49 protein-coding genes and 1 pseudogene (2 of these 50 running past the window's edge) are annotated in these 56,521 nt (G+C 70.0%); 15 read left to right on the top strand and 35 right to left on the bottom strand.

All coding sequences use genetic code 11. The features are described from left to right. The 3 genes from AB0L71_RS09535 to AB0L71_RS09525 form a co-directional block, all read right to left on the bottom strand. Positions 1–270, bottom strand: the 5' end (the start) of a protein-coding gene (locus tag AB0L71_RS09535) for a helix-turn-helix domain-containing protein (protein WP_365240113.1). Its footprint begins 420 nt before the window's first position; 270 of the gene's 690 nt are visible here — the first part of the coding sequence; its start codon is at positions 268–270; the stop codon falls past the left edge of the window. Positions 271–1,419: 1,149 nt separating this feature from the next. Next, on the bottom strand, positions 1,420–2,157 hold the full coding sequence (locus AB0L71_RS09530; protein WP_365240111.1) for a beta-phosphoglucomutase family hydrolase: 738 nt from the start codon (positions 2,155–2,157) through the stop codon (positions 1,420–1,422). 199 nt (positions 2,158–2,356) lie between these two features. After that, entirely contained in the window at positions 2,357–4,705 is a 2,349-nt protein-coding gene (locus AB0L71_RS09525; RefSeq protein ID WP_365240108.1) for a glycosyl hydrolase family 65 protein, read from the bottom strand. Between the two features lie 799 nt (positions 4,706–5,504). On the opposite strand from AB0L71_RS09525, the gene AB0L71_RS09520 reads away from it, so the two are divergent. Next, positions 5,505–6,734 carry a cytochrome P450 gene (locus AB0L71_RS09520; RefSeq protein WP_365240106.1) on the top strand — a complete coding sequence of 410 codons (1,230 nt, stop codon included), beginning with the start codon at positions 5,505–5,507 and terminating at the stop codon, positions 6,732–6,734. Between the two features lie 124 nt (positions 6,735–6,858). On the opposite strand, the gene AB0L71_RS09515 is transcribed toward AB0L71_RS09520, so the two are convergent. The 5 genes from AB0L71_RS09515 to AB0L71_RS09495 all read right to left on the bottom strand — a co-directional run bounded on the left by AB0L71_RS09515 (position 6,859) and on the right by AB0L71_RS09495 (position 11,387). Continuing rightward, positions 6,859–8,115: a cytochrome P450 gene (locus AB0L71_RS09515; protein WP_365240104.1), complete on the bottom strand. Its 1,257-nt coding sequence runs from the start codon at positions 8,113–8,115 to the stop codon at positions 6,859–6,861. Then, positions 8,112–8,729: an ATP/GTP-binding protein gene (locus tag AB0L71_RS09510; protein ID WP_365240102.1), complete on the bottom strand. Its 618-nt coding sequence runs from the start codon at positions 8,727–8,729 to the stop codon at positions 8,112–8,114. Before AB0L71_RS09510 ends, AB0L71_RS09515 begins: the two co-directional genes overlap by 4 nt. Further along, positions 8,710–9,066, bottom strand: a complete 357-nt coding sequence (locus AB0L71_RS09505) for a DUF742 domain-containing protein (RefSeq protein WP_365240100.1) — start codon at positions 9,064–9,066, stop codon at positions 8,710–8,712. The genes AB0L71_RS09510 and AB0L71_RS09505 overlap by 20 nt, the downstream gene beginning before the upstream one ends. Then, a complete protein-coding gene (locus tag AB0L71_RS09500) occupies positions 9,063–9,482 on the bottom strand; it encodes a roadblock/LC7 domain-containing protein (protein ID WP_365240098.1) in 420 nt (139 codons plus the stop codon). Before AB0L71_RS09500 ends, AB0L71_RS09505 begins: the two co-directional genes overlap by 4 nt. A gap of 120 nt (positions 9,483–9,602) precedes the next feature. Continuing rightward, positions 9,603–11,387, bottom strand: coding sequence for an ATP-binding protein (locus AB0L71_RS09495; RefSeq protein WP_365240097.1), 1,785 nt, complete (start codon positions 11,385–11,387; stop codon positions 9,603–9,605). Positions 11,388–12,586: 1,199 nt separating this feature from the next. On the opposite strand from AB0L71_RS09495, the gene AB0L71_RS09490 reads away from it, so the two are divergent. From AB0L71_RS09490 to AB0L71_RS09475, 4 genes are all read left to right on the top strand, one after another. Further along, positions 12,587–14,110 (top strand): NAD(P)/FAD-dependent oxidoreductase, encoded by a 1,524-nt coding sequence (locus tag AB0L71_RS09490; protein WP_365240096.1) that lies wholly within the window; start codon positions 12,587–12,589, stop codon positions 14,108–14,110. A 408-nt stretch (positions 14,111–14,518) separates the two neighbouring features. Beyond that, positions 14,519–15,433, top strand: a complete 915-nt coding sequence (locus tag AB0L71_RS09485) for an alpha/beta hydrolase (RefSeq protein WP_365240094.1) — start codon at positions 14,519–14,521, stop codon at positions 15,431–15,433. Positions 15,434–15,631: 198 nt separating this feature from the next. After that, the gene (locus tag AB0L71_RS09480) at positions 15,632–15,991 is read left to right on the top strand and encodes a hypothetical protein (protein ID WP_365240091.1); all 360 of its coding nucleotides are present in this window, start codon (positions 15,632–15,634) and stop codon (positions 15,989–15,991) included. Positions 15,992–16,395: 404 nt separating this feature from the next. After that, complete coding sequence (locus tag AB0L71_RS09475; RefSeq protein ID WP_365240089.1) at positions 16,396–17,214, top strand: VOC family protein; 819 nt, start codon at positions 16,396–16,398, stop codon at positions 17,212–17,214. A gap of 179 nt (positions 17,215–17,393) precedes the next feature. Here the strand turns inward: AB0L71_RS09475 and AB0L71_RS09470 are convergent, their stop codons facing one another. Continuing rightward, positions 17,394–18,485 carry a glutamate--cysteine ligase gene (locus tag AB0L71_RS09470; protein ID WP_365240087.1) on the bottom strand — a complete coding sequence of 364 codons (1,092 nt, stop codon included), beginning with the start codon at positions 18,483–18,485 and terminating at the stop codon, positions 17,394–17,396. 122 nt (positions 18,486–18,607) lie between these two features. Further along, positions 18,608–19,441, bottom strand: a complete 834-nt coding sequence (locus AB0L71_RS09465; protein ID WP_365240085.1) for a class II glutamine amidotransferase — start codon at positions 19,439–19,441, stop codon at positions 18,608–18,610. A gap of 559 nt (positions 19,442–20,000) precedes the next feature. Here AB0L71_RS09465 and AB0L71_RS09460 point away from each other — a divergent pair. Next, the gene (locus AB0L71_RS09460; RefSeq protein WP_365240082.1) at positions 20,001–20,828 is read left to right on the top strand and encodes an alpha/beta hydrolase; all 828 of its coding nucleotides are present in this window, start codon (positions 20,001–20,003) and stop codon (positions 20,826–20,828) included. Between the two features lie 78 nt (positions 20,829–20,906). Here AB0L71_RS09460 and AB0L71_RS09455 read toward each other — a convergent pair whose 3' ends face one another. Then, positions 20,907–22,196, bottom strand: a complete 1,290-nt coding sequence (locus tag AB0L71_RS09455; protein ID WP_365240080.1) for a multidrug effflux MFS transporter — start codon at positions 22,194–22,196, stop codon at positions 20,907–20,909. Positions 22,197–22,245: 49 nt separating this feature from the next. Here AB0L71_RS09455 and AB0L71_RS09450 point away from each other — a divergent pair, with 49 nt between their 5' ends. Next, positions 22,246–22,734, top strand: a complete 489-nt coding sequence (locus tag AB0L71_RS09450) for a MarR family transcriptional regulator (RefSeq protein ID WP_365240079.1) — start codon at positions 22,246–22,248, stop codon at positions 22,732–22,734. Between the two features lie 158 nt (positions 22,735–22,892). Here AB0L71_RS09450 and AB0L71_RS09445 read toward each other — a convergent pair whose 3' ends face one another. Both AB0L71_RS09445 and AB0L71_RS09440 read right to left on the bottom strand, forming a co-directional pair. Next, entirely contained in the window at positions 22,893–23,852 is a 960-nt protein-coding gene (locus AB0L71_RS09445; protein WP_365240077.1) for a sugar ABC transporter substrate-binding protein, read from the bottom strand. A gap of 223 nt (positions 23,853–24,075) precedes the next feature. Further along, on the bottom strand, positions 24,076–25,215 hold the full coding sequence (locus AB0L71_RS09440; protein ID WP_365240075.1) for an FAD-dependent monooxygenase: 1,140 nt from the start codon (positions 25,213–25,215) through the stop codon (positions 24,076–24,078). A gap of 447 nt (positions 25,216–25,662) precedes the next feature. Here AB0L71_RS09440 and AB0L71_RS09435 point away from each other — a divergent pair, with 447 nt between their 5' ends. Beyond that, the gene (locus tag AB0L71_RS09435; protein ID WP_365240073.1) at positions 25,663–27,276 is read left to right on the top strand and encodes an MFS transporter; all 1,614 of its coding nucleotides are present in this window, start codon (positions 25,663–25,665) and stop codon (positions 27,274–27,276) included. 109 nt (positions 27,277–27,385) lie between these two features. Further along, positions 27,386–28,366, top strand: coding sequence for an Lrp/AsnC family transcriptional regulator (locus tag AB0L71_RS09430; RefSeq protein ID WP_365240071.1), 981 nt, complete (start codon positions 27,386–27,388; stop codon positions 28,364–28,366). A gap of 49 nt (positions 28,367–28,415) precedes the next feature. Here the strand turns inward: AB0L71_RS09430 and AB0L71_RS09425 are convergent, their stop codons facing one another. From AB0L71_RS09425 to AB0L71_RS09405, 5 genes are all read right to left on the bottom strand, one after another. Next, entirely contained in the window at positions 28,416–29,486 is a 1,071-nt protein-coding gene (locus AB0L71_RS09425; RefSeq protein WP_365240068.1) for an Ldh family oxidoreductase, read from the bottom strand. 19 nt (positions 29,487–29,505) lie between these two features. Beyond that, complete coding sequence (locus tag AB0L71_RS09420; RefSeq protein ID WP_365240066.1) at positions 29,506–31,230, bottom strand: thiamine pyrophosphate-dependent enzyme; 1,725 nt, start codon at positions 31,228–31,230, stop codon at positions 29,506–29,508. A 13-nt stretch (positions 31,231–31,243) separates the two neighbouring features. Further along, positions 31,244–32,104, bottom strand: a complete 861-nt coding sequence (locus AB0L71_RS09415) for an amidohydrolase family protein (RefSeq protein ID WP_365240064.1) — start codon at positions 32,102–32,104, stop codon at positions 31,244–31,246. A 145-nt stretch (positions 32,105–32,249) separates the two neighbouring features. Then, positions 32,250–33,458 (bottom strand): L-2-hydroxyglutarate oxidase, encoded by a 1,209-nt coding sequence (lhgO, locus tag AB0L71_RS09410; protein WP_365240062.1) that lies wholly within the window; start codon positions 33,456–33,458, stop codon positions 32,250–32,252. 35 nt (positions 33,459–33,493) lie between these two features. After that, on the bottom strand, positions 33,494–34,942 hold the full coding sequence (locus tag AB0L71_RS09405; RefSeq protein ID WP_365240060.1) for an aldehyde dehydrogenase family protein: 1,449 nt from the start codon (positions 34,940–34,942) through the stop codon (positions 33,494–33,496). A 225-nt stretch (positions 34,943–35,167) separates the two neighbouring features. Between AB0L71_RS09405 and AB0L71_RS09400 the strand changes: the two genes are divergently transcribed. Continuing rightward, positions 35,168–35,455 (top strand): putative quinol monooxygenase, encoded by a 288-nt coding sequence (locus tag AB0L71_RS09400; RefSeq protein ID WP_365240058.1) that lies wholly within the window; start codon positions 35,168–35,170, stop codon positions 35,453–35,455. Between the two features lie 55 nt (positions 35,456–35,510). Here AB0L71_RS09400 and AB0L71_RS09395 read toward each other — a convergent pair whose 3' ends face one another. From AB0L71_RS09395 to AB0L71_RS09340, 12 genes are all read right to left on the bottom strand, one after another. Beyond that, complete coding sequence (locus AB0L71_RS09395; protein WP_365240056.1) at positions 35,511–36,539, bottom strand: methionine synthase II (cobalamin-independent)-like protein; 1,029 nt, start codon at positions 36,537–36,539, stop codon at positions 35,511–35,513. Positions 36,540–36,544: 5 nt separating this feature from the next. Next, a complete protein-coding gene (locus AB0L71_RS09390) occupies positions 36,545–37,012 on the bottom strand; it encodes a heme-binding protein (RefSeq protein ID WP_365240054.1) in 468 nt (155 codons plus the stop codon). Then, complete coding sequence (locus tag AB0L71_RS09385) at positions 37,009–37,794, bottom strand: alpha/beta hydrolase (RefSeq protein WP_365240052.1); 786 nt, start codon at positions 37,792–37,794, stop codon at positions 37,009–37,011. The genes AB0L71_RS09390 and AB0L71_RS09385 overlap by 4 nt, the downstream gene beginning before the upstream one ends. Before the next feature lie 24 nt (positions 37,795–37,818). Next, complete coding sequence (locus AB0L71_RS09380; protein WP_365240050.1) at positions 37,819–38,190, bottom strand: VOC family protein; 372 nt, start codon at positions 38,188–38,190, stop codon at positions 37,819–37,821. Then, the gene (locus tag AB0L71_RS09375; protein WP_365240048.1) at positions 38,187–38,984 is read right to left on the bottom strand and encodes a fumarylacetoacetate hydrolase family protein; all 798 of its coding nucleotides are present in this window, start codon (positions 38,982–38,984) and stop codon (positions 38,187–38,189) included. The genes AB0L71_RS09380 and AB0L71_RS09375 overlap by 4 nt, the downstream gene beginning before the upstream one ends. Next, entirely contained in the window at positions 38,981–40,429 is a 1,449-nt protein-coding gene (locus AB0L71_RS09370; RefSeq protein WP_365240046.1) for an NAD-dependent succinate-semialdehyde dehydrogenase, read from the bottom strand. Before AB0L71_RS09370 ends, AB0L71_RS09375 begins: the two co-directional genes overlap by 4 nt. Positions 40,430–40,460: 31 nt before the next feature. Beyond that, positions 40,461–41,384 carry a VOC family protein gene (locus AB0L71_RS09365; protein WP_365240044.1) on the bottom strand — a complete coding sequence of 308 codons (924 nt, stop codon included), beginning with the start codon at positions 41,382–41,384 and terminating at the stop codon, positions 40,461–40,463. Positions 41,385–41,499: 115 nt separating this feature from the next. Continuing rightward, positions 41,500–42,411 (bottom strand): LysR family transcriptional regulator, encoded by a 912-nt coding sequence (locus AB0L71_RS09360; RefSeq protein ID WP_365240042.1) that lies wholly within the window; start codon positions 42,409–42,411, stop codon positions 41,500–41,502. A gap of 17 nt (positions 42,412–42,428) precedes the next feature. Continuing rightward, complete coding sequence (locus tag AB0L71_RS09355; RefSeq protein WP_365240040.1) at positions 42,429–43,382, bottom strand: sugar ABC transporter substrate-binding protein; 954 nt, start codon at positions 43,380–43,382, stop codon at positions 42,429–42,431. A 57-nt stretch (positions 43,383–43,439) separates the two neighbouring features. Next, positions 43,440–44,468 (bottom strand): ABC transporter permease, encoded by a 1,029-nt coding sequence (locus AB0L71_RS09350; protein WP_365240038.1) that lies wholly within the window; start codon positions 44,466–44,468, stop codon positions 43,440–43,442. Then, positions 44,465–45,991 carry a sugar ABC transporter ATP-binding protein gene (locus tag AB0L71_RS09345; RefSeq protein WP_365240035.1) on the bottom strand — a complete coding sequence of 509 codons (1,527 nt, stop codon included), beginning with the start codon at positions 45,989–45,991 and terminating at the stop codon, positions 44,465–44,467. The genes AB0L71_RS09350 and AB0L71_RS09345 overlap by 4 nt, the downstream gene beginning before the upstream one ends. A 38-nt stretch (positions 45,992–46,029) precedes the next feature. Continuing rightward, on the bottom strand, positions 46,030–46,593 hold the full coding sequence (locus AB0L71_RS09340; protein WP_365240033.1) for a carboxymuconolactone decarboxylase family protein: 564 nt from the start codon (positions 46,591–46,593) through the stop codon (positions 46,030–46,032). A gap of 233 nt (positions 46,594–46,826) precedes the next feature. Here AB0L71_RS09340 and AB0L71_RS09335 point away from each other — a divergent pair, with 233 nt between their 5' ends. Further along, positions 46,827–47,231 (top strand): cupin domain-containing protein, encoded by a 405-nt coding sequence (locus AB0L71_RS09335; protein ID WP_365240031.1) that lies wholly within the window; start codon positions 46,827–46,829, stop codon positions 47,229–47,231. 92 nt (positions 47,232–47,323) lie between these two features. Here the strand turns inward: AB0L71_RS09335 and AB0L71_RS09330 are convergent, their stop codons facing one another. Both AB0L71_RS09330 and AB0L71_RS09325 read right to left on the bottom strand, forming a co-directional pair. Beyond that, positions 47,324–47,854 carry a GNAT family N-acetyltransferase gene (locus AB0L71_RS09330; protein WP_365240371.1) on the bottom strand — a complete coding sequence of 177 codons (531 nt, stop codon included), beginning with the start codon at positions 47,852–47,854 and terminating at the stop codon, positions 47,324–47,326. Positions 47,855–48,028: 174 nt separating this feature from the next. Beyond that, positions 48,029–48,481, bottom strand: a pseudogene (locus tag AB0L71_RS09325) (NUDIX domain-containing protein); the annotation flags it as partial. Between the two features lie 576 nt (positions 48,482–49,057). Here AB0L71_RS09325 and AB0L71_RS09320 point away from each other — a divergent pair. Then, positions 49,058–50,950, top strand: a complete 1,893-nt coding sequence (locus AB0L71_RS09320) for an ABC transporter ATP-binding protein (RefSeq protein ID WP_365240369.1) — start codon at positions 49,058–49,060, stop codon at positions 50,948–50,950. A gap of 206 nt (positions 50,951–51,156) precedes the next feature. Here the strand turns inward: AB0L71_RS09320 and AB0L71_RS09315 are convergent, their stop codons facing one another. Together AB0L71_RS09315 and AB0L71_RS09310 are read right to left on the bottom strand one after the other, a co-directional pair. Next, complete coding sequence (locus tag AB0L71_RS09315) at positions 51,157–51,579, bottom strand: PPOX class F420-dependent oxidoreductase (RefSeq protein ID WP_365240029.1); 423 nt, start codon at positions 51,577–51,579, stop codon at positions 51,157–51,159. Positions 51,580–51,848: 269 nt separating this feature from the next. Then, entirely contained in the window at positions 51,849–52,427 is a 579-nt protein-coding gene (locus tag AB0L71_RS09310; protein WP_365240028.1) for a DNA starvation/stationary phase protection protein, read from the bottom strand. A 414-nt stretch (positions 52,428–52,841) separates the two neighbouring features. Here AB0L71_RS09310 and AB0L71_RS09305 point away from each other — a divergent pair, with 414 nt between their 5' ends. Genes AB0L71_RS09305 through AB0L71_RS09295 form a run of 3 tightly spaced genes read left to right on the top strand, consistent with a single transcriptional unit; the run spans position 52,842 to position 56,343 of the window. After that, complete coding sequence (locus tag AB0L71_RS09305; RefSeq protein WP_365240026.1) at positions 52,842–54,059, top strand: lycopene cyclase family protein; 1,218 nt, start codon at positions 52,842–52,844, stop codon at positions 54,057–54,059. Continuing rightward, complete coding sequence (locus AB0L71_RS09300; protein WP_365240024.1) at positions 54,056–54,784, top strand: methyltransferase domain-containing protein; 729 nt, start codon at positions 54,056–54,058, stop codon at positions 54,782–54,784. The genes AB0L71_RS09305 and AB0L71_RS09300 overlap by 4 nt, the downstream gene beginning before the upstream one ends. Continuing rightward, on the top strand, positions 54,781–56,343 hold the full coding sequence (locus AB0L71_RS09295) for an FAD-dependent oxidoreductase (protein ID WP_365240022.1): 1,563 nt from the start codon (positions 54,781–54,783) through the stop codon (positions 56,341–56,343). Before AB0L71_RS09300 ends, AB0L71_RS09295 begins: the two co-directional genes overlap by 4 nt. Before the next feature lie 35 nt (positions 56,344–56,378). Here AB0L71_RS09295 and AB0L71_RS09290 read toward each other — a convergent pair whose 3' ends face one another. Then, positions 56,379–56,521, bottom strand: partial view of a DUF5914 domain-containing protein gene (locus AB0L71_RS09290; protein ID WP_365240020.1) — the end only. Its footprint extends 868 nt past the window's final position; only the last 143 of its 1,011 coding nucleotides appear in the window; the start codon falls outside the window, past its right edge; its stop codon occupies positions 56,379–56,381.

Raw genomic sequence — 56,521 nt, 5'->3', positions numbered from 1 at the left:
GACGAACGCCTCGGCGATCGCGTACGGGTCGCTGCCCCGCCCCTCGCTGTCGAATGTGTCGATCAGCGCCACTCGGCGCGCGTCGATCGGCACCTGGCGATGCTCGAAGATCGCGTCTACGAGGCCCTGCTTGGAGTCGAAGTGGTATTTGACCGCGTTGTCGTTGCGCTGGCCGGCATCCGCGGCGATCTTCCGCATGGAGACCGCGTTGATGCCGTGCTCAGCAAAAAGTCGCTCAGCGGTCGCGATCAAGTAGAGCTTGGTTGACACGCTCTGACTATCCATAACTCGGAAGCTAACACACATGCGTTAACAATGGAATGCCGCAGGGCAAGGGTAGGCCGAGAGGGCGTCATGTCGAACGAGGGCAGGGGCACACCCCTACTCGTGATTGACCGTGCAGGAAGGAAGACTTTGCTCTCCTGTAGGGCGCGACTGCCCGCCGCGGCACGGAAGCCTTCGGCAGCCTGGACGTCGAACGGCTCGACCTGGCATGGGGGCCTCGGTTCAGGGCTCCGTCGTTCTCGCGGTCGGCCCGACGGGGCCGGTGTGGGCCTGTTGTTCCAACTCGGCCGTGATGGTGATCCGTTCGGCAGGCAGACGCGCAGGCACGGCTCCCGGTGATCATGGAGTGTCGAGTTCGCTGATCACCACAGGGGAAGACCGTGCCTGCTGCGCCACCATCGCCCATCCCCACCGGGCTGGGCCAACTCGCCGGTTCCGAGCCGGCCCGCCCCGATGAACTGCCCGACCTGGTGAGCCGGCTGCGCCGCCCGCCCGACCCGCACCGTCTGAGGGGCCGGCGCCACCCACTGTCGTACGTCCTGGCCCCGGCCGCCCGCGCGGTCCTGGCCGGAGCGACGTCCCTCCCCGCGATCGCAGCCCGAGTTGTTCGACCTGCTGCCCAAGGTGAACGCGGGCCTGTTGCCGCAGCCGGCCGTTCTCGGCCCGGAGCCGTTTGATCTCATGTCGTGCGAGGAGCAGGTCGGTCTGGTCGCGCCGGCGGTGGAGACTCTCCGTCCACTCTGCTGGTCCTGGGCGGCCTGGCGGGCCCGTGCCTGGTCGATGCGTTCGCGCAGGCCCGGCGCATGGACGAGCCAGCTGGAGACACCGGCCCCGCGGGCGACCGTGGCACAGCTGATGCGCCGGTTGTCCCGGAGCATGTTCTGGACAGCCTTGGGAACGCGTCCGCGTTTGTCGGCACTGTTCCGCTGACGTGCGGCTTTGAGGACCTCAGTCGGCGAAGCAGCTGGGCTTCTTCCAGAGGCATGAAAGAGGGCGCCTGAACCGGGGACACTCCCAGCCGGGCGCCCCTCATCGCCCGCAATCACGCAGTAAATGGACTTTCTTCCTTGCTCCCGGTTCATCCCGCGGCCGTCCACGCCCGGACTGCTGGTCCGGAACAGGACCTGTACGGGATCACGAGCGCTCCCCCAGTTCCGCGAGGTCCCGTACGACCACGTCGGCGCCGTGGGCGCGCAGCGCGTCCGCCTGGCCGACGCGGTCCACGCCGACGACGTACCCGAAGTGTCCCGAGCGCCCGGCGTCCATGCCGGCCAGTGCGTCCTCGAAGACGGCGGCGGCTTTCGGTTCGACGCCCAGGTCACGGGCCGCGGCAAGGAAGGTGTCCGGGCGCGGCTTGCCCGGCAGATGCCGATCGGTGGCGACGATGCCGTCGATACGGACGTCGAAGAGGTGCTCGGCACCGATCGACCTCAGGATGTCGCGGCAGTTGGCGCTGGAGGAGACGACGGCCGTACGCAGGCCTGCGGCGCGCACGGTCTCGATGAAGCGGATCGTGCCGTCGTAGGCCTCGACACCGCGCGTGCGGATCAGTTCCAGGAAAAGTTCGTTCTTGCGGTTGCCGAGGCCGTTGACGGTCAGCCTGTCGGGCGGGTCGCCGGGGTCTCCCTCGGGCAGGTGGATGTCACGGGACGCGAGGAAGGTGCGCACGCCGTCGGCGCGAGGGCGCCCGTCGACGTACTCGTCGTAGTCGGCGTCGTCGAAGGGCCGGTAGGAGTCCCCGTCCCGCCGGCGCAGGAAGTCGTCGAACGTCTGCCTCCACGCGTCCGCGTGGACGACGGCGGTCTCGGTGATGACTCCGTCGAGGTCGAAGAGGCATGCCTGGATACCGTCCGGAAGACCGAGCTCTGTCATGGAAGCCACCTTCCTCGAAGAACGTCCCGCGGAGGGTCGCGAGTGTCCCGTTTCGCCGCTCGAACCCTCAGACGGACCGGGTGAGGCGGCGAGGGTGGTGGTGCGGCCGCGGAGCCGACCGGGCGCCGGATTCCTCAGGAAGCTCAGGAACTCCGGCCAGGCTGCCGCGGTGGCCGTACACCACCTCGCCGAGCGGCCCTCAGTGGGGGCGCACCGGGCGGCGGCCCGGGGGCTGGGCGGGTTCGGGCAGGACGGTGGGCGGCTCGAGGGGGCGACTCTCCACGCTGTCGCGGGTCACGGTCACGGTCTGTCCGCAGTGTTGGATCTGGATGGGGTCTCCTTCCGTCAAGGTGTACGAGGCATGGGTGTCCGTGATCTCGACCCTCAGGCATCGCTGCCGCACCTGCACCGAGAAGGCCAGTCGGCTGAGTCGGTCGGGCAGCCTGGGATCGAAGCGCAGGGTGCCCGCGCGGTGGTAGCGCATGCCGCTGAAGCCACAGACCAGGGCGATCCAGCTGCCGGCGAGGGAGGCGATGTGCAGGCCGTCCCTGGTGTTGTTCTCCACGTCCGCCAGGTCCATCAGCGCAGCCTCGCCCAGGTAGTCGTAGGCGAGTCGCAGGTGTCCGACCTCGGCTGCCAAGGTGGCCTGGACGCAGGCGGACAGGGAGGAGTCCCGGACGGTCAGCGGCTCGTAGTAGGCGAAGTTGCGTGCTTTCTGTTCCGTGTCGAAGGCTTCGGTGAAGAGGTACATCGCCAGCACCAGGTCCGCTTGTTTGATCACCTGTTTGCGATAGAGGTCGAAGTACGGGAAGTTCAGCATCAGCGGGTAGTCGTCCGGGCCGGTGGACTCGAAGTCCCACACCTGGCGACTGGTGAAGTCCCGGGACTGCTCGTGGACTCCGAGGACGTCGTTGTAGGGCAGGACCGTCGCTTCGGCAGCATCGCGCCATGCCCGGATCTCCTCCTCGTCCACGCCGAGCGCTACCGCCTGTTGTGGGTGGCGTTCGGCCGTGTCGGCGGCGGCGCGCAGGTTCGCCTGAGCCATCAGGTTGGTGTAGGTGCTGTCGTCGGCGAGTGCGCTGTACTCGTCGGGGCCGGTGACACCGTCGATGTGGAAGTGGCCGTGCTGGTCGTAGTGGCCCAGGGAGTGCATCATCCGGGCGGTCTCTGTCAGCAGTTCGACACCGGTCGTACGCTCGAACTCCTCGTCACCGGTGATCAAGACATAGCGCACGACGGCATCAGCGATGTCCGCGTTGATGTGGAAGGCGGCCGCCCCCGCCGGCCAGTAGCCGGAACACTCCGCGCCGTTGATGGTCCGCCAGGGGAAGGCGGCGCCCTTGCGGCCCAGTTGGTCGGCACGGTTGCGCGCGGCAGGCAGGGTGAGCCGACGCCAGCGCAGTGCCTCGGCAACGCAGTGTGGGTAGAGGAAGGTGAGCAGCGGGAGGACGAAGATCTCGGTGTCCCAGAAAGCATGTCCGTCGTAGCCGGAGCCGGTCAGGCCTTTGGCCGGGACGCCGTGGCGCTCGGCTCGGACTGCGGCCTGCAGCACGTGGAAGAGCGCGAAGCGGACTGCCTGCTGGATCTCCGCGTCACCGTCGACCTCGACGTCCGCGTGCTTCCAGAAGTCGTCCAGGAATGCGCGTTGCTGGTCGACCAGTCCCTGCCAGCCGAAGGTGCGCGCTCCGGCTTGTGCGGCTTCCACCTGATCGCGCAGGGCCGGCAGGGAGCGCTTTTCCGACCAGCCGTAGGAGACCAGCTTCTCCAGCCGGAGGGTCTGTCCTGGCTCGAGTTCGGTGATGACGGTGAGCCGGGCGACGTCGTCCACGCTCGTGCTGGAGGTGCGAGTGGACGCCGGGCCCTGTACGACGTGGTCGGCGGCGGCCGCGATCCGCAGGCCGCTGCGGGCGGTGCGGTGCACCAGACGCAGCTGCGTGTCGTGGGCGTAGTTCTCCTCGGGCCGCAGCGGGGACTCGAGGGCGGCTGCGACCCGGGGATCGTCACTGGGGTGCGGCATGGGTTCGTTCGCGACGAGTTCGGACTGGATGACGAGCTGGACCTTGTCGTCCAGCGGCTGTACCTCGTAGGAGATCGCGCCGATGGCCCGTTGGGTGAAGGAGACGAGACGGGTGGACCGGACGCGGACGCTCTTGCCTGCCGGCGAGGTCCACTCGCATATGCGGTGCAGCAGTCCGCTGCGCAGATCGAGCACCCGCTCGTGGTGGCGGAGCTGCCCGTAGCGCAGGTCCAGTGGCTCGTCGTCGACCATGAGGCGGATGACCTTGCCGTCGGTGACGTTGATGACCGTCTGACCGGACTCCGGGTACCCGTAGCCGGCCTCCGCGTACGGCAGTGGACGCAGTTCGTGGAAGCCGTTGAGGTAGCAGCCGGGCAGGCCGTTCGGCTCGCCCTCTTCGAGGTTGCCCCGCCATCCGATGTTCCCGTTGGACAGGGCGAACAGCGATTCACTCTGTGCCAGGACGTCCCAGTGGAGACTGGCCTCGCGCAGTCGCCAGGGCTCGACCATGTAGGCGGAATGGGTGATCATCTTCGGTCCTCCCGCGTCGGCCCGCCTGGCAGGTCCTTCGGGCCCGACTCGGGTACCGGGTAGGCCCCTCAAGCATGGTCCGTTTCCGGGCGGTATGGCGGGGTCGCTCCAGCACCGCGCAGGTCCTCGATTCCGGAAGTGTCGAAGCCGCGTTCACGCTGTCCGTATTCGGTGTGCTTCCCCAGGTCCGGGGCCGGACTCGGGCTCACCTTCTGCTCCGGTACAGCCGCACGTGGGCTGTCCATGGTCAGGCGCTACCGGTCGCTGCCACCGTCGTTCGGTAGGAGAATCCGGCTGGCGAGGAGTTGGTTCCGAGGTGCATTCGTTTCGAGCGTGTGGGCGACTCGGTTGTTGCGTCGGCAGCGTCGAGCAGCTCGCGCCACTGGGCGAGGGGACGGGCAGCGAAGGTGCCGACCACCGCCATCCTCAGCGTGCGCACACCACCAGGTTAAACAAGCGAGCGGGGCGGCTCAAACGGAGTGAAGCGACGGCCTTCTTCGCGAAGGAGAGAGACCGGTCAGCGCGATATGCCGGTTCATCCACGCGAAGAAGGCGAACTACCTGATCACGCTGCTGTGCAAGGTGATGAAGACCGCACGGTCCTCCGCGGAGAACTCTGGCCAATCAAGCGTTGTATGCAGTTCGACGCATTCAGCAGCTCGGTCGGCGCGGGTGCACGCGGTGATGCAGCAAGGATTCACACAGTGGCGGATCCGGCAGACGGTGGGGGCGCTGTCTTGGTTGACTATTGATCAACTACCTTGTGTAGTAGGCAATTCACTGACCTTGAGGGAGCCCTATGTCCACCGCGCAGCAGGTGCCCGACATCCTGTCGTCCGAGTTCGCCGCAGCCCCCTACCCGGCGTACCGTCTGATGCGCGAGACCGCGCCCCTCATCTGGCACGAGCCCACGCAGAGTTACATCATCTCGCGCTACGAGGACGTCGAGCGCGTCTTCAAGGACAAGAACGGCGAGTTCACCACCGACAACTACGACTGGCAGATCGAGCCCGTGCACGGCAGGACGATCCTGCAGCTCAGTGGTCGTGAACACGCGGTGCGTCGCGCTCTCGTCGCGCCTGCCTTCCGCGGTGCCGACCTGCAGGAGAAGTTCCTCCCCGTCATCGAGCGCAACTCACGCGAACTGATCGACGCCTTCCGGAGTTCCGGCTCCGCCGATCTGGTCGGCGACTACGCCACCCGCTTCCCGGTCAATGTGATCGCGGACATGCTGGGTCTCGACAAGGCGGACCATGCTCGCTTCCACCGTTGGTACACCACCGTCATCGCTTTCCTCGGTAACCTCTCGGGGGATCCCGAGGTGGCTGCGGCGGGCGAGCGGACCCGTGTGGAGTTCGCGCAGTACATGCTGCCGATCATCCGGGAACGCCGCGAGAATCTGGGCGACGATCTGCTGTCCACGCTGTGTGCCGCCGAGGTCGACGGTGTGCGGATGAGCGATGAGGACATCAAGGCGTTCTGCAGCCTGTTGCTCGCTGCCGGCGGCGAGACCACCGACAAGGCGATCGCCAGCATTTTCGCGAACCTGCTGCTCCATCCCGACCAACTCGCCGCGGTCCGCGCGGACCGCGGCCTGATCCCGCGGGCCTTCGCCGAGACCCTGAGGTACACCCCGCCCGTCCACATGATCATGCGGCAGTCCGCGACCGAGGTGGAGCTCAGCGGCGGCACCATACCTGCCGGTGTCACCGTCACCTGCCTGATCGGGGCCGCCAACCGGGATGAGAGCCGTTACCGCGACCCCGACCGCTTCGACATCTTCCGCGACGACCTGACCACCACGACCGCCTTCTCCGCCGCCGCCGACCACCTGGCCTTCGCGCTCGGCCGGCACTTCTGTGTCGGCGCGCTGCTCGCCAAGGCGGAGGTCGAGATCGGCGTCAGCCAGTTGCTGGATGCCATGCCCGACATGCGCCTCGCCGACGGCTTCGATCCGGTCGAGGAAGGTGTCTTCACCCGCGGACCGCAGCGCCTGCCGGTGCGGTTCACGCCCGTGACGGCCGCCTGACCGGCTTGCCGACGTCACCGCCGGGGTGATGGGCCCCGTCCGGGGCCCATGTGCCTGCGCTGCCGCACCACCGGGTGCGCGGGGCTGCCGCGTGCCCGGGCTGCCGGGTCATCGGGCGCCCGCCCTACTGCACCACTGGTGTGAACTGCACCGGCAGCGCCGTCAGCCCCCGCATCCAGATCGACGGACGCCAGGTCAACGTCTCCGGCTCCACCGACAGCACGAGGTCGGGCAGCCGTTCCAGCAGCGTCTCGACCGCGGTCCGCGCCATCACGTCCGCCAGCAGCGGTGCCGGATAGGGGCAGCGGTGCTCGCCGTTGCTGAACGACAGGTGTGCGGCGTTCTCCGCGCCGACGTGGGCCTCCGGCCAGATCTGCGGATCGGTGTTGGCCGCGGCCAGCCCCAGCACCAGGCAGTCGCCTGCCCGGATCTGCCGCCCGCCCAGCTGGATGTCCTGAACGGCCCAGCGCCCGATGAAGTTCTGTGTCGGTGTGTCCAGCCACAGCGCCTCGTTGAGTGCCTCGCCCACACTGAGCCGACCACCCGACACGTTCACCGCGAACCGCTCGTCCGTCAGCAGCAGCCGCAGCGTGTTGCAGATCCAGTTCGCGGTCGGCTGCTGCGCCGCGGCGATCACCGAGATCAGGTCCTGGACGATCTCCTCGTCCGTCAGTCCGGCCGGATCCAGCAGCATGCGCGACGTGACGTCCGGACCGGGGCTGTCCCGCTTGTCCTTCACCAACTGCCGCAGTCGATCGGCCACGCGCCCGTACGCCGCCACCGGGTCGTCGCCCTCTGCCGCGTCCAGCGAGATCCGCAGGTCCTGGACGAGCTGCTGAGTGTCCTCGCCCGAGGTGGGCATCCCGCACATCTGCACCACGGCCCGCATCGGCAGGGCATGCGCGTAGCCGGTCATCAGCTCCGCCTGCCCGCTGCCCGCGAAGTCGGCGATGAGCCGGTCGGCGATCAGCTGGCAGTTGCGCCCCAGCTCGAACTGGTCGACGCCCTCCAGCGCCTGAGTGATCACTCCGGCCCGCCGCCGGTGCTCGTCGCCCTCGGTGAACAGCACCGACGGCTGATAGCCGACGTACGGCAGCAGCGGCCAGTCCGCCGGGATGTTCTCCCACTGGTTCCACCGCCGGGAGTCCCGCGCGAACAGCTCGTCGTGGCTGGTCACGTACGTGACCTCGGCATAGCCGAGCACCAGCCAGGCCGGGATGTCCCCGTCGAGCAGCACCGGCGCGACCGTGCCGTGCTCGCGGCGCATCGCGCGATACAGCTGCGACGGCGTCTGCTGGTACTCGAGCCCTGCCAGGCGCACCACGTCGGTGTGGGCGGGGCAGCCCGGCAAAGCCTGATGCGCGGAAGAGGGGTCGGTCATGGTGTCGCCTCCTGGGCCATTGCCATTGCGTACAGGTGGTCCACGAGGGTGACCAGCACGTCCTTGCCGGACTGCCGCAACCGTGCGTCGCAGTCGACCATCGGCACGTGCTCGGGCAGCGCAAGCGCCTGGCGGATCTCTTCCAGGGCATACCGGTGGGTGTCGTCCTCGAACCGGTTGACGGCCACCACGAACGGCGTCCTGTGGTGTTCCAGGCGGTCGATCGCGTACCAGGAGTCGTTCATCCGGCGGGTGTCCACCAGCACCACGGCACCCAGCGTTCCGGAGAACAGCCTGTCCCACAGGAACCAGAAGCGCTCCTGGCCCGGCGCGCCGAACAGGTAGAGGACCATGCGTTCGTTGAGGCTGATCCGTCCGAAGTCGAACGCCACCGTCGTGGTGGTCTTCGTCGAGACCGCGCTGGTCTCGTCGACGCCGACGCCGGCCTGCGTCATCACCTCCTCGGTGTTCAGTGGCCGGATCTCGCTCACCGAGCGGACCAGGGTCGTCTTGCCGACACCGAAACCGCCCACGATGACGATCTTCAGGCCGGTCTCCGCGGCGTCGGCCAGTGGCGTGCGGTGGGAGGGCAGCTCAGAGGTTGCGGAGCCCATGGAGCACCTCCTTGAGAAGGGCGGAATCGGGGAGCGCGGCGACGGACCGCGCCGCGGGCGGGTGGCGGGCGGTGATGCGGCCCATGTCGAGCAGGTCACCGAGCAGGATCCGTACCACCGTGATGGGCAGTTTCAGTTCCGCGGCGATCTCGACGACAGCCGTGGGGTGTTGGCACAGTTCCAGGATCCGGGCGTGCTCCGACTGCATTCCCACTGCGGGCCGGCACTCACTGACGATCAGGGTGACCAGGTCGAAGGAGTCGTCGGCGCGGCTCCGGCCGGCCGTGACCGTGTAGAGGCGGTCCGGGTCACCGGTGTCCACGGGCTTGCGTATCACGACGCGGCACTCCCGGGAGCAGGCTCTCGGGGCTCGGCGCGCAGGTGTTCGCCGATCTGCTCCACCAGTTCCGTCATCTGATGGCCCACTACGCCGGGGTCGGCGTTCTCCTGGGCGAGGACGGCCAGATGCGCTCCTTCGCCGGCCTCCACGATGAACAGCAGGCCGCCGTGGAACTCGGTCATGGACTGCCGGACGCCGCCCGTACCGTCGCCGAACTCGGCGGACGCACCTTGGGCCAGGGCCTGAATGCCGGAGCAGATCGCGGCCAGCTGGTCGCCCTGGTCGACCGTCAGGTGTTCGGTCCAGCAGAGTTTCAGGCCGTCCCGGGACAGGGCCAGAGCGTGCCGGGTGCCGGGGGTGCGCTCCAGGAGGCTCTGGAGGAGCCAGGTGAGGCTGTTGTCGGTGGTCTGCATGATGGGTGATGGGACGGTGGTGCCGGTTGACCGGTCACCGGCCCGTTCCTCCAATCTCAGGAACTCGGGCGGGAAGTGGGCGCCGACGCCCCGGGCCCCGTACGGGACACGGGGGCGGGGCTACGGGGCGATCGGCGGCTCGGACTCGGGCCGGGCATCCGGCGCGGCGGTGCCGCCCGCGGACCGGCGCCCGCGGTGGAAGGCGCCGAACCGGGTTCCCGCGTCGCGTGCCGGGCGCTGCTCCGGGCGGTCTGCGTCCGCCGTCTCGGACGATGCCTCGGATGCCGCCTCGGACGCCGACCGGCGCTGCTCGCGTTCCCGCTCCGCTTCGGCCATGGTGCGGCCGGGTGCGCGGACGGGCAGGCCGTTCGGCGTGGAGCCGGTGGCGGGCCGGGGCCGTCCCTGTTCGTGCTGTCCCTGTTCGGGCTGCTCCGGGACACCGGGACGCGAGGCGGGCTCCGGCACCGGGGCCGGGGCGGGCGAGGCGGTGGGGGCGGGGCCCGGCGTGGGCGCGGTCCTCGTGGCGGGGAGGCCGGCCGCCCCACGCACCACGGACTCGCGCCGTTGAGCGAGCAGTTGCTGGGGCAGCAGGACGACGACGCCCGTGCCGCCCCGCGACGAGGGGCGGTAGTTGACACTGATGCCGTACTTCACCGCGAGCCGCCCGACCACGGCGAGGCCGAGCCGGGGGCCCTGGAGCGAGGCGAGGTCGGTCATGCGACCCGACACCGCCTCCTCGGCGCGGCGCATGGCCGCGTCGGCCATCTTCAGGCCGCTGTCCTCGATGGTGACGACCAAGCCGGCACTGCGGTCCTCGACGTAGACGTGCACCTCGTCGATGGGCGGGGAGAAATTCGCGGCATTGTCCATCAGTTCGGCGAGCAGATGCATGACACCCTCGGCGGCGAAGCCGGAGACAGCGGCGGTGGTGGAGCAGTGCAGGCGCACCCGCTGGTAGGCGGCGATGCGGCCGACGGCACCGCGCAGGATGCTCTCCATCACGATCGGCTTGTTCCAGGCGCGGCTGGACCGGCCACCCATGAGCAGCGCGAGGCGGTCGGTCATCAGGCCGAGCTGAGAGGTGCTGTGGTCCAGCTTCAGTAGGTCGCCGAAGACCTCCTGGCCGTGTCGTTCCTGCATGTCCCGCAGGTCGGCGAGCATGCTGACGGACTTGGCCTGGACGCGGTTGAGCGCCCTGGCCGAGGCGGCCTGCGCCGCGGCGGCGCGCCGCTCGCTGTGGGCGAGTTCGCGGACGAACGACTCGGTCGGGGTACGGACCATGGGCAGTCGCGGCAGGTCGAGCTCGACGAGCACCGTGTCGGCGGACTGGCCCTCGCGCAGCCGGGCGACCGCGGCCGGCAGGGTCTCCTGCGACAGCCGCTCCAGCGCGGCGGCCGCCTCGTTCAGCTCGTACTGGACCTGCCGGCGCGCCCCGTCCAGGGCGGCCGCGTGCTGCACGCCTTCCGCGACGACGGTGGCGAAGGTGTGCACGATCCGGCCCAGCTGCGGGTCGGCCGGTGGGGGCACGCTGCCCAGCGCGTCGGCCGCGCTCGCGCCGTCACGCAGCTGCCTGGCCAGTGCAGGCAGCGTCACGTTGACCAGGTGCGTGGTCTCCCCCAACAGCTGCGCCGACTGCGCCTTGAGACGTCCGGTCTCGGAGGTCTGCGCAGCGGCCGTACGCCGGGCCCGTTGGACGAGCCGGTGGCTGACGAGGACGGACGCGGCCACGCACACCCAGGCGACCGCCGCCACGGTCAGCGCCCAGGTGCGGGCGCCGGACGGCGCCAGGGCCACGGCCACGCCGCCGGCCCCTGCACTCACCACCAGCGCGATCAGGGGCGTGGTCGGCGGGGTGCGCGGCGCCTTCGCCGGCCGATGCTGACTGGGCGGTGCAGGCACTGACATTCAGCGGTCCCTCGGTCCATGAGATCAGAAGAAGCGGGGCAGCCGACTCACGGCTGCCGCAGGCCGGAAAAGGGGGTCGTCAAGAGGACGACGGCCTTCCGACCGGGCACCTGATCATGCTAGCCACATCGCCGAGGGAGAAAATCTGACTAGCCGCAAAGTTCGCCGGTGAATCAAGTTCGTCGTGAACCGGGCACCCCACGTTCAGTCTGTGATAAAGAGCATGACACCCCCTCAGTCCGCCAGAACGTAGAGCAAGGAAGCAAGGTACGTTGACGAAGTGTCAGAATTGTAAAAATGGAGGATACCCAAGCATCAACTCCGGTCATACACAGCCACTTTCCAGCCACCCATGCGAAGGTCAAAGCTGAACCGCCCTCCATTCCAGTGCTGTTGGAACACCCAGCGAGAGCTACGGCGACCAAGTCGAACCCGCTCAGCGGAAAGCACACGCCGGGGGGCGAGGTCTGCGGCAGACAGCCGGGCTGCACGCCGGGTTCAGTCCGCCGGCAAGCCACCACAGCGGTGCCCAGGGTCGCGGCGAGCCGTGCGGTGGCCACGGTCGGCACGGACCGGCCAGGTGGGGGTGGCACCTCGGGCCGCAGCAGGGTCATGAGGCCGACGCGGGCCTCGGCAGCGACCAGGGCAGCACCCACCGGCAGTTCGCGGCCCTGGGACATGGCGCTTGCGAGGCGAGGCAGCAACCGGAACGCGGCGGTGCCGCCGGAAGCGACCATCCATGGTGCGGACACAGTGACGGCGAGTATGGCCGCAACGATGCCCCAGCCCCACAGGAACGCCACGGCGACGGCCGCGCGCCCGGCGCCGCGGTCCGACAGCCGGCGCAGCAGGGGCACCGCGCCGCACACGAAGAGCAGGACGAGCGCGGCGTAGCGCACCCGCGTGGCGGTCTTTCTCAGAGCCGCGTAGTCCGCGCCGTGGCCGGGTGCGCCTGCGGGGTCGGTGAACTGGACTGATGAAGGCCGCGTGACCCTCGCGCCGCGCCAGGAGCAGGACCAGGAATCGCCGCTGTGGAGCCCGTCCACGCCTTCCGCTACTTCGGATCGGGCCCAGGGCACATGAGCAGAGTGCACCAATCGGCCTGGCAAGTCGATGCGGTCTGCGCTGTCACGGTGCGCGGGAATCTCAAATCGTAGTGACGACCGATCACCCCGATGAAGGCCGCGAGGCGAACCATCATGGCCAAGACCAGCACCGCCGAGGAGTTCGACGTCCTGATCGTGGGCGCCGGCATCTCCGGGATCGGCGCCGGACGCTACCTCCGCACCGAGCATCCCATCAAGACCTTCGCCATCTTCGAGGCCCGTGATGCCTCGGGTGGGACCTGGGACCTGTTTCGTTACCCCGGTATCCGGTCCGACTCCGACCTGCACACCTTCGGTTACGCGTTCAAGCCGTGGCTGGAGCGCGAGTCGATCGCCGACGGTTCAGCGATCCTGTCGTACATCCGTGAGACCGCTGCGGAGAACGGGCTGGATGCCCACATCCGGTTCCGGCACAAGGTGGTCGCTGCCTCGTGGTCGAGTGAGCAGGCCAGGTGGACCGTGGACGTCGAGATGGCCGACGCGGCGACCGGGAAGCCAACAGCGGCCCAGGTGAAGGCCACATGGATCTTCTGTGCCAGTGGTTACTACCGTTACGACGAGGGCTACACCCCGGTGTTCCCCGCCCGTGACCAGTTCGCCGGTCGGATCGTGCACCCCCAGCACTGGCCCGAAGACCTCGACTACGCCGGGAAGCGCGTCGTCATCATCGGCAGCGGCGCCACGGCGATGACCATGGTTCCCGTCATGGCGGGAGGCCCCGGCGCAGCCGGCCATGTGACGATGCTCCAGCGCACCCCGACGTTCGTCGCGGCGCTGCCGCGGGTGGACAGGGTGGGCCTGGGCCTGCGGCGCCTGTTCGGGGACAACCTGGGATACAGGCTGACCCGCCGCAAGAACATCTTCCTCGGCCAGTTCTTCTGGAATTACGCGCGCAACAAGCCCGACAAGGTCCGCGCCGGGCTCCGCAAGGCCCAGGTCAAGGCCCTGCCCAGGGGCTACGCGGTCGACAGGCACTTCAACCCGCCCTACAACCCCTGGGACCAGCGACTGTGTGCCGTTCCCGACGGCGACCTGTTCAAGGCCATCAGCTCCGGGAGCGCTTCGATCGCGACCGACACGATCGAGACATTCACCGAGACCGGCATCCGGTTGACGTCCGGCGAGCACCTGGACGCGGACGTCATCGTCACCGCCACCGGACTGAATCTGCAGTTCATGGGCGGCATCACACTCGCCGTCGACGGTACGGAAATCCGTCCTGTCGTTCTCGTCGCGTACCGGGGCATGATGTTGAGCGGTGTCCCCAACTTCGCCTTCGCCATCGGGTACACCAACTCGTCATGGACCCTCAAGATCGGGCTTCTGTGCGAGCAGTTCTGCCGTGTCCTCGGTTACATGGAGGACCACGGCTACGACACCGCACGCGCGATACCTGACCCCGGCATGGGCCGCCGCCCCCTGCTGGACTTCGGCGCCGGCTACGTGAAGCGGTCGTTGGCGGACCTGCCGTCCCAGGGAGACGCAGATCCGTGGCTCATGTCGATGAGCTACCACGCCGACCGCAAGCAGATGCGTGACGGCCAATTTCCCGACCGCTTCATGAAGTTCAGCAAGGCCACCTCCAGCGCACGGAGCGCCGGCCGCTCGAAGGCGTAGCCACTGACTGCCCTCCACCACTCACACCGCCGCCCCGGAAACCGTCCCGGATAGGTCTCCGAGGTCACTCCACCCAGGGGAGAGCAATGACCCACATCAGGAACAACGTTGCCGTCGTCACCGGCGGCGCCTCCGGCATCGGCCGCGCCGTGGCACTCGAGCTCGCGGCACGTGGAGCCCGCGGTATCGCGCTGGCCGATGTCGACGCGGCCGGGTCATCGTCGACGGTGTCGAGAAGGACAAGACCCGCATCCGGGTGGGCCGCGACGCACGGGTACTGGACCGCTTCGTGCGCCTCATGCCCAGCCGCTACATCAGCCTCATCGCGCCGAGCTCGCGCAAGCTCTTCCTCTGACCTGCGCGAGGCTTGGTCCCGAGGGCACAACCACCTCACCACCAGGACGTTTCATGCAGCCACCGACGGTCACCTACGACGATTCCCTCGACCTGTACGCGGACGTGGCGGACGGTGTCCGCCTCTGCTACCGCATCGACGGCGGCCCGGAGGGGGTGCCCCTGCTGCTGTTGTCCGGGCTCGGTCAGGACCTGACCTACTGGCCGCAGGCGTTCGTGGACAGCCTCGTCGCGCGCGGCTTCAGAGTCATCCGGCACGACAACCGGGACACAGGCCGGTCCACCACCATCGACAAGCCCGCGCCCCCGGCGTGGCGGCAGCTGTTCGGCCGGCCCCTTCCGGACGCGTACACGCTTGCGGACACGGCCTCGGACAGCGTGGGGCTGCTCCGTCACCTCGGTGTCCGGCGTGTCCACCTGCTCGGCCAGTCCATGGGCGGCATGATCGCCCAGGTCATCGCTGCGGAGTATCCCGAACAGATGCACACCCTCACGTCCCTGTACTCGACCACGGGCAGCAAGAAAGCCGGAAAGGCGGCGTGGTCGACGAAGCTCAAGCCGGCGGCCAAGCCTCCGGCAGACGCCCAGGAGGGCCTGGCGACGCATCTGAAGGTCGTGCACCACCCCGCGGGCCCCGCCTACCCGGTCGATGAGGAGCTGGAGGCTGCCTACGTCGCCGGGCTGTGGGCCCGGGCCACCGTGATCGGGGGCGGCGGCTTCGCACGCCAGGTCCAGGCGATCTCTGCCTCAGGTGATCGCACCGGACGAGTCCGCTCCATCACCGCTCCCACGCTGGTCATCCACGGCGACCACGACCTCATGGTGGATCCCAGCGGTGGTCTGGCCACCGCCGCCGCAATCCGCGGCTCCGTGTACGTGCCCGTAGCCGGGATGGGCCATCACTTGGCGCCGGGGGTCTTCGGCCTCATCGCAGACCTGGTGGGCGAACACACCGGCGTCGGGTCCTGAAGCGATGCGGCGCCACGGAGCGCCGCTGCTCGCACCCCACGGCCCTGCCTCCCGCACACCGTCACGTTTCACCGAGCCGAAGGAACCGCCATAAACGGGCACCACTTCTCTTGGGCCGGGGACCGGTCCACTCGGGGCACGGACTTCCGTCAGCAGTCTCTGCAGAAACAGCTTCTCGGAACCATCGTGCTTCCCCTGGTGACCGGCGCGCTGTCAGGCCTGCTCGCCGGCTCCACCGCACACGGGTACTGGGCGTTGCAAGCGGTCCTGGCCGTTGGCAGCGTGCTGGCAGGATACGAGCACACCGGGATGGTGCCCGGCATGCTCCGCGGCGTGCCAGGCGGAGCGCTTTTCGGGACTGCCCTTGTCTCCGCCCATGCGTTCACCGACTGGGAACCCCGTGTGCCGATGGGCGACAGCCTGCTCGGACTCGTCCTCTTCATCGCTGCCCTTGGCGGATCGCTCGGGGCCGTCGGCGGCTGTATCCGCAGCAAACGGGAACGAGCGCAGCACCCGGCCGTCCTGCCTGGTGCACGCTGCACCCTCTCCCTGATCTAGCCGCAGCACTCTGCCGCTGGTCCGGGCTTTTCGCGTCGTCCATCCTCCGATCCCGGTTGGAGCCGGGGAGGGTGTGCGATCGGGCGCGAGCGTGCCGGTGCCGGCATGCGGCGGAAGGCGAGTGGGGCAATGGTGGGGTCAGGTGAGCTTTACCTGCCACGTGGGACGCGTGGCCGTCCTCGGAGTCCGCGGACGGCTACGGACAGCGGCGGCGATCCGGAGGTGAGGAGCCTGAGCCGCTCGCCGCTGTTCTCTTGCAGGACGGACCGAGTGCCGCCGACAGCGCTCCGCAGTTCGCACAGGTGCGTCGATCCACGAGGCCGGACCCGGACGAGGCAGTCACTCGCACAGGCCCGGCCGAGAGGGCTGATGAGGCCCAGAGCTACGCCCGGAGGCGCTACCGCATGTCGAACGTCGAAGACACCACACCCCCGCCCGGCGCACCGTGCTGGGTCAACCTGATGGCGGGGAATCTGCGGGAGGCGCAGTCCTTCTACTCCGAGGTCATGCACTGGGAGTTCCGGGACAGCTCTTTCGGCAGCAACTTCTCCGTCGCCCTGACGGACGGCGAACCCGTCGCCGGAATCGGGTGCTGCGCGAACACCGGTCATCCGACCGCCGTCTGGACCCCCTACTTCGCCGTCCGGGACGCGGACGAGACCGCGGGCCGGATCAGTGAACGGGGCGCCACGCTCGCCGTCGGCCCTCTCCCGCTGGGTTTTGGCCGCGCCGGAATCGCCGCCGACCGCGACGGGGCCGTGTTCGGGTTCTGGGAGGGCCCGACGTCGGCGTGGTCCGTGGGCCGGGGCAATGCCCCCGGCAGGCTGGATCTGGAGACCCGCGACGCGTTCGAGGCCGCCATCTTCTACGCGGAGGTCTTCGACTGGGCCCAGCCTCCCGGAGGGTGCACGGTCGACTACGCGCACGACCACGTCCTCGTCCAGTGCGCCGGACGCACCGTCGCCACCCTGCACGGTCAGGTCCCCGGAACCGATCCGGATCCTGCGGTTCGGCCCCGCTGGGTCATCGACTTCCGCGTCGAGGACGGCAAGGAGGCAGCTGCCGCCGCCGTCATGGCCGGAGGCGAATCCGAACCGACACCCTCACCGGTCGGTGGCCCCCGCGACACCCCCTCCTTCATCATCCATGATCGCGAGGGCGCACGCTTCACTGTCTCCGGCACCCGAGACCGGCTCGAGAACGGATGCCGGACCGTACGGTGACAGGGCTGCCGTTCGCGTCACCAGGGCGGTGACGGGCGGCGCATACCGAGCGGCCGCCACGGTCCGGCACCCAGGACGCTGGCGCCCCTACGCGCATCCGTCCCTGTTGTCGTCACCCGGCCCCAGCGACACACGGCACACGGACGGGTCCGGCGGCCTCCGCCCGGCTCCCGGCTTCCCTATCCGCGGCTCAGACGGACGCACTCACTCACCACGGCCCGCAGACTGCCCGTGAGACGCAGCAGCTCACGCTGCGTTCGGGCGCCCGTTCCACGCGCCGAGAGCGATCGCAGCGCCTCTTCCGCCCGTTCGAGGTCTCCGCAGTCCGCCAGTGCCCCGCCGACATGCTCCAGCAGCGCGCCCACCACTTCCGCAGCCGGCCGGGGACGCATCGTGCACGGGTGGAGCAGGGGCCCCTCCAGCCCCCACCGTCCCGCCTGCCAGGCCGCCAGCCGCAGGATTCCGGCGCCGAACCGGGCCGGGGGTTCACCCGCCCGCCACTGGCGGGCCGCCGTCTCGACGAGTCCGCGCGCCAGGGAGGCGATCAGTACCGTGTCCGCGGGGTCGAGGCACACATCCGCGACCCGCAGTTCGACCGTGGGGTAACGGTGCGACAACCGCGCGTCGAAGTACACCATCCCTTCGTCCCGGAGCACCTCCGTCGCAAGGAGTTCCCGTACCTGCGCGTGGTAGCGCTCGGCACTGCCGAACACCTCCACCGGGCCGGCCGAGGGCCAGCGGTTCCAGACCCTGCTCCGGTAGCTGTTGTACGAGCTGTCGTTCCCTTGCCAGAAGGGGGAGTTGGCGCTCAGGGCCAGCAGCACCGACAGCCACGGCCGTATCCGGTCCAGTACGGCGACGCCTTCTTCGTCCGAGTCCACGGCCACATGAACATGGCAGCCACAGGTGATTTGTTCCTGTGCCGTCAGGCCGAAGTTCCGTTCCAGCCACCGGTATCGCTCGCCCGTGCCGATCGACGGCGCGACGGGCAGCGGCGAAGTGGCCAGTGCGGCCACGGCCGCACCCGACTCCCCAGCGTGTTCGGCGACCTCCCTGCGGGAACGAACGATCTCCTCCGCCAAGTCGCCCATGGCGGACTGCGGCGCCGTGGCGAACTCCAGTTGCTGCCGGTGCAGTTCCGCCTCCAAGGCCGGTCCACCGCACCTCCGCCCGTTCGCCCTGGCCAGCACCACCGCCGACAGGGCTCGGGGCTCGCTGTTCCGCGCGTCGACCAGAAGAAGCTCTTCCTCGACGCCCACGGTTCGCACCACGCCATACCCCCGCTCCCAGAAGCCTGTTTCAAGGATGTGCCCACACCGCCTGCGCCGCCTCTCCTGGGCCTCGGCGGGCCCGCCCGGGGGTCGCGGAAGATCCGGGCGGCGCCGCGCCGGCCTCAGGCAGCCACCGGCTCGAAGGGCAGGAACTCGTCACTGCCGGGCTGCACCACCCCGTAGCTGCTCTCCGGCACCTCGTTCCAGAGCCCCGGCAGATCACCCAACGGCTCCGACACCACCAGACGCGTCTCGTTGGACATACCTCTCAGGGCCCGCAGGTCCGGATGGAGCGCACGCACGCTGTCCACCTGGCTGCTGTAGAACAGTGAGCGGGAGGACCGCCGGCTCGAATAGCGGAAGCTCCACAGCCGCTCCCCGTCCGACACCGCCACGGTCATCTGGAGTGGGTACTCGGCGCCGGCCCGACGACCGACGCGTTCGACCGTCCCCGCCATCCGGGCCACCGCGCGGGGCGCGTCCTGGTCGAGCCCGAATGTGATGGCCAGGTAGAACATCACCTCGGAATCGGTGGAACCTTCGAGGTCGGCGAAGAGCGACGGGTCGATGAGGAAGCAGAGCTCCCGGCGCAGCCGGGCGAAATCGGCGATGGCACCGTTGTGCATCCACATCCACCGACCGTGCCGGAAGGGGTGGCAGTTGGTCTGCTGCACCGCCGTTCCCGTCGAGGCGCGCACATGGGCGAAGAACAGAGGCGAGCGTACATGGGCGGCAATCTCCTGGAGATTGCGGTTGTTCCAGGCCGGGCCCGTGTCGCGAATCACCGCCGGTGTCCGGGCGTCGGGCCCGTACCACCCGATGCCGAAGCCGTCTCCGTTCGTCGTCTGGGCTCCCATGCGTGAGTGCAGGCTCTGGTCGATGAGGGAGTGCTCCGGCTTGTACAGAAGGTCACCGAGCAACACCGGCTGTCCCGAGTAAGCGAGCCACCGGCACATGAGCGCCACCTTCCCCGCACGCGTGCGAACGTCCTGGGTGTGTTGGTGGCCCGCTGTCCACGGTACCCACGGCCGCCCGGCCCCGCTCGCCCGAGGCATCCGGCCCGGCCCGAATCGGTGTCGGTCGGCAGCTCACCGCTGCAGGGGGCTGGTGGAGTTCGCCGGCACGCTCGGAGCGCCGTTGGCGGGAGGCCTGCTGATCGCCGGTGCCATCGGGTCAGGCCACAGAGGCCGCGACCGGCCGGCAACAACGCGCTTCATGATGCGGGAGGGTTTCGGCTGCGCGAAGCTGGAGGTCGAACCCGGCACGGGCGCCATGGTGGGCGCGACGCTCGTTGCGTCGAGTGTTCGGGGTCTGTTCCACGTGGCGACCACGGCTGTCACCCCGGGTGGCGTCGTCTGGGCTGCGGAAGGTGGGAAACCGGCTCCCGCCGGGACCCGACCCGCCTCAGCCGCTGAAGTCAGTCCGCAGTCCGCGCCCAGCGGCCCGGGGAGTCCCAGCCGGCCGCAGGCCGCCACGTCCGATGCCGATGCGATCGCGACCGCGAGGAATCACGCCATGGCTTTCATCACCGCGCAGGACGGCACTGAGATCTTCTACAAGGACTGGGGATCCGGGCAGCCGGTCGTGTTCAGTCACGGCTGGCCGCTGACGGCCGACGCGTGGGACCCCCAGGCGAAACTGGTCGCGGACAACGGCTTCCGCGCGATCGCCCACGACCGGCGCGGGGGCGGACGCTCCGGACAGCCCTGGAACGGCAACGACCTCGACACCTATGCCGAGGACCTCGCGTCCCTGATCGAGACCCTGGATCTGCGCGACATCGTCCTCGTGGGCCACTCGACCGGCGGCGGTGAGGTGACCCGCTACATCGGCAGGCACGGCACCGCACGGGTCGCCAAGGCCGTCCTGCTCGGCGCGATCCCGCCCTTGATGCTGAAGACGCCGGAGAACCCCGAGGGACTGCCGATCGAGGTCTTCGACGAGATCCGCAACGGCGTTGCGAACGACCGCTCGCAGTTCTACCAGGACCTCAGTGCGGCCTTCTTCGGTGCCAACCGCCCCGGATCGACGGTGACACAGGGCACCCGCGACGCGTTCTGGCTGTGGTCCATGTCCGTGGGCATCAAGGGCGCGTACGACTGCGTCGAGGCGTTTTCCGAGACCGACCTCACCGAGGACCTCAAGCGGTTCGACATCCCCACCCTGATCGTGCACGGTGACGACGATCAGATCGTCCCCATCGTGGCCGCGGCCTCCAAGTCCTCGAAGCTGGTCACGGGTTCGACCTTGAAGGTGTACCAGGGCGCACCGCACGGCCTGTCGATGGTGCCCAGGTTCGCCGACCAGTTCAACGCCGACCTGCTGACCTTCGTCCGCGACTGACGGCGCCGCCACGCTCGCCGAACACCCCTGGTTCTGCGCCCCGCACGCGCGCACCGCCCTCGACGGTCCGGTCTACGACTACTGGGTCGCCGGGACGTCGGCCTCGGAGTCTCGCTGCCAGGGGCGGACCAGGACGGCCACCGCGAGCACGGCTCCCAAAAGCGCCACGAGCATGATCACGGCCATGGGCTGCGAGCTCTCCTCTCCGAAGGCGCCGACCAGCGGGGTGGCGAGGGCGCCGAAGGTGAACTGGAACGCGCCGAGAAGTGCCGAGGCGCCGCCCGGTGCGCTGCGTCCGGCGTTCTGCCCCAGGCTCATGCTCGCGGGAAAGATCAGGCCGATGCCGGTATTGCCCACGAAGAGGCAGATCCAGGAGCCGGCCAGGCTCTCCCCGGCGAGAGTGACGACGAGTACCTGGGCCAGTGAGGCCACCGTCGTGATGGCGAGGCCCGAGACGAGCAGGGCGTGGAGCGAGACCCGGTGGGCGAGTCGCCCGAAGGTGGCGCCGGCGATCAGCACCCCCACGGCGTTCGCCGCGAAGATGAGCGAGTAGACGGTCGACGAGACTCCGTGGATGTCCTGGAAGACGAAGCTGGAGCCGCCGATGTACGCGAAAAGGGCGGCACCGGTGAAGCCGAGAACGAGCACGTACCCCATGAAACGCCGGGTGGCCACCAGCCGGCTCATGGCGCGGAAGGAACTGCCCACACCGCCACTGTGCCGCCGCTCGGGCGGCAGCGACTCGGGAACCTTCACGACGACGGACACGGCGAGGCCGACGCCTATCACAGCGAGGACGACGAAGACGATCCGCCAGGTGGAGACCGCCAGGACCGCACCGCCGATGACGGGAGCGGCGATCGGTGCGACACCGAGGATCTGGGAGAGCACCGCGAAGTACTTGGGGATGTCCCGTCCGTGGAAGCGGTCGGTGATCACTGCCCGCGCCAGGGCCATGCCGATCGCGCCGCTGACGCCCTGGAGGAATCGCGCGGCGAGCAAGGTCTCGACGTTGGGCGACACGGCGCAGAACAGGGAGAACACGGCGAACCCGGCGGAGCCGGCGATCAGTAGCCGTCGCCGCCCCAGGCTGTCGCTCAGCGGTCCGAAGAACAGCTGACCGACGACGAGGCCGATCAGGAAGGTGGTCATGGTCAGCTGGATCGTGGAGCTGCTAGCGCCGAGGGCCTCCCCCATCGCGGGCAGGCCCGGCACGTACATGTCGGTGGCCAGCGGTGCCGACGCGGTGAGTGCGCCGAGCACCGCCAGCAGGGCGCCGACGCGATGGTGTCCGGCGGTCGCCGGGGTGGCCGCGGTGTCGGCGAGCGGGTTGGTTTCGTGGCGTGGAGGACTGTCGGGAGGTAGCATGCAAGAAACGATAAGGGATAGTTCGTCGCTTAACAAAGAGGGGTCCTGAATGCTGCCGTCCTCGTGGGAGGTCCGTAAGCAGTGGGAGCTGCACGGGCCGGGCATCGACATGTCCGCGATGAAGCTCGCGGGGTTCGTCAAGTCCATCAACAACCTCCTCGATCAGGCCGTCGTATCCCTGTACGAGGGCGCACCGGTCACGCCGCACGAGATGGACCTGCTGGTGCCGCTCCGGTACGCGCAGTCGCCTTTGATCGCCCGCAGGATCGCCGACGACCTGGGGCTCTCGCGGGCCGGTGTCAGTCAGGGCCTTGCCAAACTGGAAGCCCGTGGCCTCATCGAACGGACCCCCAACCCCGCCGACCGCCGCGCCGCCCTCGTCTCCCTGACCGACGCCGGCAGGGAAGTGGTGGACGATCTCTTCCCCCGCCAGCTGGAGATTGCGAGCCGCCTGCTGGCCGGCCTCGGTGACCGCCGGTCGGCGGTCCTCGGCGCTCTGGAAACCTTGGCCGATGTCCTGCAGAGCCCGAATCACTGACGACCCCGGCGAGTCCGTACCGCCGGGGCCGAGGTCAGGGCTCCCGGCGCTGCCCGGTCCGGACCGTTCTGCCGTCGGTATGGACTGCCACGCGGCGGCGCCTGGGGTGGGCGGTGGCAGCCCGGCTCCGGTAGCGGGTTCACATGCCCGCTGCCGGCTCACTTCGAGCAGTACTGCGGAGCCTCCTGCACGTTGTTCTCGGTGATCAGTGTGAGCGGGATGCTGGTGACCTTGCCCTTCTCGCCCTTCTCCAGCAGGTCGACCGCGCTCCTGACGGCGGTTTCACCGATCACCTGGGGCGAGTTGGCGACCGTGGCGGAGAAGCGCCCGTCCTTGATGGCGGCCAGTCCCTCGTCGGTGCCGTTCTCGGTGACGATCTTGATGTCCTTGCCGCCGGCGGCGTCGAAGACCTTGCGGGCGGCGAAGGCCATCTCCTCGTTGGCCACGAAGACGTAGTCCAGGTCGGGGTGTGCCTGGATCATGTTCACGGCCACGTCCTGGGCCTTGACCGGGTTGAACATGCCGGGCTGGTTCGCGACCACCTTCGCGTTGCCGGGCAGGGCCTCGGTGAAGCCTGCGACCATCAGGTCGGAGGCGGCCCCCGGGGCACCTGCGATGACACCGACCTTCACCCGCCTGTCTCCCGCGTCCTGGGCGACCCAGCCGGCGTCCAGGGCACCGAGCTTCTTCAGGTCGACGGCCGCGGCGCCGAGGATGCCGGAGGTGTCGCTGGTGGCGAGTGAGGTCAGGTAGAGGGGTACGTCGGCGGCGCCGGCCTTGGCGATGTCGCCCTCGAGCGCGTCGATGTTGACGGTCTGCACGACCAGTGCGTCCACCTGACGGGTGATCATGTCCTCGATGTTGGACAGTTCCTTGCCCGCGTCCATCTGGGAGTTGGCTGTCTTCAGATTGACGCCCTGAGCCCGCGCCTCCTGCTCGACGGCCTTCTGCAGACACGTGGCGAACTCACTGGTGTCGCCGTTGACGAAGCCGAGGGCGAGGGCGTCGCCGTCACCGCTCGTGGCGCTGCTGCTGCCGCCGCAGCCGCTGAGCACCGCGGTGGTCCCGATGGCCGCCGCCATGGCGAGGTTTCTCAGGGTGTGTGCGGACATGGTCATCGTGGACTGCCTTTCGCTGGACTGTCGGGGCCGTGGCGCCGCGGGGCGCCTTCGAGGGGCGGGAGCGAAGGGGACGGGAATACGCAAGGGACAGACAGAGCGGGACCCTGATGGAGCCAGAAGTCGCCCCGGGGGAAAGGGCGCCGGACCGGCGCCCAGGGTGTGCACGGTGATCCGGTGCGGCCGGTCCGGCCGGAGTGCCGCCGAGATCGGCGGCACCGGGTCAGACGGGCTGGATCATGGTTTCCAGCACGTGCTGCGTCAGACCCGCGTGGTCGAAGTCCGGGTGGGACGCCGGGTCCATCTCGTACTCGCCGATCGCCACCGACGACTCCACGATGAGCCGGCACCGCTCGTAGCGGCGCTCGCTGTAGGACGTGAACGCGTCCTCGTGGTCGGGGTGGGTGGCCAGGCACTCGGCAAGCACGACACCGTCCTCGATCGCCTGGGCGGCACCCTGGCCGAGGTGCGGGGTGACGGCGTGGACCGCGTCGCCGATCAGCACGATGCGGCCGTTGTGCCACGGCGCGGGGGCGATCAGCCACTCCTCGGGACGGAACACGATCTGGGCCGGGTCGTTGATGTACTTGTCACGGACGCGTCCGGTCAGTCCGCCGAACGGGGCCAGCCGCTCGCGGAGTTCGTCGGCCATCTTGTCCTGGTCGAGCCAACGACCCTCTTCCCAGGTGGTGTTGTAGAAAAGATAGGCCAGGTCGGGGCCGATCGGCACGAAGCCCGCCAGGCCCTCCGGACCGTGCTGGAGGATGATCCGGTCGATCTCCGGCTCCCTGGGGATGTTGAGCCGGAACGCCGACTGGCCCAGGTAGACCGGCTTCAGGCCCTCGGCCATCACATGGGGGCGGACCTTGGAGTAGACGCCGTCCGCGCCCACGACGTAGTCGTAGACACTCGAGGAGCCGTCGGTGAACTCGACGGCGACGCCCGCCGGCCCGTCCTTCAGGGTGGTGAACGTCTTGCTGTACTCGAGCACGGCCCCGGTCTCAAGGGCCTTGTCGGTGAGGATCCTGTGCAACTGCGGCCTGGTGAGGCCGTTCATGGGCGGCAGGTCGGACCCGGGGATCCGGGCACCGGGCATCTCGCGTACGAGGTTGCCGTCCACGTCGAGCATCTGACCCCACGCCGTGGTGGAGTACCCGACGGCCATGCAGGCCTCCGCGCACCCGATCGCCTCCAGCGCGCGCAGCGCGTTCACCGGCTGGATGATGCCCACGCCGTACACCGACGAGTGGAGGTCAGCCTGGATCTCCACGACATGGACGTCGTACCCCGCGTTGCGCAGCGCGATGGCGGTGGACAGGCCACCGATCCCACCGCCGACGATGAGAGCTGTGCCTCGGCTCATTTCGACCACCTAGCGTCGTACGTCTGGCCCGGCGCGGGAATGCGCCGGGCGAATGCGTGGTGAACGTAGGCGACGGGCGGTCCCGCGGGAAGTGGCCGGAAACGCAGGGTTAACTTGCGCGACCAAAGCCTTGTCCAATCGGGGGGAGTACTCTCCCGTTCTTCCGTTCCGGCTCAATGGGCGGAGCGGTGACGGGGGCGATACCGACGGCACCCATTCCGGTCCAGCGTGCATTCCGACATCCCAGGGCACGCCGCTGAGCTGGCGTGTTGTGCATCCGGTGGGATCAGGGCCGCTTTTCAGTGTGGGAAATCCCTGAATTCCGCCTCCTCGATGTCGGATTCCCGCACTGTCCGGGGTGCTGGCTGGCTTGCGCGGGGTCGGGACGTCCACAGTGGAGCGTTCAGTCGATATACGTGGTGCTGTGCACCGCACGGGAGAATTTCCTTGAATCTTTCGAGTAAGGCGGCCACGGACAGCCGCCGGTCGGCCGTCGTCGCACTCGCGTGCGCGGGGGTGTTCGTGGCGTATCTGCCCGTGACGACCGTCGCGGTGAGTCTGCCGGTGATCCAGCGGGCGCTGAATGCGTCGACGGCCCAACTGTCCTGGGTGCAGGACGCCTTCGTGCTGCCGGTGGCCGCGCTGATCCTCACGGCGGGCGTGTTCGGTGTCGTGCACGGGGCCAAGAAGGTCTACCAGGCGGGCCTGGCGCTCTGCGCGGTGGGCGCGGCGGTGTCCCTGACCGCCCAGTCGATCGAGATGCTGTGGGCCGGTCAGGCGCTGTCCGGTGTGGGCGCCGCGGCCCTGCTCCCGGTGACGCTGGCTTTGATCAGCCGAGCGGCGCCGGATCCGCGCGAGCGCGGCAAGTACATCGGCTTGTGGACAACCTGCATGATGGCGGCAATGGTCGTCGGCCCGCTGCTCGCCGGTGCGCTCGTCGAGCACACCAGCTGGCGGTGGATCTTCCTGCTGCCCGTGCCGGTGTCCCTCGTCACCATGGCGGTGGCATGGAGGTCCCTGCCTGAGTTCCGGGGCTTCGGCGGGCGCCGGCTGGACTGGCCGGGTCAGATCACCGCCGCGGTGGCCATCACGGCCCTGGTGTATGGAGTCATCGAGGGCGGAGCCGATTCCTTCGCCGCCCCCGGGACGGTCATCGCTCTCGTGGTTGCTGTGGTGAGCGGCGCCCTGTTCGTCGTCGTGGAACGGCGCAGCGAGGAGCCGATGCTGGATCTGTCGCTGTTCCGCAACTCCACCTTCGCGGCCTCCACCCTTGTCGCCATGGTGAGTTTCCTCGGGCTGATCGGTTTCTTCTTCGTCCTGAGCCTCTACCTCGGCATGGTGCAGCAGCTGGACACCTGGCAGGCCGGTGTGCGCCTGGTGCTGGTCAACGTCGTCTCGATGATCATGGGTGTGGTGATGGGCCCGCTGATGCGTCGGTGGTCGCCACGGGTGCTCATCACGGCCGGGATGCTGATCAGCGCGGCCGCTCTGCTGTCGCTGACGACACTCGGTGTCTCGACGTCGTTCATGTCGCTGGCCTGGCGGCTGGCTCTGCTCGGGCTGGGGCTGGGCCTCGCCTTTCCGTGCATCACCAGCGCCGCCGTCTCCGCGGTGCCCGGCCCGCAGGCCGGCATGGCCGCCGCGGGCAACAACGCCTTCCGTCAGGTTGGCGGCTCGCTGGGCCCGGCAGTGCTCGGCACCCTGCTGGCGATGAAGGCGGTGGACACGCTGCCCGGTCACCTCGCCGATGCGGGGGTGAGCGGCGGCGTGGCCCGTTCGGTGACCGAGGCGGTCGAGGCGAACGGGCTCGGCGCGGCGGCCGGTATGGATCTCGGAGCGGACGCCGGCCGTGCGCTCGGGGCGGTCTCCGAGGCGTTCCTCGACGGTCTGCACCTGTGCCTGACCGTGTCCGCGGCCCTGCTGGTACTCGCCGCCCTGGCCTCGGCCGTACTGCTGCGCCGGCGTCCCGACCGGTCCGTCACGGTCACGGGCTCCGCGGCGCCCCCGCAGGAGGCCGTGCCCGCCACCGACGGAGCCGGCAGCGCATCCGAAGGACACTGACAGACCGCCCGGTCCTACGATGTCGGAGCCGGACCGCGCCCGGCCACGCGGGAGCCCGGCTCCGGCTCCGGCTCCGGCTCCGGCTCCGGCATGAAAGACCAGGAGAATCGTGACGCCCGCTGCTGCCCACACCCTCGACTCGCTCGACCTGAAGCTGCTGCAGGCGCTCGAACTGGACGGACGGGCGTCCTTCAGCCGTATCGCCCAGGTGCTCGGGGTGTCCGACCAGACCGTCGCGCGGCGGTTCCGACGGCTGCGCACCACCGTGAACCTGCGGGTCACCGGCATGGTCGACGACAGCCGCCTGGGGCGCACCAGCTGGATCGTGCGGCTGAGCTGTGCCCCGAACACGGCGGCGCAGCTGGCTGCCGTCATCGCCGGGCGGCCCGACACCCACTACGTCGACCTGACCGCCGGTGGCACCGAGGTCGTCTGCGCGTTCCGGCCCCGCAGCAGCCGCGAACGCGACGAACTCCTCCTCGATCGCCTGCAGCGCACCCCTCACGTGACCGCCGTCGACGCCCACTGCATCCTGCACGCCTACTACGGCAACTCCCTGCGCTGGCTGCGCAAGATCAGCGCCCTCGAACCGGCCGAGGAGGCTGCGCTGCGGGCACCCGCTCCGGCGCCGGTCACGACTCCCGTCGCGCTCGACGCCACCGACCAGGCCATGCTGGAGGTGCTGCGCCGCGACGGGCGCAGTCCACTGACCGATCTGCAGGCGGCGGCCGGCCTGTCCGAGACGGCCGTGAAGAAGCGCCTTGAACGGCTCCGCTCCACCGGCGTGCTCCACTTCGCCGTCGAGTACGACAGTGAGCCCCTCGGGCAGGGCGTCGAAGCGCTCGTCTGGCTGACCACCGCCCCGCGTGCCCTCGACGGGACGGGACGGTTCTTCGCGGCGCAGCCGGAGGTCCGCTTCGCCGCCGCCGTCACCGGGCGGACCAATCTGGTGCTGTCGGTGCTCTGCCGCACCATCGGGGATCTCTACACCTTCGTCAGCGAGAAGATCGGCAGCCGGCGGGACGTGGACGCGGCGGAGACCGTCCTCACGCTCCGCCGCGTCAAGACACTGACGCCCGAACCCCGGTGAGGCCCGTCGGCCGAGGACGCCCTCCGGCGCGATCGACCGCGGCAGACGGCTATGCGGTCTCTGGCGGTGTCACCCCAAGCCTGGCGGCGTTCTCGTTCAGTTCGCGCCACACCTTCGGCGCCACCGGTACGCCCAGCTCGCCGCGTTCCGCGGCCACGGCGGCGCTGCGCTCGCCGGGGTAGTGGATCGCGTCGGCGCCGTCCGCGACGGGCAGCCCCTTCAGGGTGGCCAGAGTGGTGTCGACCGCCGCGGTGAAGGCGTCCGGGTCGCCGAAGGCCGCCGGATCGAGGGCGATCAGCAGTGCGTTCTGCCGGTGCTTGCGGCCGGCCGGGTCGTCCGAGTGGAACGCCGCCAGGATCGGCGCCCCGACCAGCACACTGGTCAGCAGTTCGAACGCCAGCGACATGCCTGAGCCCTTGGCCCCGCCCAGCGGCAGCGGCATGACCGCCTGCTCCGGGTCGGTGGTGGGCGTGCCGTCCGCGGTGGCCGCGGCTCCCTCCGGCAGCGGCGTGCCGTTCGCCTTCGCCTGGCGGATCTTTCCGAGGGCGATGGTGGCGGTGGCCATGTCCAGCAGCAGGGGGGCGTGCTCCCGGGCCGGTACGGCGATCGCCAACGGGCTGGTGGCGACGGCCGCTCCCTTCACTCCGGTGTAGCCCATGTTGGGCATGCCGGCGACGAAGCCGAGACCGACCAGGCCCTGTTCGGCGATCTTCGACACGTAGTAGCCGATGGCTCCGGTGTGCACGGTCTGCCGTACGCCCACGGAGGCGACACCGGTCTCGCGGGCCCGGCGGACCGCCTCGTCGGCGGCGGCGATCAGGGCGACCGGGCCGGGGGCGCGGTCGGCGTCGAGGACGGCGACGGCCGGCGCGGTCGACTCGACCGTGATCTCGGGCGTGGCATTGGCCACGCCCTTGGCCAGCAGTTCCAGGTAGGCGGGCACGCGAGCGATGCCGTGCGAGTCGACGCCGCGCAGCGCGGCCCAGACGAACACGTCGGCGGTGGTGCGGGCGTGCTCGGGTCCGAGCCCGCCCTTCTCGAGCAGGGCGGCTGCGAAGGCACGCAGTTCCCCGGCGGGGACGCGGACCTTTCCCGGCTTCGGGGTGGCAGTGTCGGTCATGGTGCGGGAGCCTCCTGGGTCAGCGGGTGACGAGTACGTCGACGACGGCGGTGGTGCCCTCCGCCACGGCCTTCAGCGCGCGCTCCAGGGCGGGTGCGAGGGCGTCGGCGGCGTCGACGGTTTCGGTGTGCATGCCGAACGGTTCGGCGAAGGCCGCGAGCCGGGGCAGCCGGTGCAGGTCGGTGCCGAGCCATTCGCCGGTCTCGGCGGCCGCGCCGTCGGGGTAGAAGCGACGGTGGTTGAGATTCATCGACTTGTAGACGCGGTTGTTGAACACCACGATCAGGACCGGCAGGTCGTACGTCTTGGCGGCGTCGTACGACGGGATCACCGGGTTGTAGGTGAAGGCACCGTCGCCGACGGTGAGGACCACCGGGCGTTCCTTCGCCGCCAGTTTGACGCCGAGCGCGACCGCTATGCCCTGACCGAGGCCGCCCTGCACGTAGAAGTACGAGTCCGGGGCGGCGGTCCGCAGGTGACGTTTGACGACGCGGCTGTGCGTGATGGTCTCGTCCACGACGATGCCGTCCTGGCCGGCCAGCAGCTTGCGCAGCGTCGCGGCGACCAGCACCGGGTCGACGCCCTCGGACTGCCCGGCCTTCGCCTCGGCCCGTGCGATCGCCGACTGCTCGGCGGCGTGACGTTCCTCCTGCGCCGGCCGGCGTGCGGCGATCGCCGTCCCGGCCGCCGCGCCGGTCTCAACGACCTTGGCTCTCTTGGCCAGTTGGCGGAGGGTGTTGGCGACGTTGCCCTCCAGGTACACGTCCGCGAACAGCGCCTGGTAGACGATGTGCGGGCGCTGTGGCACCTGGTCGATGACGACGATCTGCGCCTTCGACGGCCTGCGGCTCGGCGGGTAGAACGGGGCCCGGCAGTTGACCAGCAGGATCAGGTCGGCCTCGTCCATCCACGGCCCGATGTCGCTGCCTGCGTGCAGCGGATGGGTGCGCGGGAAGTTGCCGCACACCGCCGAGTCGGGCTCGACGACCGGGATGTTCCACGCCTCGGCGAAGGCGACCAGCGCCTCGAAACCGCCCGCCTCGCGGCCGGCCGTCTCGGTGACGATCACGGGGTTCCTCGCCTCGCGGATCATCCGGGCGACCGGGTCGACCTCCTCGGGCGAGCTGTGCGTGGAGCCCGGCCGGACGACGGGTTTGGCCTCGCGGCCGTCCCACTCCTCCAGCAGGATCTCCAGAGGAATGTTCAGGTAGGCGGGGCCCGCCGGGGCGCGCCAGGCCAGCTCCGCCGCCCGCGTGATCATCGTGGGCAGGGTGTGGATGCTCGCCGCCTCGTTGGCCCACTTGGTGAACGGCTGCGCCACGTGGTGCGGGCCGCCCACGACGGACAGGTTGCGGTACCACTGGCCGCCCGGGTCCGGGCCGGGGCCGTCGCCGTACGTGGTCGACTCCGAGGAGGCGACCACCATCGGGGCGCCGGCGAGCAGGGCGCCGTGCACGGCCATGGAGCCCTGGAGGAGTCCGGGGGCGGCGTGCAGGAGCACGCCCTGGGGGCGCCGGGTGAGCAGCGCGTAGCCGGTGGCCATGCCGACCGCCACCGTCTCGTGGGTGAGGTCGAGGTACTCCGGTGCGGCGTCGCCGTCGCGGTGACGGCGGGCCAGGGACTCCCATACCGGGGCCCACTCGGACCCCGATGAGCAGAAGAGGTAGTCGGCGCCGGCAGCGGTGAAGGCGGAGACGACGGCGTCACCGCCGTCGGCGCCCGGCTTGTTCTGAGTGTCCGTCATCTCGGGTGTTTCCTCAGCCTTCGATCGGCCAGTCCAGGACCTCGCAGATCCCCCGGCCCATGATCCAGTCGAGTTCCTCGGGGGTGAAGTCCCAGTGCTTGGTGAACTGCTCGATGGTGTCGGTGTAGGTGATGCCGTGGCCGAGCAGGCGGGTGATGTCGGTGCCGTAGAAGCAGCGCTGCGGGCCCATCCTGTCGACCATCTCGCGCACGTACTTCTGGATGTTGTTGTTGGGGAAGGGTTGCGTGGAGTAGCCGGGCAGCGCCGAGACCTTGACGTAGATGTTGGGGTGGACGTGCAGGTCCGCGGTCTCCTGCGCCCAGTAGCCGATGGCGTCGTCGACGCAGCGGGCCATGATGCCCATGTGGTCGATGATGATCTTCAGCCCGGGGTGCTTGGCGGCGATCTGGCCGAGTTCCCGCTTCCAGATCGGCGCGTGGACCATGGTGGGGACGGAGAGCTCCTCGGCGATCGGCCAGTACCAGTCGTTGGTGCCGTCGATCATCCAGTTGCGGTCCTGCGGGCGGTGGAAGGTGAGGCGGGTTCCCTTGATGTGCGGGTTCTGGGCGAAGTCCCTGAGCATCGCGGTGCCCTCGGCCTCGTTGTCCTGCGGGACGCGGGCCATGATGCCGAAGCGGTCCGGGTGGGCCTCGCAGGCCTCGAGGGCGTAGTCGATGCGGTTGCCCTCCCAGGAGGGCGGCAGGATCAGCGCGCGGTTGACGCCGGCCTCGTCCATCAGCTCGAGTGCCTCTTCGTAGGAGAAGGGGTCCTCGCGGTGGCCGTTGAGCCGGATGCGCTCGCGCGCTCCGGGGACCCATGGACGGTCCGGGGTCTCTTCCTTCCAGATGTGGATCTGGGTGTCGACGACGAACATGTCCGTTCTTCTTTCTGTCGGAAGGGTGGGGATCGGGTGGTGCGCTATGAACGCTAGGCGGGGCGTGAGCCCCTGCTAAGGGTCTGGAGCGCAAGCACTTGTTGCGTGGGAAGGGCCCTCTGCACTGGGCTTTCGCCCGGGTGGATCAGAGGCCGTCGCGGCCGGCGAACACCTCGTCGGCGATGTGCTCGGCGATCGCCGCACTGGCGGTGGCGGCCGGTGAGGGCGCGTTGCGCACGGCGGTGACGCGGCCCTCGGTGTGGATGCGGAAGTCGTCGACGAGTGTGCCGTCGCGGTCCAGGGCCTGGGCGCGGACGCCGGCGCCGCCGCGAACGACGTCCGCGACGCCGACCTCGGGCACGTACAGTGCGGCGTCCTTCATGAAGGCGGACTTCGACAGCGAGCCCCGGTACTCCCTGACACCGGTCCGCCAGTGCTGCGCGGCCATGCGCCAGATGCCCGGATAGGCGGCGAGCCCGGCGAGGTCCCTCGGCGAGATTCTGCCGAGGCTGTACCCCTCCCTGGCGAGGGCCAGAACGGCGTTCGGGCCGACCTCCACGGAGCCGTCGACGCGCGGGGTGAAGTGCACGCCGAGGAAGGGGTAACGGGGGTCCGGGACCGGGTAGAGGAGTCCGTTCACCAGGTGGGTCCGGTCCGGTTTGAGCAGCATGTACTCACCCCGGAAGGGCACGATGCGCGGTTCGCTGCCGTCCTCGGCAAGCCTGGCCACCGAGTCGGAGTGCAGGCCGGCACAGAGGATCAGCCGGTCGACGCGTATCCTCTCCTGCCCGGAGCCCACCTCGACACCGTCCGGGACGCGGGTGATCGAGGTGACCGGGAAGCCGAGTCTGACCTCACCGCCGGAGACCTCGATATCCTTGGCGAACTCCCGCGCGATGGCCGGGTAGTCGGTGATCGCGGTCCGCGGGGAGTGCAGGGCGGCGATGCCGCCGGCGTGCGGCTCGATCTCCTTGATCTCCTCCCCGGAGATCCTCCGCAGCTCGGGCACGTGGTTGTTCCTGGCCCGTTCGTAGAGGTTCTCCATGCGGCCCAGCTCGTCCTGACGCACCGCCACGACCAGCTTGCCGGTCTCCCGGTAGGGCAGCCGGCGTTCCTGGCAGTACTCGCGCAGCAGGGACACCCCCCGTACGCACAGTTCGGCCTTCAGGCTTCCCGGTGGGTAGTAGATACCGGCGTGCACCACTCCGGAGTTGTGCCCCGTCTGGTGGACGGCGACCTGCGGTTCCTTCTCCAGCACCACGACCCTGGTGCCGGGGCGGCGCAGGGCGATCTCCCGGCCGGTGGCCAGGCCCACGATGCCGGCGCCGACGATGCCGACCGTCTCGTCAGCCACGGGCGTCCTCCTTGCTCATCACGTACGGGGCGTGCTCAGGCACCGAAGTGGACGGCGACGGTCTTGACCCGGGTGGAGAAGCGCAGCACCTCGTCGCCCTGCTCCTTGTAGGCGGTGCCCGAGTCGCGGAATCCGCCGAAGGGGAGGTGGACGTCCCAGCCGGTGGTGGTGGTGTTCACGGCGACCTGTCCGCATTCGGCCTCGTCGGCGAAGCGGTAGGCACTCTCCAGGTCACGGGTGAAGACGGCGGCGGCCAGGCCGAAGCCCGAGTCGTTGACGGCGTCGACCGCCTGGGCGAAGTCGTCGACCGCGCGGAGGGCGAGCACCGGGCCGAAGACCTCCTCGCGCCAGACCGAGGTGTCGGGGGTGACGTCGGCGAGCACGGTGGGGCGTACGTAGCAGCCGTGCGCCCGCTCCCCGTCGGTGTCGGCGGCGCCGCCGGCGAGGACGGTGGCACCCTGCTCGACCGCGCGGACGACGGCGTCGAGGACCGAGTCTTGGTGCCGGGGGCTGGACAGGGGGCAGAGGGTGGTGGCCGGGTCACTGCCGGGACCGATGCGCAGCGCTTCGACCTCGGCGAGCAGGTGGGCGGTGAACTCCTCGTACACCGGTTGTTCGACGATCACCCGGCTGGTGGCGGTGCAGCGCTGTCCGGCCTGTCCGAAGGAGGCGGCGACGACGGCCTTCGCGGCGGCGGACAGGTCGGCGTCCTTCAGGACGACCGAGGCGTTCTTGCCGCCGAGTTCGCCCTGGAAGCGGACGTTGCGGTCGGCCAGGCGGCGACGGATGCGGTTGCCGACGTCGTTGGAGCCGGTGAAGGTGATGCCGACGATGCGCGGGTCGTCCAGCAGCGCCTGTTCGAGCTCGGCGGTGCGGCCGGTGACGACGTTCAGCACGCCGGCCGGGAGGCCCGCATCGTGCAGGGCGCGGGCGAAGTGCAGCCCCGACAGCGGGGTTTCGGTGGCCGGCTTGAACACGGCCGCGTTGCCCGCCGCGAGCAGCGGGGCGAGCTTGCGGGCGGGAGTGATCAGTGGGTCGTTCCACGGGCTGATCACGAGGATCACACCGATGGGTTCGCGCTGGGTGTGGGTGCGGGTGTCCGGACGGGCGTCGTGCAGGAGGGTGCCATAGCCCTGACGGGCCAGGCCCGCGTAGTAGTCCAGGAAGTCGGCCGCCTTGCCGGCCTCGCCGCGGGCCTCGGCCGTGGTCTTGCCGTTCTCGGCGGTGACGTCGGCGGCGATGGCGTCGAGCCGTTCACGGATCAGGCGGGCCGCCTCGGTGAGGACCCGGGCCCGTTCGAAGGGACTGGTGCGCTTCCATACGGCGAAACCGCGCTCGGCGTGGTCGTAGGCCCCCGTGACGTCCTTGGGCGTCAGGGCCGGAATCCGGGCGACAGGGGTGCGGACGTCCGCCGGGTCGTGGACGTCGATCCACTCCCCCGACGTCACCCACTCCCCACCCACGAGGGTTTCCACGGTGCGCATGAACATCACTTCCTTCTCGGCCGCGGGACGCGGTCCGGCTGGGATGGGGCCGTGCGGCCGAGAGTGACAACACACCATGCGCGGGCGGTGTCACCAGCCCCGTCGCAGCAGGCATTGGTTGCGCCGCGCGCAGGTCGGAGGGCGGGTGATCCGTGCTGGAATCGGCTGGCCGGACGGTCGGTACCGGGCCGCCGGAAGCCGCAACACCACCGAGGAGAGACCACCATGGCCTACGCAGTCGTCGCCCGCTACCGCTGTGAGCCGGCCGACGCGGCCGCGGTCCGCGCCGCGCTGCTGACGGTGCGCGAGCACACCCGTGCCGAGCCCGCCAACCTTGCCTACGAGGTGCACGCCGAGGCGGAGACGCCGGGGAGTTTCGTGCTCTACGAGCAGTACACGGACCGGGCCGGGTTCGAGGCGCACAAGACGGCCGGGCACTTCCAGGAACTGATCGTGGACACGGTGTGGCCGTTGCTGACGGACCGTTCGGTGACCTTCGCCGAGGTGCTCTGACCAAGAGCACGAGGCCGGGAAGCGCGCAGTGCGCCCTCCCGGCCTCGTGCTCTGCTCAGAACTCGTTGCCCCAGCAGTAGCGGGCGATGGTCTCCACCAGGACCAGCTTGCGCCGCTGGCTCTCGGCGTCCAGCAGCGGCCGGTCCGCCACGTCGGCGAAGCCGCGGGACGGTGCGACGGCCATGTCCTCGATGTCCTTGACCTCGGCGCCGGCATCGATACGGCTCATCACCGTGTCGATGTCCTCCAGCTCGGCCACGGTGGCATCCACCACACCGAGGCACACGTCACGGTCCTCCGGGAGCGCCCTCAGCAGGTCCAGTTCGGCCTGGGTGCCCTGGTCGTAGGGCAGGATCCAGCGGTCGGCCGGGACCGCGGCGTACAGCCGCTCGGCCCGGGCCCGGTCGACGACGGCCGGGGCGGTCCAGCCGGGGCAGACGCCCACCCGGACCCCCTCGGGGCGCTCGTCCAGTCGTACCGCCAGGGCCTCCACGGCGAGCGCGTCCTCGAAGGACAACGCGCCGGCCTGAGCGGGGTCGGCGGCGACCTGGTCCAGCAGGAGCGGGTTGTTCAGCTGGATCAGGCGGACGCCCCGGGTTACCAGAAAAGCGATCTCCGCCCGGATGATCTCCGCGAACGACTCGCCGAGTTCGCGGGCGCAGGAAACACCCCGGCCGGGTTCGTAGGTGATGGCTGCCAGGTACGCCGGTGACGGCAGCGCGACCTTGGGGGCGATGACGGTCAGACCGGCGAGCCGGGTCGCCCAGTCGGCGGCCGGCGGGCCGTCGGCCTTGGGCAGGGAATCCGCGACCCAGCGCACCAGGCCGTCCGCGCCCCGCTCGCCCGTCCGGCGGATGCCGGAGAGACCGTCGAGGACGACGCTGCGCCAGTCCTCACGGGGGAAGTCCCCGTCGGTGACGACGGTGGAGCGCAGCTGGCGCTGGAGTACGACCGCCTCCTCGACCGCCTTGACCTCGGCCTCCCGGAGGGCCTCGGGGTCACCTGCCGCGCGGGCGGCGGTCAGCTCGGCCGGCCGGACGAGGCTTCCGTGGTGATCGATGCGGTAGTTGAACGTGTCCGCCATGACGCTCAGTCCCTTCCGGCCGGCTTGCCCGCGACGCCCCAGGCGGGGAACTCCAGTTCGTACCCCAGGGCGGCGAGGGTCTCCTCGGCGACCTTCTGGTCCTCCTCGGCGGTGCCGCCGGAGATGCCGAGTCCGCCGAGGATCTCGCCGTCCTTCTTGATCGTGAGGCTGCCGTCGGTGGCCATGATCGGCATGGCCGCGCCGGGCAGTTGGGAGAGCTGGGAGAAGAAGACGGGCTGGCTCTCCTGCCACTTCTTCAGCATGTTGCCGGGGCGCTGCATCACGGCCGCGGTGTAGGCCTTGGCGCGGGCGATGTCGGGGGTGAGAGGGCGCGCGCCGTCGGAGCGGCGGATGCTCACGGGAAAGCCGCCCGCGTCCACGACGGCCACGCTGAAGGCCTTGCCGAGTGCCTGCCCGTTCTTGACGGCGGCGGCGATGATCTCCTCGGCGGCGACGATGGTGATGTTGCTCATGCTGTTTCCTTCGGTGCGGTCAGGGTGCGGCGCAGGCGGGCGATCGCCGCGTTGTACGGCTCGGGCGTCTCCCAGTACATCGAGTGCGGGGCGCCGGGCACGATCTCCAGGTGGGAGCCGTCGAGCAGTTCGTGGGCGCGGGTGACGGTCTTCACGCTGAGCACCGCGTCCTTCTCGCCGGCAAGGAAGGCGACCTTGATGCCCGACTCCCGGATCTCCTCCAGGGACGGGCCATCGGTGTCGAGGTTGCGCAGGTCCTGCATCCGGGCCACGTTGAAGGTGCCCATCTGCTGGAAGAGGAAGGTGAGGTCGGCGCGCTCCTGCTGGAAGCGCTTGGTCAGCAGACGGTCGATGACGGGGAGCTTGACCGCCTCGGCCCGGTCGGCGGCGGCCAGTTCGCGCAGTTCGGGGTGGCTGATGCCGCCGAGGGAGTGGCCCAGGACCACGGAGGAGACCCGCTCGGGGCGCAGCAGGCCGGCGCGCAGGGCGGCGACGGAGCCGATGGACTGGCCGACCAGCATCACGTCGCTGAGGTCCTCGGCCTCCAGAACGGCGACCACGTCGCCGGGGAAGTCCTGGCCGTCGAACTCGCGCATGGATGAGTCGGACTTGCCGAAGCCGCGCAGGTCCATGGTGACGACAGTGAACTGCTCGCGCAGTGCGGCCACTTGCTGCCACCAGGCGGCGTGGTGGCCGCCGCTGCCGTGCACGAACAGGATCGCGGGTCCGGTGCCGTGGCGCTCGTAGTAGATGGATGAGCCGTCGGAGTCGGCGATGGGCATGAGTGAACTCCTGAGCTGACGCCGTCAGTTGGGGCGTCGGGCGTGGTGGACCAGCTCGATCATGGTGTGGTCCGGATCGTGGATGTAACAGAACTTCGACTGGTTCTCGGGGCGTTCGATCGGGCGGGTGTGCCGGATGCCCAGTTCCTCGAGGTGCGCGAGGAAGTCGTCCCAGTCGTCGACCTCGATGGCGAAGTGGTAGGGCGCCATGCGCTCCATCTCCTCGACCGGCGTGAAGTGCAGGTCGAAGTTGCCCCGGGTCATCAGCACCACGCGGGTGTTGGACTTGGGCTGGATCCGCTTCATCCCGAACACCTTGGCGTACCAGGCGGCGGTACGGTCGGGGTCGGTGGTCGGGAAGTTGACGTGGTGGATGTAACGGGGTTCGTTGCTCATCGCTGCTGCCTTTCCATGGATTCCGCCTGGACGGGGTTGGACAGGACGCCGATGCCGCTGATCTCGACGTCCACGGTGTCCCCGGGCTCGAGTTGGCACGTGGACTCCGCACCCATCCACAGCACGTCACCGGGGAGCATGGTGTTGTGCTTCGTGATCTCGACGATGTAGTCGAAGGGGTCGAAGACCATGTCCCCGGTGGCGAACGAGGCGCGTACCTCTCCGTTCACCCGGAGTGTGGTCGTCTGGGCGAGGGCGTCGACGTCCGTCTCGATCCAGGGCCCCATCGGTTTGAAGGTGTCGCTGTTCTTGCTGCGCCAGAACGTGCGGTCCTGGTGCTGCCAGGTGCGGGCGCTGATGTCGTTGCCGATCGTCCAGCCGAACACGGCGGCGCGGGCCTCGTCGTGGGTGGCGTGCCGCAGGGCGCGGCCGATGACGGCCACGAGTTCCGGCTCGGCCTCGAACCGGCCCGCCACACCGGCGGGCTTGACGATCGGCGCGTGGTGGCCGGTGAGCGCGTTGTTGGCCCGGTAGCCGACCTCCGGCCGGTCCGGCATGACGGCCGCGGCGTTGCCCAGCCGTGCGGCGTGCGCGATGTGCCGGGGGTAGTTCATGCCGACGGCGTAAAAAACCGGCGGGACGACGGCGGGCAGCCAGTGGGCGCCGGCGACGGGAATCGTGCCGGTGACCTCGCAGCCACCCTCCAACGGGGAGCCGGAGAGCAGTTCGATGTCCGTCTGGCCCACACGGCCCCACACGGGCTGCCCGGCCACCCGGACGCGCGCGTACCTCATGGCGCCAGCAGGTGGGAGACGCGCTTGGTGATCAGGTAGGCGTCCAGGGCCTCGGGCCCGCCCTCGCGGCCGTAGCCGCTGTCCTTGACGCCGCCGGAGGGGGCCTCGTGGACGGAGCCGCCACAGTGGTTGAGCGACAGGATGCCCGCCTCCAGCTCCTCGGAGAGGCGCTCGGCGGTGGCGGCGGACCGGGTGAATCCGTACGCGGCCAGGCCGTAGGGCAGTTCGTTGGCGATCCGCAGTGCGTCGTCGAGGCCGGTGAACGGGACGATCGGGGCGAGCGGACCGAACGGCTCCTCGCTCAGCACATCCGCGTCGGACGGTACGTCGGTCAGCACCGTCGGCGCGAAGAAGTAGCCGGGCCGGTCCGGACGTTCCCCGCCGGTGAGGATCGTGGCCCCCTTGGCGACGGCATCCTCGGTCAGGCGCCGCATCGCCGCCAGCCGACGGTCGTTGGCGAGCGGGCCCATCGTCGTGCCCTGCTCCAGTCCGTCGCCGACGACGACGGCCTCGGCGGCCTTGACGAACTCGGCGGTGAAGGCGTCGATCAGACTCTCGTGGACCAGGAACCGGCTCGGTGAGGTGCAGACCTGCCCGGCGTTGGCGAACTTGGCCTGTGCGGCACGGCGGGCGGCCATGACGGGGTCGGCGTCCGCGCACACGATGACCGGGGCGTGGCCTCCCAGCTCCATCAGGGAGGGCTTCATGACCTTGCCGGCCTCGGCAGCGAGCAGCTTGCCGACGGGCACGGAGCCGGTGAAGGCGATCAGGCGGGTGACCGGGGAGCCGATGAGGTGGGCGGACACCTCGGCCGGTTCACCGAGGACGAGGTTGAGGACTCCGGCGGGCAGACCGGCGTCCACGTAGCACTGCACGAGCGCGGCGGCGGTGGCGGGCGTCTCCTCGGACGCCTTGATGACCAGGGAGCAGCCGGCCGACAACGCGGAGGAGATCTTCCGGTTGGGTCCGCCCACCGGGAAGTTCCACGGGACGAACGCGGCGACGGGTCCGATGGGTTCGCGGCGCACGGTGAGCACGGTGCCGGGGGCCGAGGGAATGAGGCGACCGTAGGCGCGGCGGGCGTCGTCGGCGTGCCAGCGCAGGGTGTCGGCGGTGCGCCGGGCCTCCCCGGTCGCCTCGGCGAGCGGCTTGCCCTGCTCCAGGGTCATGACGCGGCCGATCCGGGCGGCGCGCTCGGTGATCAGGTCGGCGGCGGCGTGCAGCACGGCGGTGCGCTCGGCTATGGGGGTGTTCCGCCAGGTCCGGAAGCCCGCCTCGGCGGCCTCCAGGGCGTCGTCGAGGTCGGTGGTGGTGGCGAGCGGGACCTCGCCGATCGTCTCCTCGGTGGCGGGGTTCACGATCGGGGCGGTACGTCGGGTGCCGCCCTGGCGCCACTCCCCCGCGATGTACATGCGGACAGGGGGGTAGCCGTGGTCGGTGGTCATGGGTGGAGTGCCCTCTCAGGCCGGTGGTGGTTCAGGAGGCCGCGGCGCCGTCCTGCGGGTCGCGGTTGGTGCGCAGCGCCCAGATGTGGTGGGGCGGCGCCGTTGCGTGGACGCGGGTCTCGTAGCGGTCGTCGACCCGGTCCATGTCGGCGGCGTACTCGACGCGGCCGCCGCACGGGGCGTGCAGGAAGCGGAAGACGTTGGAGCCGATGGTGTGCCGGCCGAGCCGGCGTGCTTCGCGCCAGCCGCGTTCGATCATGTGGTTGCCGCCCTCGACCACGTCGTCGAAGCCGGGTACCTCGTAGGCGATGTGGTTGACGCCGGCCCGGTCGGGGCGGTGGCACAGGAGCATGGTGTGCTGGTCGTCGTCGCCCGGCGCCTTCATGAACACGCCCATCGGCTCGACCACGTCGGTCGGCCGGAAACCGAGGCGTTCGGTGTAGAAAGCGACGGCCCGCTCCCTGCCCTCCTTGGGGATGTTCAGTGCGACGTGACACATGCGCAACGGGCGGACCTGGGTGATCGGCTCCAGGGCGGCGTTCCAACGGTTCACCGCGCCCAGGGCGTTGGCGGGACGCGGGGTCACGTCCGCCTTCCGCGGCCGGGCCACGGTCAGCCCGACGCCGAAACCGGTCTCGTCGGTCGTACGGAAGACGTCGTCAGCACTCTCACGGACGGCCCGGTCCCGGCCGGCCTCGGCCACCAGCGCCCGGAGCTCCTCCTGGGTGCCGACGCCCCAGACCACCTCCCGCAGCGTGGGACCGGGTTCGACCGGCGGGGGCAGCTGCGGACCGGGGCGGGTGTCGAGGTGGAGCGTCTGGCCGGTGAGAGTTTCGAACGCCGCGTGCTCGTCGGTCCGTTCGACCATCAGCAGGCCGAAGTCCTCGAAGAAGCGTATGCACGTGTCGAGATCGTCGATCCCGTAGGTGACCGACTCGATTCTCTGGATTCCCATGGATTCCTCGTTTCACGGTTCGCCCGCTGAGCCTAGATTTCGTCCCCGCGGCCCCTCAACGGGCCGGTCCCTACGGAATGCGCAACCGTTTCTTGCGGCTGGGAGGCGACGGCCCCTACGGGCGGAGCGCCGGAATGGGGTTCTGGGTGAACCACTGGGCGAGGAAGTCCAGGAACACGCTGATCTTGCGGGGAGTGTTCTGCCCGGGTCCGTAGATCGCGTACAGCGGACGGTCGGGCACGGCCAGTTCGGGCAGCAGCACCTGCAGGGCCCCGGCGACCAGGTCGTCGTAGGCGGAACGCTGCGGGAGCAGGGCGATGCCGCGGCCGTGGACGGCCGCCTTCTGCAGGGCGATGTACGAGTTCGACGAGAAGGCGATGTTGCGGATCTTGTGGAGGGTGCTGGCGTGTCCGTGCCCGATGCGCCACACGGGGTCATTCACGTGTACGAGACACTCGTGCTGGGCCAGCCCGTTGGGTTCGGTGAGCAGGCCCGCACGGTCCAGGTATGTCTGCGCCGCGCAGAGCACGAAGGGCAGCGAGGCGATTTTCTTCAGGCGGACACTGGAGTCCCTCAAGTCCCTGGTGTGGAAGGCGACGTCGAAACCGCTGTCCAGGAAATCGTAGGTGCGGTCCGACATGCCGCCGAGTTCGAAACGCACCTGGATCCTGGGGTGCGCGGCGGAGAACGCCGCTATGGCGTCGCCGAGATCGAGGCTGCCTATCCATTTGGGGCAGATGATGCTCAGCGTGCCCTCGGCCCGGTCGTGCGACTGGGCGATGACGGCGTCCTCGGCCTCGATTTCCTCAAGAACGCGCGCCGCGAACGCGGCGTACCGATGGCCCGGTTCGGTGAGGCTCACCGAACGGGCCGTACGGTTGACCAGCCGCACCCCGATCTGCCGTTCCAGCTCGGCGACGTGACGGGAGACCAGCGAGCCGGACGAACCCAGCTTTCTGGCCGCTCCGCTGAAGCTGCCGACCTGTGCGACGGTGACGAAGCTGTGCATGAGGAGCAGACGGTCCACGGTCTTCGGGCTCCCTCTCACTCAGGGCAGTACTGCGGTGCCGCGCTTACGTTTTCCCTGGTCACCAGGGTCAGGGGAATGTCGGCAATCTTGTCAGCACTCTTGTCTTTGTCAAGGAGTCCCAGAACGTTCTTCACGGCGGTCTGCCCGATGGTCAGCGCCGAGTTCGCGACGGTGGCGGAGAACCGGCCGTCCTCGACGGCGGCCACTCCGTCCTCGGTACCGTTGACGGACACGATCTTCACGTCCTTGGCGCCGGCCGCGTCGAACGCCTTCCGCACGGCCAGACCCATCTCCTCGTTGGCGACGAAGGCGTAGTCGAGTCCCGGGTGCGCCTGAATCATGTTCTCGGCGACGTCCTGGGCCTTGACCGGGTTGAACATGCCGGGCTGGTTGGCGACCACCTTGGCGTTCGACGGCAGCGCGTCCGTGAAGCCGCCCACCAGAAGGTCCGAGGCGGCACCCGGGGCACCCGCGACCACACCGACCTCGACGTTCTTGCCCGCGGCGTCCTTCTCGATCCATCCGGCGTCCAGCGCGCCGACCTTCTTCAGGTCGACGACGGCGGCGCCGAGGACGTCGGACATGTCGGAGGCGATCACGGACGTCAGATAGATCGGGATGCCCGCGCTCTTGGCCTTGGCTATGTCTCCGTCGAGGGCATCGACGTTGACCGTCTGGACGATCAGCGCGTCGACGTTGCGGGAGATCATGTCCTCGATGTTGGACAGCTCGGTCCCGGCGTCCTGCTTGGAGTTGGCGGTGTAGACCTTGGCGCCTTCCTTCTTGGCCGTCTGCTGAACGGACTTCAGCAGACAGGTGTGGAAGTGGGTGTTGGCACCATTGACGAATCCGAGGGAGACCGCGTCCGAGGCGCCGCCCTCGTCCTGTGAGCCACAGCCGGAGAGCACGAGTGCCGCGGCACCCGCGAGACCGACGGTGACGTGACGGAAACGGGATGATCTATACATGAGTACACCCTTCCTGATGAGGTAAATCCCCCTCTACGAGGAGGAAGTGAGGGTTAGTCAGTGTCCTGGCGCGGACTTGCGCTGGAACTCGTTGACGATCGCCGCGACGAGCAGCACTCCGCCGGTGACGACGTACTGGTAGTAGCTGTTGACCTGGAGCAGGTTCAGAGCGTTGGCAACGACGCCGAGGAGCACCACACCGAGCGTGGTGCCGACGACGGTGCCGTGGCCGCCGGCGAGTGAGGTGCCGCCGATGACGACGGCCGCGACGACGGTCAACTGCAGTTGCAGACCGCCGGTGTTGGGTGCCGCGGCACCCAGCCGGGAGAGCAGCATCAGGCCCGCGAGTCCGGCCAGCGCACCAGCCAGGGCATAGAGGGCGAGCTTGCGTCCGGAGACGTTGATACCGCTGAGCCGTGCGACGTGTTCGTTGCCGCCCATGGCGAAGGCGTCCCGGCCGAAGGTGGTGAACCGCATGACCAGGCCGGTCAGGGCGAGTGCCAGCACCGCCACGATCAGCAGGTAGGGGACGCCGAGCAATTCGGAGTTGCCCAGTGTGGACATCTTGTCGCCGATGGTGACACTCATGCCGTTGAGGACGAGCAGGGCAACACCGTCCAGCAGCATCGCGGTGGCCAGGGTGACGACGAAGGGAGCGACCCGGGTGAAGGTCACCACCAGCCCGTTGACCAGACCGATGAGGGTCGCCAGGAGCAGGGTCACGAGCACGGTGGGGGCCGTCGACCAGCCGTCGTGCAGCAGTTGGGCGGCGACCGAGAGGGTGACGGCGGCATTGCTGCCCATGGAGAAGTCCATGCCACCGGCCGTCATCAGCAGGGTCAGTCCGGCTGCGAGGACGGCGGTCACGCTGATCTGCCGCAGCACGTTGAGCAGGTTCTGCGAGGTGGTGAAGGAGTCGGCCTGGACGGCCGTGAACACGGCCACCAGCACCAGGACGACGATGAGTCCGCCGTGCGGGACACGCACCAGACCCCTGGGCTTCAGCCGGGACGGTGCGCGCCCGGGCGGGCCGTCGGCTGTGGCGGTGTCACGGAAGGCGGGGGCGGAAGAGGCCTTGAGGCTCATTGGGGCTGACCTCCGAGAGCGGTGGCGACGAGTTCGTCGCGAGTGATGGCGGTGACGTCGTGTTCGGCGACCGTGCACCCGGCGCTGACCACGACGACCCGGTCGGCCAGACGCATGACCTCCTCGGCGGAGGACGAGGCCAGCAGGACGGCCACCCCCCGCGCGGCGAGGTCGTCGATGAGACGGTGGATGTCGGCCATGGCGGCCACGTCGACCCCGTTGGTGGGGTCCTCCAGGAAGCAGGCGACCGGCTCGGTCTCCAGCCACTTGCCCAGCAGCACCTTCTGCTGGTTCCCGCCGGACAGCGTTCCCACGGGTGGGTTGCCGGTGAGGGCGACCACGCCGTAACCACTGCGCAGAGATGCGGCGCGGTGGGTGAGTTGACCGCGGCGGTGCAGCCTGCGGCGGGCGAAGCGGTCGCTCGCCAGCATCAGGTTCTCGTCCACGGACAGTCCCGGGACGAGGCCCAGGGTGCGTCGGTCACCGGTGACGCAGCGCAGGCCCCCGGCGAGGGAGGCACGCACCCTTCCGAACGGCACGGGCCTGCCACCGACGCGCAGTTCCCCGGAGTCGGGGTGCCGGCGGCCGGAGAGCAGGTCGAACAGCCGTGACTGCGCGTCGCCCGCGGGCCCGAGAACGGCGACGATCTCCCCCTTGCGCACCTCGACGGCGAAGTCCCGGATGGCCTGTCCGTGGCTCAGGGAGCGGACCGTGAGTCCGGCTTCCTCCCTGGGGGCGGGCCGCTCGGGCCGGCGGGAGACGACGTCCCGGCCCACCATGGCGCGCACCAGGCTCGCGGGGTCGAGTTCCGCCGCGGGCGCGGTGCGTACCACGGCTCCGTCGCGCAGCACGGTGAAGCGGTCGGCGACGGTCATGACCTCGTCGATGTAGTGGGAGATGTAGACGACGGCGACGCCCTCGTCCCGCAGGGTGCGCACCAACGCGCGGATCCGGTCGGCGTCCTTGGCGCCGAGACAGGCCGTCGGCTCGTCGAGGATCAGGATCCGGCCGCCTCGGCGCACCTCCCGCGCCACCTCGACCATGGTCTGCTCGGCCACGGTGAGGGAGGCGGCGACGCGCCGCACGTCGATGTCGATGCCGAGGCCGCTCAGGGCCTGTTGGGCATCCTGCCGGACCGCCTTCCAGTTCACCGCGCGGCCCCGGGTGGGCAGGTCACCGAGCATGATGTTCTCGGCGACGGTCAGCCCCGTCGCCAGTTCCCGGCGCTGCGGGACACAGGCGATGCCGAGTCGGCGGGCCCGGCGCACGGTGAGCTGGGACTGGATCCGTCCGTCCACCTCCACGGTGCCGCCGTCGGCCTGGTGCACTCCGGAGAGGATCTGCACCAGGGTCGACTTGCCGGCTCCGTTCATGCCCATGAGGGCGTGGATCTCGCCGGGGTGGAGGTCGAGGTCGACGCCCTTGAGGGCCGCCGCGCCACCGAAGCTCTTGGTGACACCCCGGACGCGGAGGACGGCCGCGGCGGACGGCCCGTCAGTAACGACGGCGGTCTTCCCCGTCACGTCCGTCCCTCCCCGAGCGCTTGTCTCCCCGGTCGAGCTCACGGCCGCTGTCCGTCCGTGCCCGGAATGACACGCTCGTAGCCGCGGATGTCCGGGAACGGGGGTTCCTTGTCGGCCTGGAGGTCCACCTGGAAGGCGTTCAGGCACATGCCGAGCATGGTGAAGTTGCCGAGTGCGCCGATGGTGTCGACGAGTCCCTTGGCGCCGAAGTGCTCCAGGGCACGGGCGAAGGTGGCGTCGGTGACGAAGTGCTCCTCAAGAACCTCACGGCAGAACCGGTAGAAGGCCTGGTCCGCCTCGCTGTCGAAAACGGCCTCGCGCTTCTCGGCGATGGCCTTGATGGCAGCCTCCGGAACGCCGGCCTCGATCGCCTGGTGCACATGGGCGTTCCAGGAGTACTGCGCGTCCCAGTTCCGTGCCGCCATCAGCAGCGCCAGTTCACGCAGGTGCTTGGGGAGGCTGCAGTCGAAACGGGCGAAGGCGCCGAGGGACTCGGCCCGCTCGCACATCTCCGGGCTGTGCAGCCAGACCCGGAACGGGCCGCGGACGGCACCGCGCCGACCGGCTATCCGGGCGGCCAGCTCCTGCTGCCGCGGAGTCATCTGCTCATCGTTGAGAACGGGAAGCCTCATCCGGCCGATACCTGCCTTTTCTTTCCGGCATGTTGCGCTCACGAGTCGATACGCCGTGGGACGCCAGCCGACGGTACAGCCGGGTTCTGCAAGCTCACCCCTCCCGGAGCGCAACGTAAAGCTGCACGCCGGAGAGCGCCCAAGGACAGGGAGGCGGCCTAACGTCGGTCGCCGCAGCCCCCGAGTGAGGAGAAGAACCCCGGATGACCACCATCATCAAGGCCGCGTCCGTACCCCTGCTGGACCGTGGTGGTTCGGTCGTGACGACACCGCTGATCACCACGCCGTCGGCGGGCGGGGAGAACCGGATCACCAGCGGAATGAGCGTCTATCCGGTCGGCTCCGGAGCCCCCTTGCACTCGCACAACTGCGACGAGCACGTGACGATCCTGGAGGGCGAGGCGGAGGTGGTGGTCGACGGCGAGGTGACGAAGCTGGGGCAGTTCGACACCACCTACGTTCCCTCGCCGATCCCCCATCTGTTCCGCAACATCGGCGACCGGCCGTTGCGGATTCTGTGGGTGTACTCGTCGGGGCATGTGACCCGCACGTTCACCGAGACCGGGCGGACGGTGGAACACCTGTCGGCCGAGGACCAGATGGGCTGACGTCCCGCCCCGACCAGCCCCGTGGATTCTCCACCCCGTGAACGGGGTGGAGAATCCACGAACTTCGACCAGGACAGGCAGGTTGGGTGCGGCTACCGCAGCGGCTCGCCGAGACGGACGCTGAGCTGGGAACCCAGCTCCTGGAAGCCCAGCGCAAGTGCCACACGCTGCGACGAATGCGGCCGTGCTCTCCATTGCGGAAGCAGCCCGGCGTCACATGCATGCGCCACTGCCGCAGACGCCACGACCCGCGCCAGCCCCCGACCTCGATGCTCCGGCGCAACGAGCACACTCAGGTGAGCCACCGACTGCGGCCAAATTTGATAGCCGGCCGCAGCAACCACGTCGTCACCCTCGCGGAAGACGAATGCAGGAGAGGTAATCCACTCCAAACCGCTTTCGCCGGCGTCCTCTTCACCAGCACGGGCCAGGAGCGCGGCCAGCTCATCGTCGCCGCACACCGACTCCTCGACAACGGCGCCTCCCTGCACAGACAGGAAGTCGGCGGGATCGAGGTAGAGGAGGGACGCAGGGCCAAGTACGTCGAGGACGGGCAACACCGCACGCAAGCGGGCCTCGTCGACGAGCTCCTCATCGGACAGCTTGCTTGAAGCGCCCGCCATCAACTGGGCGACCTGCACGCTCGGCACGGTGACGATGCCGGCGCCGCCGAGGACCACGATCCCCGTCCACAACGGCGGACACAACCGCGAGCAAGGAGAGACCACGACGTTCGCCCCGTCCGAGGCGGAGAATTCCACGGGCTTCACCGCCAGCTCTCTCCACAGCTCCCGGGCCGTGAAGCGCCAATCCGGCAGGGACGAGCCAAGCTCCGGCTCGGTCAGCCAGCCATGCCAGGCGACCTCAACGGGATCGGGGACCACGGCGTCCGGCACCACGGCTTCATGCACGCCGAGCCAGTGAGGGCTCAAACCGCTGCGGTTGATGAACGTGAACAGCAGGCGCGGCACCACACGAATACCCAGCTCTTCGGCCATCTCCCGTGCGGCGGCCCGTTCACAGGACTCGCCGACATCCACGGCCCCACCGATCACGACCTCATAGAGCCCGGGGAAGCGCGGCACCTGCTCCGACCGCCGGTGGACGAGGATCCGGCCACCATCATCACGACACACTGTCACGGCGACCCGATGCAACCAACCCTCCCGGATGCCCTCCCGACGGCTGACCACCCCCAGCACGCGATCTCGACCGTTGACACGCTCCACCCATTCATCCACGACGCACACCCCGGCGAAGCCCACCGACAACGCCGCTTCTCGGCGACCCGCGGAGGCCGGCCCAAAAGCACCGGCACCAGGAGGCCGCACGCGGATGACAACAGTCGTCGTGCAAATACGACACCGATCGTTCTCAGGCTCGCCGTCCGGTACGCAACCCCCTGAAGGAGTGAACCGCCCTGATCGAACGAGTTTGAGCCGCGACCCCCCAAAGCCCGCACGCCCTACCTCCTGCATAAGAACACACGTTCGCCAAATGCCCTCCGATCGGCCGTGACGAGACCAGGTCCAGCCCGTTTTTAGTGCATCAGTGCCACACCGACGCCCAGACGGAGGACACGCGATGCAACCCACCCCTGCCCCCTTGCAGCAGCCCCCTGGAATCGAACGGCGGCCCGGCGGGATCACCCACCACGTTGACGGCAGCCTCAGCTCAGCACGTCCGGATCCGAGGTGGGCGGCATGAGTGAACCGACCGAGGCAGCGGCCGGCCATGTTCCGGGTCCGCGCACCACCCCAACAGCGTCCCCGTCCGCGCCGCCCGCACCCGGCGGCACCTCGCCCGCCCCCGCTTCCGAGGCGCAGATGCGGTACGTCGATCTGACCGGCAGCCGCGAGGCGGCCGGCCGCTCGATTCGGATGCGCGACATGGCCCGACGCCTGCCGCAACTGGTGCGCCGCTCGCTGGCTCTCGCCTGGCGCGTCGACCGGCGAGCGACCGTGGGCCTCCTGCTGTGCCAAGCCGCCACCGGCGTATTGCAGGCCCTGGGCCTGGTCGCCATCGCGGGCACCCTGACCGCCCTGCTGCGCAGCGGAGACGTCTACCACCGGCTCCTTCAGGCGTGGCCCTCCGTAGCCCTGCTTGCCGGCGCCGCCGGTGTGCGCGCGCTCCTCGGAATCACCGTCAACTGGCTGTCCTCCCGGCTGGGCCCGCTGATGTCGCGCGAAGCGGAGCAGATGCTTCTCACCGGCTGCGCCGAGGTCGAGCTGTGCGCCTACGACGACCCCGACTTCAACCGCGACCGGGAAGCCGCCGATCGCGGCGCCCAGGTCACCGGCGACCTGATCGACGAGGGCCAGGACCTGATCGCCTCGGGCGCCAGCTTCCTCGCCGGGGCGATCGTGCTGGCCGGCGTGCACTGGGTCCTTCTCCCGCTCCTCGTCGCGGCGAGCCTCCCACAGGCCCTGGCTCAGGTCAGCGCCGCTCGGGTGCGCTACCTGGCGAACCTTCGCAGCAACGGCGACAACCGGATGTTGTCGGTGCTGCGCTGGCACATCTACACCAAGGAAGCCGCCGACCAGATCCGGGCCGGCACCATGAGCGCCTTCCTGTCCGGCCGCTACCGTCAGACGGTCGCCCGGATCAACCACGAGGACCGCGCCGCAGCCGACAAGGGCGCCCGGATGTCCATGGTCGGCGCGCTGTGCGGTGGTCTGGGGTCCGCGGTGGTGTGGGCGGCGGTCGTGTGGCTGCTGGCTACCAGCCGCATCAGCGTCGGGCACGCCGGGACGGCCGTGTTCGCTCTGCAGACGGCCGGGCAATCGGTGCGCGGTCTGGTGTCCGTCGGGGCGCGTGCCGTACGCACCGGCCTGTACATGGACGACTGGACCGGCTTCCTGGACAAGGCCGGCGGCTTCCGTATGCGCCGAGGTCCGCACCGCCCTGATCCGCCGAGGACGATCGAGGTCAAGGCGGTCACCCACCGGTACGCCGGCAAGGATCGCGACGCGCTGACCGACGTATCGCTCACCCTGCGCCGCGGCGAGGTCACCGCCCTGGTCGGCTTCAACGGCTCGGGCAAGTCGACGCTGTCGAAGCTGGTCAGCGGCCTGTATCTGCCCACGGAGGGGCACGTGCTGTGGGACGGCGTCCCCACCGGCGACGCCGACCCGCACGCACTGTGGCAACAGGTCGCCCTCGTGCCGCAGGACTACGCGCACTGGCCACTGACCGTGCGTGAGAACGTGACCCAGGGACAGCCCACAGCACGCGGGGACGCGGCGGTCCGTGAGGCGTGCGCGGCAGCCGGCGCCGACGAAGTCGTCGACAAGCTCGGCGCCGGCCTCGATACCCTCCTGGCCCGCGAGTGGCTCAACGGGGAGGAACTCAGCGGCGGCCAGTGGCAGCGCATCGCCCTCGCCCGGGCGTTCTTCCGTGAGGCGGGTCTGCTGGTTCTCGACGAGCCGACCGCGAATCTTGATCCCCGCGCCGAGTACTCCCTCTTCCAGCGCCTGCGGGACCTCGCCCGGGACCTGGCGGTACTGCTGGTGACCCACCGCATCACCAATGTCGCCATCGCCGACCGCGTCGTGGTTCTCGACGAAGGCAGGATCGTCCAGGACGGCACCTACGCACAGCTCGCCCAACAACCGGGCCTGTTCCAGCAGTTGCTGTCCTACCAGATCACGGCAGAGCCGGACGGCGAAAAGAAACGAGACACACGCATGAGCCGCCGGCGCCACGGCACGCCTCGCTGAAAGATCCGCGGCGAAGTCCTGCACGCTCCCTCTTCCGGCTCCGGGAAGCCGTCGGCACACGAAGGCCGCCGCACGGACGTACGTACGGCGGCCGGGCCGGCCACACCGCTGCGGGACGGACCGGGCCGGGCCCGGATGCCGTTCTGTCCCGCGGGTCGCGCTGCGGGGCCGGTGGGTCCGCGGGTGCGGGACCGTGTGGCTGTACGTCAGGGCGACGCCTGGTCGCTGTCCTTCATCGCGCCCCAACCGTGCCACCGGTCGACCTCGATCCACGCACTCACCCGGGCCCGTTCTCGGTCCGGATACGGGTGGCCGGTGTAGTGGACCGAGAGGCGGTCGATGTCCGCCAGGCCCTTGTCGTCGTGCATCTCGGTGACGCGCCCGATGAGGGTGACATGGGTGTACCAGTTCTTTCCGTCGAACACCGTGAGCGTGACGCGTGGATCGTTGCGCAGGTGCTTCAGCCGGACTCGGCCCTCGTCCATGTTGATCAGCACCCGGCCGTCGTCCCACAGGTACCAGGTGGGCGTGGAGACGGGCGAGCCGTCGGCACGGACCGTGGCGATGACGCACGGGTTGGGGCGCTGCAGCAGCTCCACGGCCTGGGGAGGCAGAGGCGGCTTGGACATGTGAACTCCTCGGATCGAACGACGGGCCGGACCCCGTTCCGGTGGGTCCCGCCCGGAGGGCGTGGCCCTGGTGCGCGAGGATCCGGAGCAGGCCTCACGGAAGGATCCTCCCCCGACCGGACGCGCGCACGCCGGTCCTGTCCCGGGGCGTGTCGACCTGCTTCACCGTCCGCGGGAGCCGGCCCGGCCGCTCTTCCGCCGCCAGGGCCTGACACCCGGTCAGGCGGACAGGTGGATGCGGGAGGGGCGGCGTGTCTGCCGTTCCGCCGTCAGGGCTGGTTGCGGGCCTGGTCGGCGGCCTGGCCCGCCGCGGCGACCTCGGTCGCGGCGTTCTGGGTGCTGAGCGCGCCGCCGCTGGACTCGAGGTGGGCGCGGACGAACCACTGGAAGAGCTCCAGACCGCGGAGCTGCTCGATCAGGATGTCCTGGGTGACGGGGTCCGACGTATCAGTGGCCTGCATCGCCTCACGGTGGTCCTTGATGACCGAGTCGTAGACGAGGTCGAGGGCACCGAGGTGCTCGATGGACTCGGCCCGGCCGATGGAGTAGTCGTCCCAGCTGCGGTCCCGTACCAGCGCGCCGGGAGTGCCGTTCGGTTCGCCGCCGAGGGTGGAGATCCGCTCGGCCACGTCGTCGGCCATGGCGCGGACCTGGTTGACCTGGGTGTCGATCATCTCGTGCACGGCGATGAAGTGCGGACCGACGACGTTCCAGTGCACGTGCTTGAGGGTGAGGGAAAGGTCGTTGAGGGAGTGCAGACGCATCTGCAGCAACGAGATGATCTGCCTGCTGTCCTCCATGCTCATTCCGGGCACGGTGTAGGAAACCTTCGAGCGTTGTGATGCCATGGCAACTGCTCCTCGCACGGTGTAGGGCTGGAGCCCCACACATACAGCGCTCCCGGGACCTCGCGATCCGGCCGCGCGCGCACCGGGGGTGTTTCACCGGTGCGGACGCATCCTGGGCGGTTGCCGACGGGTGGCGGACCGGTGACGCCGCCGGGTCCGCCACCCGCGTCACACGATGAGGCGACGGCCGTGGAGGCTCCTGGCCCCGGCGCCCGGTACGTGATCGTCTGGCAGCCCGTCAGCCGCACGAGGACGAAGCCGAGGTGCCCGGATGACGAAGCAACAGGGCCCACCACCGCCCGGGCCGGCCGCACCCGCACCGGCGGCCGGCCCCCGGGCGCGGGCGGGGCGAGGCGCTGGCGGGCGGTGTCAGGATGCGGTCGGCGCGCGGGCCCTGACACCGGAGCGGCGGCGGTGAGCCGCCCGGACCCGGCCGGCGCGGGGTTGGATGACGTCGTCGTCGTGGGCGGTGGCGCGGCCGGACTCTGTCTGGCCCACCGGCTCACCAGGACCGGTACCACCGCCGTGACCGTGGTCGAGGCCCCCGACGGACCGCTCCGGCCCGCCGAGCGCACCTGGTGCTACTGGGAGGCGGGCCCGGGAGAGTTCGAGGGCGCCGTGGCGGCCTCCTGGACGCGTCTGCGGGTGCGGGGTGGCGACGGCACCGTCGTCGAGGCGGACCCGGCCCCGTTGCGCTACCGCATGATCCGTTCGGGCCGCTTCGAACAGCTCGTCCACTCCCGGCTGGCGGCCTGCCCCACGGCCCGCCTCCTGCGGGCCACCGCCCACGAGGTGCGCGACGCGCCCGGCGGGGCCGAAGTGCGCTGCACGACACCCGGCGGGGAGTCGCTCACCCTCCGCGGCCGACTCGTCTTCGACTCACGGCCGCCGCACGCCCCACCCCCGTACCGCACGCTGCTGCTCCAGCACTTCCGCGGCTGGTTCCTGCGTACCTCCGCTGCCCGCTTCGATCCCGGCGTGGCGGACCTCATGGACTTCCGGGTCCCGCAGCCGCACCACGGACTGGCCTTCGGCTACGTCCTGCCGCTCGCGCCGGACCGGGCACTCGTGGAGTACACCGAGTTCTCCCGCGCCCCCCTGACGACGTCAGCCTACGACGCGGCTCTGCGGCACTACGCCGAGGACGTCCTGGGACTCGGTCCGTTCACCGTGGACTCCGTCGAGCAGGGGGTCATCCCCATGACCGACGCGCGTTTCCCCCGGCGCACCGGCGCCGCCTCCTTCCTCATCGGCGCCGCCGGCGGCGCCACCCGGCCGGCGACCGGCTACACCTTCGCCGCCGTGCAGCGCCAGAGCAGGGCCGTGGCCGCGGCACTGCGGAGCGGTCGCACGGCCGTGCCGCCGCCGCACAGGCGCAGGCACCTGGCCATGGACGCCGTCCTGTTGCGCGCGCTGGACACCGGCCGGGTGGACGGACCGCGTCTTCTCACCGATCTGTTCCGCCGTGTGCCGATGGAGCGGATGCTGCGCTTCCTGGACGGCGGGAGCACCCCCTGGGAGGACTTCGGCATCGGCCTGCGCACGCCCGTGGGACCGATGCTCCGCACCGCGGCCGAACTGCCGTTCCTTCCCCGCCGGGCCGCCGGCCGACCCGAGGAGAGCCCCCGATGACCCTGCTCCGCGACCACGATCTGGTCCGCGCCTTCGACGACGCGTCGCACTCCTACGACCGTCTCACCGCGCTGAACCCCGGGTACCGCACCGACCTGTTCCGCTCCGCCCGCCGCCTCCGGCTTCCCGACGGGGGACGGGGCCTGAGGATCCTCGACCTCGGCTGCGGTACGGGGACGTCGACGAGGGCACTGCTGCGGGCCGCCCCGTACGCCCGGATCACGGCCGCCGACGCCTCCGCCGGGATGCTGGCACGGGCCCGTGCCAAGCGGTGGCCGCCGACCGTACGGTTCGTGCACCGGCCCGCGGAGGAACTCACCGTCGACGACGGACCCTACGACGCGGTCTTCGCCGCCTATCTGTTCCGCAACGTCACCCGCCCCGGCGCGGTCCTCGAAACGGTGCGCAACCTGCTCGTCCCGGGCGGCCGTCTCCTCGTTCACGAGTACACCCTCAGCGGGTCTCCGCTGCACCGGGCCGTGTGGCAGGCGGTCTGCCGGGGAGTGGTGCTGCCGGCGGGCACCCTGACCGGTGACCGCGAGCTCTACCACCATCTGTGGCGCAGCGTCCTCGCGTTCGACACCGCACCCGCCTTCGCCGAACGGCTCGGCAGGGCCGGCTTCACCTGCGTGCGGACCCTCCCCGTCGCCGGCTGGCAGACCGGCATCGTCCACTCGTTCCTCGCCCGAAGAGGATCCGGTCCCGCCGGGACGGAGGCCGCATGAGCCGGCCCCGGCGCCCCGGTCCACACCGTCACGGACGAGACCGCCGGGCCGAGGTCCTCCTGCCGCCCCCGGGGCGCGAGCGGTTCACCGGCGACGCGCCCTCCACCGCGGTCGTCGGCGGCGGCATCGCGGGGCTTGCCGCGGCGACCGTACTGGCCGAACGCGGCGTCCAGGTCACGCTGTACGAACGCGAGGACACCCTGGGCGGGCGCGTCGCCGGGTGGCCCGTCCGGCTCGCCGACGGTTCCCCGGCGACCATGAGCCGGGGCTTCCACGCCTTCTTCCGCCAGTACTACAACCTGCGGGGCCTGTTGCGCCGGGCGGACCCCGGCCTCACGGCGCTCACCGGGCTGCCGGACTACCCGCTCCACCACCGCGACGGCATGTCCGACAGTTTCGCCCGGGTGCCCAGGACCCCGCCGTTCAGCGCGCTCGGATTCGTCGCGCTCAGCCCCACGTTCGGCCTGCGGGACCTCGCGGCGATCGACCCGCGGGCCGCCCTGCCGCTGCTGGACGTACGCGTGCCCGAGGTGTACGAACGCTTCGACCGTGTCAGCGCCGAGGACTTCCTGCGGCGGATCAACTTCCCCGAAGCGGCACGCCATCTGGCCTTCGAGGTGTTCTCCCGCAGCTTCTTCGCCGACCCGTGCGAACTGTCCGCGGCCGAACTCCTGCTGATGTTCCACATCTACTTCCTCGGCTCGTCCGAGGGGCTGCTCTTCGACGTACCGTGCGAGCCGTTCCCCCAGGCGCTGTGGCAGCCGCTCGGTGCGTACCTGCGCAGGCTCGGCACGAAGGTGCGCACCGGCACAGCGGTCCACCGGCTGCGTCCGCACCCGGACGGAACGGTCACCGTGGAGGCCGAGGACCGGGACGCCGGCCGGTACCAGGCCGTCGTCCTGGCCCTGGACACGGGTGGGCTGCGCCAGGTCGTGGCGGCCTCGGGGCAACTGGGCGCCCCGTCCTGGCGCGAGGACATCGCCGCGCTGCGCACCGCGCCCCCGTTCCTCGTCTCCCGCCTCTGGCTCGACCGCCCCGTACGGGCCGGCCGCCCCGGCTTCCTCGGGACCAGCGGATACGACGGCCTCGACAACATCAGCGTCCTCGACCGCTGGGAGGGCGAGGCGTCCCGCTGGGCGGCGCGAACGGGCGGGAGCGTCGTCGAACTGCACGCGTACGCCGTCGACGCGAACGCCGAACGGAAGGAGGTCCAGCGGCGCGTCCTGCGGCAGCTCCACGAGATCTACCCCGAGACCGCCGACGCCAGGACCGTGGACGTGCGCCACGAGTGGCGCGCGGACTGCCCGGTGTTCCCGGTCGGCGGCCACCACCGCCGGCCCGCCGTGCGCACCCCCCACCCGCAGGTCGTCCTGGCGGGCGACCTGGTCCGCACCGGGCTGCCGGTCGCCCTCATGGAACGCGCGGCGACGTCCGGCTTCCTGGCCGCCAACGCCCTCCTCGCCGACTGGAACGTGCGCGGCCAGATCCTCTGGACCGTCCCCCGGTCCGGCCGCTCCCGGCTCCTGGGTGCCCTCGCGCGCCGCGCGTCGAGGTACTGACGGGGCTGTCCGGGAACGCCCGGACCCGGACCGCCTCAGCCCGGGAAACGCCCGGTCCGCCGCAGCGACCACCGGCGCTCCGCGTACGCCAGGTCGTCCCGCCAGAGCCGACCCGCAGCCCGGTGCATCAGGGTCCGCAGGGCCGGGGCCGCGGTCCGTGCCAGCGCGAACCCCCGGC

This window comes from Streptomyces sp. NPDC052052, assembly GCF_040680455.1.
In the GTDB taxonomy this organism is placed as follows: domain Bacteria; phylum Actinomycetota; class Actinomycetes; order Streptomycetales; family Streptomycetaceae; genus Streptomyces.
The sequence above is the reverse complement of the archived record's forward strand: the minus strand, read 5'-3'. Positions and strand labels throughout refer to the sequence as shown.

What these genes read in the sequence shown, in the direction of transcription:
- AB0L71_RS09395 (WP_365240056.1), bottom strand. Translation starts at nt 36,539, where the DNA reads ATGGCGGACACGTTCAACTACCGCATCGATCACCACGGAAGCCTCGTC.
- AB0L71_RS09465 (WP_365240085.1), bottom strand. Translation starts at nt 19,441, where the DNA reads ATGTGCCGGTGGCTCGCTTACTCGGGACAGCCGGTGTTGCTCGGTGAC.
- AB0L71_RS09450 (WP_365240079.1), top strand. Translation starts at nt 22,246, where the DNA reads ATGCTGCCGTCCTCGTGGGAGGTCCGTAAGCAGTGGGAGCTGCACGGG.
- AB0L71_RS09400 (WP_365240058.1), top strand. Translation starts at nt 35,168, where the DNA reads ATGGCCTACGCAGTCGTCGCCCGCTACCGCTGTGAGCCGGCCGACGCG.
- AB0L71_RS09425 (WP_365240068.1), bottom strand. Translation starts at nt 29,486, where the DNA reads ATGACCGACACTGCCACCCCGAAGCCGGGAAAGGTCCGCGTCCCCGCC.
- AB0L71_RS09375 (WP_365240048.1), bottom strand. Translation starts at nt 38,984, where the DNA reads ATGAGGTACGCGCGCGTCCGGGTGGCCGGGCAGCCCGTGTGGGGCCGT.
- AB0L71_RS09330 (WP_365240371.1), bottom strand. Translation starts at nt 47,854, where the DNA reads ATGGCGGGCGCTTCAAGCAAGCTGTCCGATGAGGAGCTCGTCGACGAG.
- AB0L71_RS09485 (WP_365240094.1), top strand. Translation starts at nt 14,519, where the DNA reads ATGCAGCCACCGACGGTCACCTACGACGATTCCCTCGACCTGTACGCG.
- AB0L71_RS09310 (WP_365240028.1), bottom strand. Translation starts at nt 52,427, where the DNA reads ATGGCATCACAACGCTCGAAGGTTTCCTACACCGTGCCCGGAATGAGC.
- AB0L71_RS09300 (WP_365240024.1), top strand. Translation starts at nt 54,056, where the DNA reads ATGACCCTGCTCCGCGACCACGATCTGGTCCGCGCCTTCGACGACGCG.
- AB0L71_RS09445 (WP_365240077.1), bottom strand. Translation starts at nt 23,852, where the DNA reads ATGACCATGTCCGCACACACCCTGAGAAACCTCGCCATGGCGGCGGCC.
- AB0L71_RS09495 (WP_365240097.1), bottom strand. Translation starts at nt 11,387, where the DNA reads ATGTCAGTGCCTGCACCGCCCAGTCAGCATCGGCCGGCGAAGGCGCCG.
- AB0L71_RS09460 (WP_365240082.1), top strand. Translation starts at nt 20,001, where the DNA reads ATGGCTTTCATCACCGCGCAGGACGGCACTGAGATCTTCTACAAGGAC.
- AB0L71_RS09335 (WP_365240031.1), top strand. Translation starts at nt 46,827, where the DNA reads ATGACCACCATCATCAAGGCCGCGTCCGTACCCCTGCTGGACCGTGGT.
- AB0L71_RS09385 (WP_365240052.1), bottom strand. Translation starts at nt 37,794, where the DNA reads ATGCCCATCGCCGACTCCGACGGCTCATCCATCTACTACGAGCGCCAC.
- AB0L71_RS09315 (WP_365240029.1), bottom strand. Translation starts at nt 51,579, where the DNA reads ATGTCCAAGCCGCCTCTGCCTCCCCAGGCCGTGGAGCTGCTGCAGCGC.
- AB0L71_RS09355 (WP_365240040.1), bottom strand. Translation starts at nt 43,382, where the DNA reads ATGTATAGATCATCCCGTTTCCGTCACGTCACCGTCGGTCTCGCGGGT.
- AB0L71_RS09510 (WP_365240102.1), bottom strand. Translation starts at nt 8,729, where the DNA reads ATGGGCTCCGCAACCTCTGAGCTGCCCTCCCACCGCACGCCACTGGCC.
- AB0L71_RS09390 (WP_365240054.1), bottom strand. Translation starts at nt 37,012, where the DNA reads ATGAGCAACATCACCATCGTCGCCGCCGAGGAGATCATCGCCGCCGCC.
- AB0L71_RS09440 (WP_365240075.1), bottom strand. Translation starts at nt 25,215, where the DNA reads ATGAGCCGAGGCACAGCTCTCATCGTCGGCGGTGGGATCGGTGGCCTG.
- AB0L71_RS09520 (WP_365240106.1), top strand. Translation starts at nt 5,505, where the DNA reads ATGTCCACCGCGCAGCAGGTGCCCGACATCCTGTCGTCCGAGTTCGCC.
- AB0L71_RS09500 (WP_365240098.1), bottom strand. Translation starts at nt 9,482, where the DNA reads ATGCAGACCACCGACAACAGCCTCACCTGGCTCCTCCAGAGCCTCCTG.
- AB0L71_RS09475 (WP_365240089.1), top strand. Translation starts at nt 16,396, where the DNA reads ATGTCGAACGTCGAAGACACCACACCCCCGCCCGGCGCACCGTGCTGG.
- AB0L71_RS09365 (WP_365240044.1), bottom strand. Translation starts at nt 41,384, where the DNA reads ATGGGAATCCAGAGAATCGAGTCGGTCACCTACGGGATCGACGATCTC.
- AB0L71_RS09370 (WP_365240046.1), bottom strand. Translation starts at nt 40,429, where the DNA reads ATGACCACCGACCACGGCTACCCCCCTGTCCGCATGTACATCGCGGGG.
- AB0L71_RS09530 (WP_365240111.1), bottom strand. Translation starts at nt 2,157, where the DNA reads ATGACAGAGCTCGGTCTTCCGGACGGTATCCAGGCATGCCTCTTCGAC.
- AB0L71_RS09380 (WP_365240050.1), bottom strand. Translation starts at nt 38,190, where the DNA reads ATGAGCAACGAACCCCGTTACATCCACCACGTCAACTTCCCGACCACC.
- AB0L71_RS09490 (WP_365240096.1), top strand. Translation starts at nt 12,587, where the DNA reads ATGGCCAAGACCAGCACCGCCGAGGAGTTCGACGTCCTGATCGTGGGC.
- AB0L71_RS09295 (WP_365240022.1), top strand. Translation starts at nt 54,781, where the DNA reads ATGAGCCGGCCCCGGCGCCCCGGTCCACACCGTCACGGACGAGACCGC.
- AB0L71_RS09320 (WP_365240369.1), top strand. Translation starts at nt 49,058, where the DNA reads ATGCGGTACGTCGATCTGACCGGCAGCCGCGAGGCGGCCGGCCGCTCG.
- AB0L71_RS09525 (WP_365240108.1), bottom strand. Translation starts at nt 4,705, where the DNA reads ATGATCACCCATTCCGCCTACATGGTCGAGCCCTGGCGACTGCGCGAG.
- AB0L71_RS09350 (WP_365240038.1), bottom strand. Translation starts at nt 44,468, where the DNA reads ATGAGCCTCAAGGCCTCTTCCGCCCCCGCCTTCCGTGACACCGCCACA.
- AB0L71_RS09515 (WP_365240104.1), bottom strand. Translation starts at nt 8,115, where the DNA reads ATGACCGACCCCTCTTCCGCGCATCAGGCTTTGCCGGGCTGCCCCGCC.
- AB0L71_RS09340 (WP_365240033.1), bottom strand. Translation starts at nt 46,593, where the DNA reads ATGACTCCGCGGCAGCAGGAGCTGGCCGCCCGGATAGCCGGTCGGCGC.
- AB0L71_RS09415 (WP_365240064.1), bottom strand. Translation starts at nt 32,104, where the DNA reads ATGTTCGTCGTCGACACCCAGATCCACATCTGGAAGGAAGAGACCCCG.
- AB0L71_RS09420 (WP_365240066.1), bottom strand. Translation starts at nt 31,230, where the DNA reads ATGACGGACACTCAGAACAAGCCGGGCGCCGACGGCGGTGACGCCGTC.
- AB0L71_RS09405 (WP_365240060.1), bottom strand. Translation starts at nt 34,942, where the DNA reads ATGCGCACCGTGGAAACCCTCGTGGGTGGGGAGTGGGTGACGTCGGGG.
- AB0L71_RS09455 (WP_365240080.1), bottom strand. Translation starts at nt 22,196, where the DNA reads ATGCTACCTCCCGACAGTCCTCCACGCCACGAAACCAACCCGCTCGCC.